59 protein-coding genes (1 of these 59 running past the window's edge) are annotated in these 57,671 nt (G+C 41.1%); 51 read left to right on the top strand and 8 right to left on the bottom strand.

Going from position 1 to position 57,671, the window contains the following annotated elements; genetic code table 11:
• The first annotated feature begins 359 nt into the window (after positions 1–359).
• From P0G38_RS13210 to P0G38_RS13115, 20 genes are all read left to right on the top strand, one after another.
• Entirely contained in the window at positions 360–1,232 is an 873-nt protein-coding gene (locus tag P0G38_RS13210) for a phage replisome organizer N-terminal domain-containing protein (protein ID WP_275851850.1), read from the top strand.
• Positions 1,216–1,518 (top strand): hypothetical protein, encoded by a 303-nt coding sequence (locus P0G38_RS13205; protein WP_275851847.1) that lies wholly within the window; start codon positions 1,216–1,218, stop codon positions 1,516–1,518. The genes P0G38_RS13210 and P0G38_RS13205 overlap by 17 nt, the downstream gene beginning before the upstream one ends.
• Positions 1,519–1,586: 68 nt before the next feature.
• On the top strand, positions 1,587–1,994 hold the full coding sequence (locus P0G38_RS13200; RefSeq protein ID WP_275851844.1) for an integrase: 408 nt from the start codon (positions 1,587–1,589) through the stop codon (positions 1,992–1,994).
• 375 nt (positions 1,995–2,369) lie between these two features.
• Complete coding sequence (locus P0G38_RS13195) at positions 2,370–2,660, top strand: hypothetical protein (RefSeq protein WP_086294706.1); 291 nt, start codon at positions 2,370–2,372, stop codon at positions 2,658–2,660.
• A 7-nt stretch (positions 2,661–2,667) separates the two neighbouring features.
• Entirely contained in the window at positions 2,668–2,895 is a 228-nt protein-coding gene (locus P0G38_RS13190; RefSeq protein ID WP_275855260.1) for a phage holin, read from the top strand.
• Between the two features lie 143 nt (positions 2,896–3,038).
• A complete protein-coding gene (locus tag P0G38_RS13185) occupies positions 3,039–3,803 on the top strand; it encodes an N-acetylmuramoyl-L-alanine amidase (RefSeq protein WP_275851840.1) in 765 nt (254 codons plus the stop codon).
• Between the two features lie 52 nt (positions 3,804–3,855).
• On the top strand, positions 3,856–4,236 hold the full coding sequence (locus tag P0G38_RS13180) for a transcriptional regulator (RefSeq protein ID WP_275851837.1): 381 nt from the start codon (positions 3,856–3,858) through the stop codon (positions 4,234–4,236).
• A gap of 100 nt (positions 4,237–4,336) precedes the next feature.
• Positions 4,337–4,996: a peptidoglycan amidohydrolase family protein gene (locus P0G38_RS13175; protein WP_275851835.1), complete on the top strand. Its 660-nt coding sequence runs from the start codon at positions 4,337–4,339 to the stop codon at positions 4,994–4,996.
• A gap of 24 nt (positions 4,997–5,020) precedes the next feature.
• Positions 5,021–5,716 (top strand): lysozyme, encoded by a 696-nt coding sequence (locus tag P0G38_RS13170; protein ID WP_275851832.1) that lies wholly within the window; start codon positions 5,021–5,023, stop codon positions 5,714–5,716.
• Positions 5,717–5,988: 272 nt separating this feature from the next.
• The gene (locus tag P0G38_RS13165; RefSeq protein ID WP_275851829.1) at positions 5,989–8,436 is read left to right on the top strand and encodes a GH39 family glycosyl hydrolase; all 2,448 of its coding nucleotides are present in this window, start codon (positions 5,989–5,991) and stop codon (positions 8,434–8,436) included.
• A 203-nt stretch (positions 8,437–8,639) separates the two neighbouring features.
• Positions 8,640–9,284 (top strand): histidine phosphatase family protein, encoded by a 645-nt coding sequence (locus P0G38_RS13160; RefSeq protein WP_086294712.1) that lies wholly within the window; start codon positions 8,640–8,642, stop codon positions 9,282–9,284.
• Between the two features lie 155 nt (positions 9,285–9,439).
• Entirely contained in the window at positions 9,440–10,777 is a 1,338-nt protein-coding gene (locus tag P0G38_RS13155) for a PTS sugar transporter subunit IIC (protein ID WP_086294713.1), read from the top strand.
• Positions 10,778–10,797: 20 nt separating this feature from the next.
• Positions 10,798–11,115, top strand: coding sequence for a PTS sugar transporter subunit IIB (locus tag P0G38_RS13150; protein WP_270290632.1), 318 nt, complete (start codon positions 10,798–10,800; stop codon positions 11,113–11,115).
• Between the two features lie 209 nt (positions 11,116–11,324).
• On the top strand, positions 11,325–11,648 hold the full coding sequence (locus P0G38_RS13145; protein WP_275851813.1) for a PTS lactose/cellobiose transporter subunit IIA: 324 nt from the start codon (positions 11,325–11,327) through the stop codon (positions 11,646–11,648).
• 287 nt (positions 11,649–11,935) lie between these two features.
• Positions 11,936–13,030 (top strand): Gfo/Idh/MocA family protein, encoded by a 1,095-nt coding sequence (locus P0G38_RS13140; protein ID WP_275851810.1) that lies wholly within the window; start codon positions 11,936–11,938, stop codon positions 13,028–13,030.
• Between the two features lie 16 nt (positions 13,031–13,046).
• Positions 13,047–14,105 carry a Gfo/Idh/MocA family protein gene (locus P0G38_RS13135; RefSeq protein ID WP_275851807.1) on the top strand — a complete coding sequence of 353 codons (1,059 nt, stop codon included), beginning with the start codon at positions 13,047–13,049 and terminating at the stop codon, positions 14,103–14,105.
• A 109-nt stretch (positions 14,106–14,214) separates the two neighbouring features.
• A complete protein-coding gene (locus P0G38_RS13130) occupies positions 14,215–15,126 on the top strand; it encodes a sugar phosphate isomerase/epimerase family protein (RefSeq protein WP_275851803.1) in 912 nt (303 codons plus the stop codon).
• Between the two features lie 11 nt (positions 15,127–15,137).
• Positions 15,138–16,091: an ROK family glucokinase gene (locus P0G38_RS13125; protein WP_275851799.1), complete on the top strand. Its 954-nt coding sequence runs from the start codon at positions 15,138–15,140 to the stop codon at positions 16,089–16,091.
• Positions 16,092–16,132: 41 nt separating this feature from the next.
• Positions 16,133–17,152: a sugar phosphate isomerase/epimerase family protein gene (locus tag P0G38_RS13120; protein ID WP_275851796.1), complete on the top strand. Its 1,020-nt coding sequence runs from the start codon at positions 16,133–16,135 to the stop codon at positions 17,150–17,152.
• Positions 17,145–17,534 (top strand): C-glycoside deglycosidase beta subunit domain-containing protein, encoded by a 390-nt coding sequence (locus P0G38_RS13115; RefSeq protein ID WP_275851788.1) that lies wholly within the window; start codon positions 17,145–17,147, stop codon positions 17,532–17,534. The genes P0G38_RS13120 and P0G38_RS13115 overlap by 8 nt, the downstream gene beginning before the upstream one ends.
• A 191-nt stretch (positions 17,535–17,725) precedes the next feature.
• Here P0G38_RS13115 and P0G38_RS13110 read toward each other — a convergent pair whose 3' ends face one another.
• Positions 17,726–17,932 carry a hypothetical protein gene (locus tag P0G38_RS13110; protein WP_275851785.1) on the bottom strand — a complete coding sequence of 69 codons (207 nt, stop codon included), beginning with the start codon at positions 17,930–17,932 and terminating at the stop codon, positions 17,726–17,728.
• A gap of 391 nt (positions 17,933–18,323) precedes the next feature.
• Between P0G38_RS13110 and P0G38_RS13105 the strand changes: the two genes are divergently transcribed.
• From P0G38_RS13105 to P0G38_RS13085, 5 genes are all read left to right on the top strand, one after another.
• A complete protein-coding gene (locus tag P0G38_RS13105; protein ID WP_005225303.1) occupies positions 18,324–19,070 on the top strand; it encodes a YcjF family protein in 747 nt (248 codons plus the stop codon).
• Between the two features lie 98 nt (positions 19,071–19,168).
• Positions 19,169–19,675, top strand: a complete 507-nt coding sequence (locus tag P0G38_RS13100) for a hypothetical protein (RefSeq protein WP_275851781.1) — start codon at positions 19,169–19,171, stop codon at positions 19,673–19,675.
• A complete protein-coding gene (locus tag P0G38_RS13095; RefSeq protein ID WP_275851779.1) occupies positions 19,675–20,991 on the top strand; it encodes a glycosyltransferase family 2 protein in 1,317 nt (438 codons plus the stop codon). The genes P0G38_RS13100 and P0G38_RS13095 overlap by 1 nt, the downstream gene beginning before the upstream one ends.
• A gap of 111 nt (positions 20,992–21,102) precedes the next feature.
• Positions 21,103–21,402 (top strand): MazG-like family protein, encoded by a 300-nt coding sequence (locus tag P0G38_RS13090; RefSeq protein ID WP_077453573.1) that lies wholly within the window; start codon positions 21,103–21,105, stop codon positions 21,400–21,402.
• Between the two features lie 72 nt (positions 21,403–21,474).
• Positions 21,475–21,933 carry a GNAT family N-acetyltransferase gene (locus P0G38_RS13085; protein WP_005225310.1) on the top strand — a complete coding sequence of 153 codons (459 nt, stop codon included), beginning with the start codon at positions 21,475–21,477 and terminating at the stop codon, positions 21,931–21,933.
• Between the two features lie 256 nt (positions 21,934–22,189).
• Here the strand turns inward: P0G38_RS13085 and P0G38_RS13080 are convergent, their stop codons facing one another.
• On the bottom strand, positions 22,190–23,029 hold the full coding sequence (locus P0G38_RS13080) for an AraC family transcriptional regulator (RefSeq protein WP_074536538.1): 840 nt from the start codon (positions 23,027–23,029) through the stop codon (positions 22,190–22,192).
• Positions 23,030–23,143: 114 nt separating this feature from the next.
• Between P0G38_RS13080 and P0G38_RS13075 the strand changes: the two genes are divergently transcribed.
• On the top strand, positions 23,144–24,022 hold the full coding sequence (locus P0G38_RS13075) for a DMT family transporter (RefSeq protein WP_275851772.1): 879 nt from the start codon (positions 23,144–23,146) through the stop codon (positions 24,020–24,022).
• Positions 24,023–24,096: 74 nt separating this feature from the next.
• On the opposite strand, the gene P0G38_RS13070 is transcribed toward P0G38_RS13075, so the two are convergent.
• On the bottom strand, positions 24,097–24,237 hold the full coding sequence (locus P0G38_RS13070; RefSeq protein WP_005237363.1) for a hypothetical protein: 141 nt from the start codon (positions 24,235–24,237) through the stop codon (positions 24,097–24,099).
• Positions 24,238–24,849: 612 nt separating this feature from the next.
• Here P0G38_RS13070 and P0G38_RS13065 point away from each other — a divergent pair.
• Together P0G38_RS13065 and P0G38_RS13060 are read left to right on the top strand one after the other, a co-directional pair.
• On the top strand, positions 24,850–26,493 hold the full coding sequence (locus P0G38_RS13065) for a C40 family peptidase (protein ID WP_074536536.1): 1,644 nt from the start codon (positions 24,850–24,852) through the stop codon (positions 26,491–26,493).
• Positions 26,494–26,737: 244 nt separating this feature from the next.
• Positions 26,738–28,510 (top strand): oleate hydratase, encoded by a 1,773-nt coding sequence (locus P0G38_RS13060; protein ID WP_074536535.1) that lies wholly within the window; start codon positions 26,738–26,740, stop codon positions 28,508–28,510.
• A gap of 87 nt (positions 28,511–28,597) precedes the next feature.
• Here the strand turns inward: P0G38_RS13060 and P0G38_RS13055 are convergent, their stop codons facing one another.
• Positions 28,598–29,386 (bottom strand): MerR family transcriptional regulator, encoded by a 789-nt coding sequence (locus P0G38_RS13055; protein ID WP_074536534.1) that lies wholly within the window; start codon positions 29,384–29,386, stop codon positions 28,598–28,600.
• 73 nt (positions 29,387–29,459) lie between these two features.
• Between P0G38_RS13055 and P0G38_RS13050 the strand changes: the two genes are divergently transcribed.
• From P0G38_RS13050 to P0G38_RS13035, 4 genes are all read left to right on the top strand, one after another.
• On the top strand, positions 29,460–30,083 hold the full coding sequence (locus tag P0G38_RS13050; RefSeq protein ID WP_074536533.1) for an N-acetyltransferase: 624 nt from the start codon (positions 29,460–29,462) through the stop codon (positions 30,081–30,083).
• Positions 30,084–30,239: 156 nt separating this feature from the next.
• Entirely contained in the window at positions 30,240–31,079 is an 840-nt protein-coding gene (locus tag P0G38_RS13045; protein ID WP_074536560.1) for a Cof-type HAD-IIB family hydrolase, read from the top strand.
• A gap of 108 nt (positions 31,080–31,187) precedes the next feature.
• Positions 31,188–32,135: a hypothetical protein gene (locus tag P0G38_RS13040; RefSeq protein ID WP_060792887.1), complete on the top strand. Its 948-nt coding sequence runs from the start codon at positions 31,188–31,190 to the stop codon at positions 32,133–32,135.
• A gap of 228 nt (positions 32,136–32,363) precedes the next feature.
• The gene (locus P0G38_RS13035; RefSeq protein WP_016610573.1) at positions 32,364–34,028 is read left to right on the top strand and encodes a peptide ABC transporter substrate-binding protein; all 1,665 of its coding nucleotides are present in this window, start codon (positions 32,364–32,366) and stop codon (positions 34,026–34,028) included.
• 193 nt (positions 34,029–34,221) lie between these two features.
• Here the strand turns inward: P0G38_RS13035 and P0G38_RS13030 are convergent, their stop codons facing one another.
• Both P0G38_RS13030 and P0G38_RS13025 read right to left on the bottom strand, forming a co-directional pair.
• On the bottom strand, positions 34,222–34,806 hold the full coding sequence (locus P0G38_RS13030; RefSeq protein ID WP_010747631.1) for a polymer-forming cytoskeletal protein: 585 nt from the start codon (positions 34,804–34,806) through the stop codon (positions 34,222–34,224).
• 245 nt (positions 34,807–35,051) lie between these two features.
• The gene (locus tag P0G38_RS13025) at positions 35,052–35,861 is read right to left on the bottom strand and encodes a MurR/RpiR family transcriptional regulator (protein WP_015509153.1); all 810 of its coding nucleotides are present in this window, start codon (positions 35,859–35,861) and stop codon (positions 35,052–35,054) included.
• Positions 35,862–35,968: 107 nt separating this feature from the next.
• Here P0G38_RS13025 and P0G38_RS13020 point away from each other — a divergent pair, with 107 nt between their 5' ends.
• The 5 genes from P0G38_RS13020 (at position 35,969) to P0G38_RS13000 (ending at position 42,133) form a co-directional block, all read left to right on the top strand.
• Positions 35,969–37,840, top strand: coding sequence for a beta-glucoside-specific PTS transporter subunit IIABC (locus tag P0G38_RS13020; protein ID WP_005225328.1), 1,872 nt, complete (start codon positions 35,969–35,971; stop codon positions 37,838–37,840).
• Positions 37,837–39,279 carry a glycoside hydrolase family 1 protein gene (locus P0G38_RS13015; protein ID WP_016610579.1) on the top strand — a complete coding sequence of 481 codons (1,443 nt, stop codon included), beginning with the start codon at positions 37,837–37,839 and terminating at the stop codon, positions 39,277–39,279. The genes P0G38_RS13020 and P0G38_RS13015 overlap by 4 nt, the downstream gene beginning before the upstream one ends.
• A gap of 1 nt (position 39,280) precedes the next feature.
• Positions 39,281–40,741, top strand: coding sequence for a glycoside hydrolase family 1 protein (locus tag P0G38_RS13010; protein ID WP_074536531.1), 1,461 nt, complete (start codon positions 39,281–39,283; stop codon positions 40,739–40,741).
• 248 nt (positions 40,742–40,989) lie between these two features.
• Complete coding sequence (locus P0G38_RS13005) at positions 40,990–41,190, top strand: cold-shock protein (RefSeq protein WP_005225331.1); 201 nt, start codon at positions 40,990–40,992, stop codon at positions 41,188–41,190.
• A 589-nt stretch (positions 41,191–41,779) separates the two neighbouring features.
• Complete coding sequence (locus tag P0G38_RS13000) at positions 41,780–42,133, top strand: nuclear transport factor 2 family protein (protein WP_074536530.1); 354 nt, start codon at positions 41,780–41,782, stop codon at positions 42,131–42,133.
• A gap of 450 nt (positions 42,134–42,583) precedes the next feature.
• Here the strand turns inward: P0G38_RS13000 and P0G38_RS12995 are convergent, their stop codons facing one another.
• Positions 42,584–43,984, bottom strand: a complete 1,401-nt coding sequence (locus P0G38_RS12995) for a metallophosphoesterase (protein WP_074536529.1) — start codon at positions 43,982–43,984, stop codon at positions 42,584–42,586.
• Positions 43,985–44,375: 391 nt separating this feature from the next.
• On the opposite strand from P0G38_RS12995, the gene P0G38_RS12990 reads away from it, so the two are divergent.
• Positions 44,376–45,752 (top strand): CHAP domain-containing protein, encoded by a 1,377-nt coding sequence (locus P0G38_RS12990; RefSeq protein WP_060792881.1) that lies wholly within the window; start codon positions 44,376–44,378, stop codon positions 45,750–45,752.
• A gap of 164 nt (positions 45,753–45,916) precedes the next feature.
• Here the strand turns inward: P0G38_RS12990 and P0G38_RS12985 are convergent, their stop codons facing one another.
• The gene (locus tag P0G38_RS12985) at positions 45,917–48,055 is read right to left on the bottom strand and encodes a HelD family protein (protein WP_275851754.1); all 2,139 of its coding nucleotides are present in this window, start codon (positions 48,053–48,055) and stop codon (positions 45,917–45,919) included.
• Positions 48,056–48,318: 263 nt separating this feature from the next.
• Between P0G38_RS12985 and P0G38_RS12980 the strand changes: the two genes are divergently transcribed.
• From P0G38_RS12980 to P0G38_RS12920, 13 genes are all read left to right on the top strand, one after another.
• Positions 48,319–49,356 carry an NADH:flavin oxidoreductase/NADH oxidase gene (locus P0G38_RS12980; protein ID WP_074536527.1) on the top strand — a complete coding sequence of 346 codons (1,038 nt, stop codon included), beginning with the start codon at positions 48,319–48,321 and terminating at the stop codon, positions 49,354–49,356.
• A 152-nt stretch (positions 49,357–49,508) separates the two neighbouring features.
• Complete coding sequence (locus P0G38_RS12975; protein ID WP_074536526.1) at positions 49,509–49,826, top strand: PadR family transcriptional regulator; 318 nt, start codon at positions 49,509–49,511, stop codon at positions 49,824–49,826.
• 6 nt (positions 49,827–49,832) lie between these two features.
• On the top strand, positions 49,833–50,666 hold the full coding sequence (locus P0G38_RS12970) for a DUF1129 domain-containing protein (RefSeq protein WP_074536525.1): 834 nt from the start codon (positions 49,833–49,835) through the stop codon (positions 50,664–50,666).
• A 118-nt stretch (positions 50,667–50,784) separates the two neighbouring features.
• Positions 50,785–51,729 (top strand): tocopherol cyclase family protein, encoded by a 945-nt coding sequence (locus tag P0G38_RS12965; RefSeq protein ID WP_074536524.1) that lies wholly within the window; start codon positions 50,785–50,787, stop codon positions 51,727–51,729.
• A gap of 90 nt (positions 51,730–51,819) precedes the next feature.
• On the top strand, positions 51,820–53,799 hold the full coding sequence (locus P0G38_RS12960) for a S9 family peptidase (RefSeq protein WP_074536523.1): 1,980 nt from the start codon (positions 51,820–51,822) through the stop codon (positions 53,797–53,799).
• A gap of 301 nt (positions 53,800–54,100) precedes the next feature.
• The gene (gene rpmG / locus P0G38_RS12955) at positions 54,101–54,253 is read left to right on the top strand and encodes a 50S ribosomal protein L33 (RefSeq protein ID WP_005225339.1); all 153 of its coding nucleotides are present in this window, start codon (positions 54,101–54,103) and stop codon (positions 54,251–54,253) included.
• Between the two features lie 16 nt (positions 54,254–54,269).
• Positions 54,270–54,539 carry a 30S ribosomal protein S14 gene (gene rpsN, locus P0G38_RS12950; protein ID WP_005225340.1) on the top strand — a complete coding sequence of 90 codons (270 nt, stop codon included), beginning with the start codon at positions 54,270–54,272 and terminating at the stop codon, positions 54,537–54,539.
• A gap of 15 nt (positions 54,540–54,554) precedes the next feature.
• A complete protein-coding gene (locus P0G38_RS12945; RefSeq protein ID WP_005237325.1) occupies positions 54,555–54,689 on the top strand; it encodes a putative metal homeostasis protein in 135 nt (44 codons plus the stop codon).
• Positions 54,690–54,718: 29 nt separating this feature from the next.
• Entirely contained in the window at positions 54,719–54,889 is a 171-nt protein-coding gene (gene rpmF / locus P0G38_RS12940) for a 50S ribosomal protein L32 (RefSeq protein ID WP_005225341.1), read from the top strand.
• Between the two features lie 37 nt (positions 54,890–54,926).
• The gene (locus P0G38_RS12935) at positions 54,927–55,325 is read left to right on the top strand and encodes a hypothetical protein (RefSeq protein WP_074536522.1); all 399 of its coding nucleotides are present in this window, start codon (positions 54,927–54,929) and stop codon (positions 55,323–55,325) included.
• A 21-nt stretch (positions 55,326–55,346) separates the two neighbouring features.
• Positions 55,347–55,754: a NusG domain II-containing protein gene (locus P0G38_RS12930; RefSeq protein WP_074536521.1), complete on the top strand. Its 408-nt coding sequence runs from the start codon at positions 55,347–55,349 to the stop codon at positions 55,752–55,754.
• 375 nt (positions 55,755–56,129) lie between these two features.
• Positions 56,130–56,837: an EAL domain-containing protein gene (locus P0G38_RS12925; protein ID WP_074536520.1), complete on the top strand. Its 708-nt coding sequence runs from the start codon at positions 56,130–56,132 to the stop codon at positions 56,835–56,837.
• Between the two features lie 4 nt (positions 56,838–56,841).
• A protein-coding gene (locus tag P0G38_RS12920) for a GGDEF domain-containing protein (RefSeq protein WP_074536519.1) crosses the window boundary here: on the top strand, positions 56,842–57,671 show its 5' portion. 280 nt of this gene lie beyond the right edge of the window; only the first 830 of its 1,110 coding nucleotides appear in the window; its start codon is at positions 56,842–56,844; its stop codon lies off the right edge, out of view.

Here is a 57,671-nt window from a genome sequence, read left to right as displayed (position 1 = left end):
TTGAAATAGTAGAACAAATATCATTTTTAGGAAAATAGCTTGGATGACTGATACTTGATTTTTTGACCGCAAGAGCAAAGAGCACCTGTTCTAGGTACTTTAGCAATTCTATGACAATTTGGACATTTTTGATCAATGCCACCACGTTTATCAATAATTTCTTTTGCGATTAATTCAGGTTTGTTTATTTTTTTTAGGATATTATCAAATATTTTAAGGTTAAGCTTTTTGTTGATATAGATCCCCCCGTATCTTAATTAATAAATTTTTAAGTGATAAAGATATTATAACAAATATATCAAATAGGAAGTAGGTGTATTTTTAATTCTATTAAAAGAAATAAGTTGGAGGATTGAAATATGGCAGAAATAAGTTGGATAAAATTAAAAACAATGATGTTTGATGATGAAAAGATCAAATTAATTCAAGCAATGCCACAATCAGATGCTGTTTTAATAATTTGGATAAGATTATTAATTTTAGCAGGGAAAACGAATGATGAAGGAATAATTTATGTTCAAAAAAACATGCCTTATACGGAAGAAGTTTTATCGATTCTTTTTAATAAAGATACCAATACGATACGATTGGCGCTTACAACATTAGAGGAATTCAATATGATTGAAAGGATAGATGGCGGCTTTATATGCATTAGCAAATGGGAAAAGCATCAAAACATTGACGGTATGGAACAAATAAGAAGGAAGAATGCTGAGCGAAACCGCAAATATAGAGAGCGCAAAAAGAAAGAGCAGCAGTTGTTAGAAAAAAATGCTGGCGTGACATCATGTGATACCACAGAGACAGATTCAGAAATAGATATAGAAGTAGATGGAAATAAAGATAAAGAAACAGTAACTTCAAAAAAAGCAGCCATTACTCATGTTCTCCATATGTATGGTGACTACCAAAATGTTCCTTTAAGTGATGATCAATTAAGCAAATTAAAGCATGAGTTTCCAGATGATTGGGAACAACGCATTAAAATAGTTTCTGAATACTGTGAATCAACTGGAAAGACCTATAAGAATTATTTAGCGACAATTAGGAACTGGGCAAAAAAAGACAAACGGAGTGCTAAGAACAATACATCGGAAAATAAACAATATTTAAGAAGAGAAAGTATTCCTAATTGGGCGAATGAACCAACCAACTACTCTAAGGATAAATCAATAATTACAGAAGATGACTTAAGGAGATTTTTAGGAGATACCAATGAAGAAAGATTTTAGTAAACCTGTAAAATTAATTTACAAATTGCTTCCGCCAGAACAGCAGACACTTATGGAATTCTCTCTGAAATCTATGATTGGTTACGTGAAGCAAACAGGAAATACAGAAACTCGAGAAGCTGAAGCAAAGTTTAGAACATTTATGTTTATTTATCGTCACTACTTAATCAGTGAAAAAAAAGTGGTCGAAAACTATTTTGGAAAAAGTTTTTTGCGTGCCTCAACAGATGAACTTTGGCAAGAAGCACAACAATTATATGCTACTTTGAAGAAAGAAAGTCGATGATTTAGAAGCAATGGGTGTTTAACAAGAACAAATTTTCGAGATAAAAGTAAATTGAGGAGGACAATCATTTGGAAAAATGGCGAATAGAAAGAGTCAGAGCAGTGCTGAAGGATTTTCATTATATGGAACAGTATCTCAAAAAGCTTGAATGGGAGATTCTAGTTCCCTATCAGGAAGCTGGTAGAAGGAATAGTAACGAAGAAATTCGTCTGGATGTTTTGACTACCAATTTTTGGACTATCCACACACATATGCTGATTAGAGATTTGAAGCGAAGCAGTTTTGCTGTAAAAAAGTTGTTAGAGGAATGTGATAATGATACTGAAACAATCATTAATGAGTTATACATCAAAAAATTTACTCAATATACCATGCAAGGATTGGTTAATCAGAGAATAATCCTTGTAAGTCTAAGCACTGCCAAAAGACTCCGTGATAGATTTTTTGAAGAATTAGATAAGCAACTTGATTTTTGAACTTTTTTTGAACGTTAGGGATTGGAAAAATAATCTAAAATAATATTAGCAAGTACCATTCTAATGAAAAATCAAAGCTTTTCTCACTAGATCGTTCAAAACAAATATTTGAGTTCTTGAATGACTAATGGTGTTACTAATCGTAAGGATAAAAACAATTATATGTCTTGCTGTTTTTTGAAAGGAAGTTCTGGTAGATGAAAGTGAATAATTTCTAAAAGCTCTAATTCTTTCTTTTATCGAAACTATCAAAAATATGACTCCAGTGACTAACTGATTATTTTGTAGTTTCTTTGAAGTGTCTTTACTGATAGATAACAACATAAAAAATAAAAGAACTGAACGGTTTCAATTCTAACTGAAAGCAGGTGTTAAATGTTAAACGTAGGCGAACTTTCAACTTGGGCGGGATGGATTTTGTCAATAATTGGTTTGTTTGCATTTCTGATTAAGCCAGTTATGTCTAACTTCACCAAAATAACAGAAAATCTAAATAAGCTTGGACATAATCTTGATCTGCTTACGAGAGATCTTGAGGCTAGTAAGTCAGACCGTGTTGCAATACATGATGAACTAAAAAAACATGATGAGCGATTAGACCGTCATAATGATCGTTTAATTGAGCATGGTGAACAAATAAAATCTTTATGGAAGGAGAATAAATAGAGTGAAGATGACGAACAGACAATATGATTCAGCAAAAAAATTTTTAACTCTGGGCATACCTGCAATAACGGCGTTTGTTGTGACGATGGGAGGGCTTTATCATTTTTCGACAGATATTATTGTCGGAACAATCACAGCTGGTGCAACGTTAGCAGGCGTTTTTCTTAATATTGCTAGTAATCGTTATCGAGAGGACAAAAAAAAATATGATGATAGTCAGACAAATGCTGATTAGTTAATTGACATTCGTAACTGTGAATGTATTAGAATCAGAAGATAATTATCATTGATTAGATGTATATGTAAACTTTGATAGAAATACGATTCAAAAAAACATATCTATAAATAGGATTATTAATTTGAAAAAGAGGTGGCAATATGGTATTGAAAGATGTTCATGGAGGACACTGGGGATTAAATATGATGGATCCGGGAGCGATAAGTAATGGCTACAAAGAAGCGGAAATCGCTCATAGTATAAATAATTTGATGGTGAAATATACAGGTGTACCTGACACGTCGGATTACTTAGGAAAAACAGTCTTGGAGAACTTGGAAAATATCGTTGACAATATGAATAAGCGTCCAGGTGATTATCACATTAGTAATCATCTGAATGCATATAACGGAACCGCAAGCGGCGTTGAAGTGTGGTATTTGGAAGGGGATGAGGAGTCGCGGCAGATGGCTGCGAAAGTATCTGCTGTCATTGCAAAAACTACAGGACTTTACGATAGGGGAGCAAAAGCCACAACAGGGTTATATGTGATACGCAACTCAATAGGAAGAACATTGCTTATAGAATGGGGGTTTATTGATAATCAAGACGATTTAAGAAAACTATTACCAAACATGGAAAAAGCAGTACAAGAGGTTGTTAAATTATTCGGGTATAGCGGTAACCTGCCAAAACCTGGAGAACCAAATACACAAATAAAGAAAGTAGGAAAAATTATGTTGTTATTCAGAAGCCCAAACGATCCGAAAGTATATTTCTTATTAGGGAATAATTATGCCCATGTTCAATCTGAAAGTGATTTGAGTAAAATCAAAGAGTTGATGACAAAATACGGTTATGATACGACGGTTTGTACCGACGAAACTCAGATTTCTTATATCAAAAAAGTATCAGTCAGCGAGTAAATGAAGGAATGAGCCCCCTGCCTTTTTGGGGGGCTGTTTTAGAGGTGATAATATGACAAATGAAACTAGGGCACATATTCGCAGTTTGCTCTGGCAATATAAAAAAATCGAAAAATCACTGATAAGATTATCTGAGATCAGTGATACAAAAAAAGAACTGGATATAACAGCCTTGACCAATGAAGGAAGTAAGAATTGGTCGTTGAACCAAATAATTTTTTTTAAAATATTTGTAAATACTGTCAATACGATTTTAGAAAATTCGACAGTTGATGTTAGCGATATCTTTTATGTCAAATACTACAATGGGCATTTTAAAAAAAAACTAGCGGTAGTTTCTGCAGAAACTTTTCTTAGTGAATCCACTATTAAAAGAAGAGATTCGGAGTTTATCGCTGAGATTGCCAAAAGGCTAGGGTGGCTTTCAGTTTGACCTCTTTTATCAAACTTTCCTCGTTATAATAAAGGTGGAAATAAGAAACATGTTTCGAACTCGTGGACGCACGAAGTACATTTCCGCGGAGGTGATTTTTTTGGGAAGTATTGATAACATGATTCAATGGTTCAAAGATCGAGAAGGCAAAGTGACATATTCAATGTCTGATCGATTAGGTCCCAGTAGTTATGATTGTAGTTCAGCAGTGTACTATTCTTTAATCTCAGGAGGCTTTTTACCAGTAGGCAGCATGGGGTGGACAGGAACTTTGCATGATATAGCGTTACCATCGATTGCAAAAAAAGTAAATAGAACGGAATGTAAAAAAGGAGACATCTTTATCTCCAAATATTGGGCTACCGACGGACATACAGGGATTTTTATGGATAATAATATTATTATTCATTGTTCCTCCGGACGTAATGGCATTTATACTACACCAGCTGCTGGTGGTTATATGGGACCAGAGCCTACTGAATATTATCGATTAAACAATACAAATGATGGAAACATACCAAATAAGGAAAGTGAGGATATGCTAATGTGGGTATTTTATCAAGCAAATAAAAATGTACCGGTTCGCTGGTTTAATGGAAAACATGCTTATGCTATTGGACATGAAGATGAAATGAGAGCAATTCGTCAAATTTATCATGCAAATACAGGGAAAGAGGTTCCGTTTCTTACAAATTGGACAGATACTTCACCTTACTACAACCGCTTGGCAAATGTTTTGAATCGCAAGCCTGATTATTAATAAGCAGATAAAGGGAGGAAAGTAATGGCAAACGAAAATATGAAGCTTTCTGAAACTGGTCGTAATTTAATCAAAGAATTTGAGGGATTGCGCTTGACTGCCTATCAAGATTCAGTTGGTGTTTGGACGATCGGTTACGGGCATACTCAAGGTGTCTACTCAGGAATGACAATTACTGAAGCTCAAGCAAATATATTTTTAGACCAGGATGTTATCAGTCACGCATCTGGAATTTTTAAATATATAACCGTTCAACTGAATCAAAACCAGTTCGATGCTTTGGTGAGTTTTCATTTCAATTTAGGCGCAGATATTTTACAAGGAACTGCATTACTAACATATATAAATTCTAAAAATTGGCAACAAGCAGCCAATGAGATGAATAAGTATGTTAATGCAGGAGGAAAACCGCTAGAAGGACTGATTCGTAGACGAAAAGCTGAGACAGATCTTTTTCTAAGGGTGGTAGATGATAGTACAACGAAAGAAAGTGAGGAAATGATGATGTGGGCATTTTATCAAGCAAATAAAAATGCGCCTGTGCGTTGGTTTAATGGAGAACATGCGTATGCAATTGGGCACGAAGATGAAATGAGAGCAATTCGACAAGTGTATCATGCGAATACAGGAAAAGAAGTCCCATTTTTGACAAACTGGACAGACGCTGCACCGTATTATAATCGCTTAGCGAATGTCTTGAACCGTAAGCCAGATTATTAAAAGAAATACAAGAAAATCCTGCTCGGGTTCGTGCAGGATTTTCTTGTTTTCTTCTAAGTCTTTCGAAACTTTTCCTATAAGTGTTTATCTAAGAATATTAATGCGGAACTCTTACTATAGCTCTTTCAAAAAAAGCTGCATAAAAATATACAAATATGGACCACTCTGCAGTTGCGAATATACATCACCAACAGTTCAAATAAAATAGAAAGCGGTAACAATAATCATTTCTTTTCATGGTATACTAAAAAAAATTTGAAGAAGGTGATTTTGTGCAGCTGGTAAACCCTTGGGAAAATATAAAGATAGAAAAACTAAATACTTCAGAGCTCTATTATTTTGATAATGATATTCATCTGCTGTTCGTTCTGATCGGCGATGTTTCGATTCAAGACAGTGATCAGCTATTTGTTTTGCAAAAAGACGATTTTCTAGTTGTTCCTAAAGGAGAAAAAATCTTGATCCAGAACAACAATGCGGAAGTGTTCACACTGACTTTGTCTTATGATTTTCCCATGAACACAAAGGATAATGATATTGAGTATATCTTTCAAGGCAACTCTATTGAAAAACAAAGTACCGTTAACAATGAGATCCGTAAATACATTCATCGCTTGTTGCAATTATTTGTTTATAAAGAATATAACCAGAATGCGTTTGCCTTTCAAAATTATTTTGCGCTGATTGGAAATCTGGAAAAGCATTTTCGAAAAAAAGAGACCATGGATCGTAAAAAAAGTACAACGAAAAAAATTGAAGAAATTAAGTTTTACATCGACAATAATTTTCAAAAGGATATCAAATTAGCGGATATCGCCAATAATCTGTACTTGTCTGAACAATATATTTCTCGAGTCTTTTCTAAAGAAGTTGGGCTTTCGATCAGTGATTATTTAGTGCAGAAACGTCTGGAAAAAGTCAGAAATGAACTGCTTCATACGGAAAAATCAGTGATTGATATTGCTTATGATGCCGGTTTTTCCAATATCAATTCTTTCAATCGAATATTTAAAAAGTATCAAGGCCTGACGCCGACTGATTATCGGAAAGAAGTAAAGCAATCAATCGTTGTCTTATCGAATCCTGTGGAAGAGGAGGAGACGGATCTGGCGGATTTAAAGAAGTTGATCGATACGACAACTTCCCATGAAGGAACCGACACGTATGCCATCCAAATCAGCAATGAGAAAAGTTTTGAAAGCTATGCACCGACTTTTTTGATAAATTTAGGGTTTGCACAGGACTTGTTAAGAAAGGATTTCCATGCAGCGCTGGCACGTGTGAAGAAAGATGGACCATTTACTTACGGACGGATTTGGGGTCTATTGTCGCCGGAAATTATCGGTTGTGACCCAGATCAGCTGGACTTTTCACAGACAGACCATATCCTTGATGCGATCCTTGATGCTGATTTAATTCCATTTCTGGAACTTGGCTTTAAAGGGAAAACAATCTACAAAGATTACACTTCGATTTTGGCGAATCAAGTTTTCAGTAAAAACAGCCTTCACTTAGAAGCGTACCTAAAAACCATTGCTCTGTTTTTGAAGCACTGCATCAGCCGCTATGGTCGGATCGCAGTTGAAAAATGGCAGGTCGAGGTATGGAAACCGCATCCCATCGTCCTACAAGCAATCCAAGCTCCATTTCTTGGTGAAGTCTTTTATGATGATACGCGGTTAAAAATTACGCGAGCCAAGGACTTCTATTGCTTTTTTACCAAGATAAGTGAGCAAATCAAGAAAATCCTTCCGAACATGAAGGTGGGTGGTTGCGGCATTAGTGTCGATATCAAAAATAGTGACGAAAATTTCCCTACATTTATCGAGTTATGGCTAGAACAAAAACAGCAACCGGACTTCTTTAGTCTAGCGGTTTATCCGATGGATGAGATCAAAAGTGATTTTACTGAACAAAGAAGAAGTAATCCAATATCACCGGATATGTACTTTATGTCGCGCCACGTAAAAGCCGTCAAAAAGATATTTAATCGCCTTCAAGCTGATATCCCGATTTATATCACTGAGTTTAATGTCACGATCGTGAATCGAGATCTGATCAATGATACAGCTTATAAAGGCAGTTATATCATTAAAAATGCGATAGAAGTCAGTCCGTACTGTAAAGTGATCGGCTATTGGCTGCTTTCAGATACCTCAGCTGTTGCTGTTGATTGCCAGGAGAAGGAAGTATTTGGCGGGGCAGGTCTCCTAACCCGTCATGCGATTCCGAAAATCGGTTACTATGCGTTTTTATTTTTAGCGAAAATGACAGGGCGAACCCTCTACTATAATGAAGAGCTGTTAGTTACAATGCCTGATCCGTATACGATCAATATTCTGGCGATCAGTTATGCCCATTTAAATTCAGCATACTATTACAATTCTCAAGGAACCTTCCGCAAAGAAAATGTCTATGCAGTTTTCAATAATATGCCAGATAAAAAATATCGCGTGACGATTGATTTGCCGGAGATTAACAAAAGACAACAAGCCAAAATCACTACGCAGCAGATTGGCTTAAAAAACGGGACTCACTTAGAAGAAATGGCAAAAATTGCGATTGAGACTCTTAGTACAAGAGAAGAAGAGGCGTATTTACAAGCGCAAAGTCTGCCAAAAATGTGGATCGAACATTTGCCGCTAGGGGAACAGCTGACGATCGAATTTGCGATGGAAACCCATGATTTGCTTTTTAAACGTATTGTAATCGAAGAATAATAAGTAAAACAAACAGGAAAGTATCACACTTTCCTGTTTGTTTTATTTTCGAAACATAGTAGTGTCATACACATACAAGAGATAAGAAGAAACCTGCGAAGTAACCACAAGGAGAACTTGATATGATTCAATTGTAATCGATTACAAGGTATTTAGATTATAGAAGTAAGCAGATGTGATGACAGAAAACGAGGCGAGTGAAGATGGAAATTTATTTTGTTCGACATGGTGAAACGTATTTGAATAAATACGATCGTATGCAAGGATGGGCGGATACCCCGCTGACACATCAGGGGAGAATAAGTGCTGAAAAATGCGGAGCTTATTTGGCTTCTAAAGGAATCAGCCAGATTGTTTCAAGTGATTTAGGCAGAACGATTGAAACCAGCAAAATCATTAGAACTCAGTTAAACATAACAAAGGAGCTCTATCTCATGCCAGAGTTCCGCGAAACATTTTTCGGTTATTTTGAAGGTGAATTAAACCAAAACGTTTGGCCAAAAGTTGCAAAGTCAAAAGGCTTTGAGACCGTCAACGAGTTTTATGCAAATTTAAAAATCAACGAGGTGATGAATGCTTTTCATGAAGCTGATCCGCAAAAAGATGCAGAGGATTACGAAACTTTTATCACTCGAATCAAAGCTGGGTTGGAAAAACTCGAAAATACGTTTTCTTCTGACAGCAAGATTTTAGTCGTGACTCACGGCAATACGATTCGAAATCTCGCCTATTTAATTGATCCGCAGATAGATTGTGCGGAAGTTGTCTTGAATGCAGCAATCACAAAGATAGCACTGACAAAGCATGAAAAAAAACTGCTCTTTTATAACCAGAGCGTGAATTTATAAGTATAGTTTTATCGAGAACGAGAAAAGACGATCACAATGGGAAGGAATCTGTAGTACGTATTATGCAGACACTAAAGCGATGAGTGACTCATAAATTTAAAGTAAGTCATCGAAGAGCGGGTTAAATTAGAGAAACGAATGGGGAGGTTTCAAAAATGAATTTTATAAATAAGCTTGAAAAGCTGCAAATAGCGGCAGAAGGAATGTCGAATAATCGTTATTTCAAGGCAGTCAGTAAAGGGATGGTTATGACAATTCCTTTCAGTATCACAGGATCGATGCTGACTTTGTTGGCAAATATACCTTTTGATGGTTACCAAAATTTTATTGATGCTAATGGGTTAAGAACATTGTTGCTGCTTCCAGGAATGTTTACTAGCAATATCATGGGGGTCATTGTGGTGTACTTTATTGCCTTCAATTTGGCAAAATCGTTTAAACTTGACGGAATGGTTCCCGGTTTCTTAGCAATCGTTTCATTCTTGTTACTGACCCCTTTAGCAACGATTGATCAAGAAGTACGCGGAGCCATGCAACCAGTCGATTTTATTAGCTTTGATTTTATCGGTTCCAGAGGGATGTTTGTAGGAATCATTGTCGGCTTAGTCGTAGCAAAGTTATACAGTTGGTTTATTGAAAATAATATTACCATCCGAATGCCAGAAAGTGTGCCGAGTTTTGTAGAAAAATCGTTTAGTTCCATCATCCCGTGTTTTTCGATCGCTTTATTGATGGCGGTTATTTCTTGGGGGTTTGCTTTCACAAGTTATGGTAGCGTTCACAATATGATTTATACAGTGGTTCAAGCGCCGATTCAATCGATTGGCGGGTCGGTTGCCGGTGTCTTAGTCGCCTATTCATTGATTGGCTTGTTCTGGTGGTTTGGTCTGCACGGCAAAGCGATTATTTTCGGAGTATATGCGCCGATCTTACAAGCGATGACGACCGAGAACATGATTGCAGCAGCAGCTGGTGAGGTACCGCCTAATGTGATTGATCTTGGTTTTACTTATGTCTTTTTGGAAATTGGCGGGGGAGCCTGTGTTTTAGGACTTGCGGTTTGTTTTATTCTTTTTGCTAAAAGCAGTCAGTACAAAAACATCGGTCGGATCACTAGTATTCCAACCTTCTTTAGCATCAATGAACCCATTACTTTTGGAACACCGGTTTGCTTGAATCCGATATTTCTTGTACCGACCCTAGTAACGCCGTTAGTAACAGGTTTAATTGGCTACTTCTCGATTGTCAGCGGATTGGTACCTAGACCGCAGGGGGTCCATCTTCCAACAGGGTTTCCAACTTTCTTTAATGCAATAGTGGTCGGTGGCTGGAAAATGATGCTAGCACAAGTCATTTGTGTCATTGTTGCCACTGCAATTTACTTCCCATTTTTCAAAGCAGCCGACAATCTTGAATACAAGCGGGAGCAAGCAGAAGAAAAAGAACAAGCGGCAGAAAAAGCAGTCGATTTAGGTGCTGTCGTAACGGAATAAACATAAAGGAGCGAGTGAAAATGAAAAAAATCAACATTTTATTAGTCTGTAATGCGGGAATGAGTACTAGCCTTCTAATTGAAAAAATGGAGAAAGCCGGGGTAGCCAAGGGAATTGACGCTACTGTTGATGCGCGACCAATCGAAGACATCAAAAGTTATCTTCCCGGCAAAGAGGTGATTCTGTTAGGTCCACAAGTTCGATTTAAGGAAAAACAGATTCGCGCAATGGTAGAAGATCAGATTCCGGTTTCGGTGATCGATATGTCTGCATACGGAACGATGAACGGAGAAAAAGTACTACAACAAGCATTAGGATTGGTATCGCAAGCACAGTAACCGAGTGTTAAGAAAAGAAAAAGCGAGTTGCGAATACAGGATTAGTAAAATCAACAATGTATCAGCTGGAGGCTACCCCAATTTTCGAAGACTCGTCAGTCACGTTGTTGCCAATCAAGCAATGCGAAAATTTGCGATAGACAGCAGGAAACCTTAAAAAACAGCACATAGAAGGGATTTATTCCTTCTGTGCAAAGGAGAGTCAACCGATGAATCAAGAACAGTTAGAAGCAGTGATGGGATTGATCATCCATAGCGGTAACGCAAAAAGTGACGCGATGGAAGCTATCAGTGCGGCAAAAAATAGCGACTTTAAGCAGGCGAAAGAACGGATGAAAAGCGCAAAAGCTGCGATTGTAGAAGCGCATCATGCCCAAACCACTATGCTGACAAATGAAGCCCAAGGAATCGCAGCAGAGATTACGCTGCTGACCATCCATAGTCAGGATCATCTGATGACAGCGATTGCGTTTTGTGATTTAGCAAAAGAAATCATTGCGATCCACCAACGGATTGAGCAAGACGAAACATAGATGCTTAATCATTGCTCTTTGCGTGTTCAAAGGTATTTTGTGCAAAATCAACTTAATCTGTGTTTCCTAACGTACCGGACGTTCTTCAAATGAAGGATATGTCCGGTTTTTTTATTGATAGGCCAACAGCGGTAATTCAGTATGAAAAGTATGGTGTTTTTTTGCTTTGGATCGAGATGAAGTTTTTTTTAGTTAAATTTGTGTGTGCAAATTTATTAAAATAAGGAAGTGGATTTTTTTGAGAACGGTTAATCTATAAATGTAAAACAAAACAAGGAGGAACCAACATGACAAAATTACGCTTTGGATTTATCGGATGCGGAGGAATTGCTAATACAAAACATTTTCCAGCACTAGCTAAGTTAGCTGACCAAGTAGAGCTGGTCGCCTTTTGCGACATTATTGAAGAACGGGCAGTTCAAGCAGCGAAAACCTATGGAATCGGTGGTGCTTTCGTTACGACAGACTATCAGGAATTGACTCAGCGCCCAGACATTGATGTGATTCACGTCTTGACACCGAATGTTTCACATGCGGAAATCACAGTGGCAGCGCTGGAGGCTGGCAAACACGTGATGTGTGAAAAGCCAATGGCTATCAATTATGAAGAGGCAAAAAAAATGTTGGAAGCAGCCAAAAGAACAGGAAAAAAATTAACGATCGGCTATCAAAATCGCTTCCGTTCGGATTCATTAGCTACCCATGATGCCTGCGCCAAAGGGGAATTGGGAGACATTTATTTTGCTAAAGCTCACGCGGTAAGACGCAAAGGAGTACCAACCTGGGGCGTGTTTCCGGACAAAGAAAAACAAGGCGGCGGACCGCTGATTGATATCGGGACACACGCATTAGACCTTACTTTATGGTGCATGGATAATTACAAACCAAAAATGGTCTTAGGGTCAACCTATCAAAAACTAAAGGATAATCCAATGGCGAATATGTTTGGTCCTTGGGATCCTGAAACATTTGAAACCGAAGATTCAGCGTTCGGTTTAATCAAAATGGAAAATGGTGCCACGATCTTTTTAGAAGCTGCTTGGGCCCTGAATATGGTGAATCCGAAAGAAGCACAAGTTACCTTATGCGGAGATAAGGCAGGTGCGGAAATGTTTGGCAAAGCCTTTCTTGATCAGGGCTACGTCGTTTTCAATAAAGCCGATCATAATCAATTAGAGCAAACACAACCTTCTGATGCTGGCGGTGTCTTCGGTTTTGAAGGGGCTTCGTTGGAACAAAGAGATGCGGAAGCGAAACAATGGGTCGAAGCAATCTTAAATGACACTGAGCCGTTGGTAAAACCGGAGCAGGCAATCGTTGTGACACAGATTTTAGAAGCAATTTATCAATCAGCAGAAACCGGGCAAGTCGTGGAATTATAGAAGAGGGGAATAGACGATGCTAAAATTTGGAATCATCGGTTTTGGTTTTATGGGCCAGACCCACGCAAAGACGATCGAGACATTGGACTATGCAGAACTGCTTGCAGTATGCGATACCAATGCACTGCAGTTTAAAGAAGCAAGCGATCCTATTTTAACCTTTTTAAAAGCAGATGAGTTGTTGGCTGTCCCTGAAATCAACACAGTCATTATCGCAGTTCCGAATCACCTGCATTTAGAAATGGTCAAAAAAGCAGCCGAAGCCGGTAAAGACATTATTTGCGAAAAACCAGCTGCTATGAATGCCGCAGAATTTTCCGAGATGATGCAGATCACTCAAGCTGCCAATGTCCGCTTTACGATTCATCATCAACGTCGCTGGGACAAAGATTTCTGTATTGCCAAGGAAATTTACCAAAGCCAGACGTTAGGAAGAATCTTTACGGTCAAAAACAGTCTCTATGGGTTTAATGGCAACATGCATGATTGGCATATTTATCCAGAATTTGGTGGTGGCATGCTTTATGATTGGGGCGTTCATTTGATCGATCAAATGTTGACGATGCTCTCACCGAGTCGGTTAACATCTGTTTACGCCGATGTGCAAAACGTCATTAATAAGAATGTTGATGATTATTTTTCGATTATGCTTCGCTTTGACAATGGAGTGACCGGGCAAGTCGAGCTAGGCACCTATATGCTGAGTGAGAAAGAGCATTGGTTTGAGCGCCACTGGTTTATTGGTGGGAACAAAGGAAGTGCGGTTATCGATGGGTTTGATCCACAAGGTACGATCACTCGTACTTCTGAGCTGTTGCAAAGTGTTAGTGGCAAAGTAACCATGACCCCAGCAGGTCCGACCCGTTCATTTGGCCCACCGCCGGAAGGCCGAATCATCAGCGAACCGCTGCCGAAGGTTCATGTGAATCATGAAATGTTTTTTGATAATTATTATCGCTTTGTCCAAGGAGAAGAAGAGTTGGCTGTTAAACCAAATCAAATCTTTTTCTTGATGAAAGTACTGGATGCTATTCGCGTATCTGCCGAAACGAAGCAGGCAGTTGCGCTGGCCTAGTCGCTTGGTCGTTTTATCAGACAAATTTCAGACAGTAGCTACAGAAGGAAAATGATTGAAACGAGAAAAACCCACTTGAACAGGTGGAAAAAAGAAGGAGCAGATAAGGATGAAACTTGGTGTCGTAAGTGCCATATTTGATCAAAGCAATTTTGAAGAAATGATTGATATCGTTGCTGCTAACGGCTTGGAGTGCGTGGAAGTCGCTTGCTGGCCACAAGGAAAAGCCCAAAGGCGTTATGCAGGGGTATCGCATATCGATACGAAACAGTTGACGGATGAACGCATTCGAGAAATCCAACACTATTGCCAAATAAAGGGAGTGGAAATTTCTGCATTGGCGTATTATCCCAATCCTTTAGACGAAAACCTGAATAAAAGGCAAGAAGCGATTGACCATTTGTATACGCTGATTGATGCTTCCAAACGCATGGGAATCAATCTTGTCACAACGTTTTTAGGAAGAATGCCAACGAAAAATATCCGAGAGAACCTTGAGGAAGTGGTCAACGTCTGGCAACCGATTCTTGCTTATGCCGAAAAGCAGAAAGTGAGAATCGCCATCGAAAATTGTCCGATGCTTTTTACAGAAGATGAATGGCCGGGAGGACAAAATCTGATGACCACACCAACGATTTGGCGTCAGGTTTTTCAGCTGCTCGACAGCGAATACCTTGGTCTAAACTATGATCCATCCCATTTTGTTTGGCAGCAGATCGATTATATTCAACCTTTATATGAATTTAAGGAAAAGATTTTTCATGTTCATTATAAGGACATCCAGGTGTATCAGGAAAAACTAAACGATGTTGGTACGATGGCTGTGCCTCTGAGTTATATGAGTCCTAAATTACCTGGTCTCGGCGATGTGGATTGGGGCAAGTACGTCTCGGCATTAACAGATATCGGCTTTGACGGATACAGCTGTATTGAGATCGAGGACAAAGCCTTTGAGAATAGTTATGAGACCGTCAAGAAAGCAGTTGCCCTAAGTACCCATTACTTGCGAAATTTTGTTTAGGAGAAGCTGCTATGGAAAACTATTATCTTGGCATTGATTTAGGCGGTACTACGACTAAATTCGGGTTGGTCACAACCGAAGGCAGATTGAAAAAAGAATGGTGGATTCCGACAGACTGTCGTCAGAACGGAACACGGATCATTCCTGACTGTCTGGCAAGTATTCAAAAAGAGCTGGCATCAGAACTGAAGCAAAAAAGGATTTTAGGTATCGGGATGGGCTGTCCTGGCGCCGTTGACCGGGTCCATGGAACGGTCAGTAATGCTTTTAACCTAGGATGGACGCATGCGCAACCGATTCGTGCGGCCTTTGAACAAAGTTTGTGTCTGCCTTTCTTTCTTGAAAATGATGCCAACGCGGCGGCTTTAGGAGAGAAATGGCAGGGGTCTGGGGATGGCGAAAAGGATGCAGTTTTTTTGACACTAGGAACTGGAGTCGGTGGAGGTGTCATTTTGAACGATCAACTAGTTACCGGAGTCGGCGGTGCCGGTGGTGAGATCGGACATTTTCCTGTGACAAATCCTCATTCGTTTGATTGTTCGTGCGGTAACAGCAGTTGTTTAGAGACGTTAGTCAGTGCTACCGGTATCGTCAAGTTAGCAGAAAGTTATCGGCTTACCACTGCGACTACGTTGAATGATTGCCCTAAATTGACCAGTGCAATCATCTTTGCTGAAGCCGAGAAAGGGGATTTGCTTGCATTAAAAGTGGTGAATGAAGCTGCCAACTATTTGGGACAAGCCTGTAGTATGATTGCCAATCTGCTAAATCCCCATTCGATCATCATTGGTGGCGGGGTAGCAGAAGCTAAGGACTTTTTAATGGACCGTGTTCGTGCACGATTCGAACAAGGGAATTTCCCAGCGGTTCGCAAGACAACGAAACTCAAAAGGGCATCATTAGGTAAAGATGCTGGTATCTTCGGCGCAGCTTATTTAGTCAAAATCAGAAACACTGCTGGCTGAAAGAATAAGACAATAATAAAAATAGTAAAGGAGAAGTTAGTATGGGAATAAAATCAGGTGTAAGCTTATACAGCTTGCAAGACGAATATATGAACAAACGAATGACCCTTGCAGAAATCATCGCATTTTTAGATGAACATGACGTTGAGGGGTTTGAAATCTTACCGGATCAAATGCTCCATGACACACCTCATCCAAGTAAAGAAACGCTGGCTGATTGGGATCGCATCATGAGTAAAGCACAGGTCAAGCCGGTTTGCGCAGATTTCTTTCTTAATACAAATTTGTATAACAATCGTGAGTTGACGCAAAAGGAATGCCTGGATCTTTTAATCGAAGAAATCAAGCTTGCCTCTCGCTTAGGCTTCAAACTCATTCGACTGGTCTCGATGGTTCCAAGTTTTGTGATTGAACCGTTGCTACCGTATGCGGAAAAGTATGATGTGGCTTTCGCGCTGGAGATCCACGCGGGGATGAGCTTTGATATTCCCGAAACAAAAGCATTTATCGATGAAATGAAACGAGTCAATTCACCCTATTGCGGTTTGGTGATTGATACCGGTATTTTCTGTGATCGAATTCCCCGTGTCTTTAATGAATTCAATAAGCAAGTTTTGGGAGTCAATCCAGCTATTATCGACTATTTCAATGCCTTTTTTGATCAAGGATTGGATGGCTCGCAAGCCTTTGATGAAGCTCACCAATTAAAACCAGAATTGGCTGCGATGGCTGAACCAAAAGACATGCCTTACATTATGTTGGCTGACGGTTATGAGAATACATCTCTCTCAGTTTTAGAGGACGTTTTTCCGTATATCAAACATTTCCATTTTAAACTGTGGGAAATGACGGACGAAGGAGAAGAGTATTCCATCGATTATCGTAAGATTTTGACTTACTTGCATGAACATGGCTACGATGGTTATGTGGCGACAGAATATGAAGGCAACCGTTGGATTTTGCCAGGGCACCCAATGGTCGAAAAAGAACAAGTGATTGCCCATCAGAAATTGATTAAGTCGATAATCACTGAATTGGAAGGGGCGACGAGCAATGTTTGATAACAATGTGTTTATTAAAGGATCTTGCAAAAATAAAGTCGTTGAAGGAGAGACGGCTGGGTTTGAATTACAGACGCACATCACGTATTATCGTGGTGTTCCTTTATCAATGGTCAATGATATTCGCGTCACTGTAGACGGTGAAGAAGTAGCAAGAGAAGCTATTCGTTGCAGTGTTGACCAAAAAGATTGGTTCACACTAGATGAGATGACGACGGTTACCACCTATAAGTGGGAGTATGGCGAGCCTTTATACATTTATGTTCAGCAAGTAGGCGGTTTACCCGTAGGTACTCATGAAGTAGAATTAGCTGTGGTGACTCGTACAGCTTACATCCCGATTCCGATTGAAGGGATCTGTAAGAGAGAAGTAGTTGTTTAAGTAAAAAGAGATAGCGGAACCAGCTGGTTCTGCTATCTCTTTTTCTACTCTTTATTCGCAACAGCAATGAAAAAGCAGCAGGTGTGAGAACAGGATATCCCTTTCAAATGATTGTTCCTGTTAGTTGGCTATTTTTCATAGGCTAGAGACTGGCTAGCGCTCTTTATAATTTTTAGTTAATGAAGGATTTGTTACAACCGTTCCCAAAATCCCTGCGCAAAACCAGTAATAAATTCGTAGAGAGCCGGCAGTATCACCGAAATACATAAGACGACAAAGACCATTTTCTGACCATCTGTTAATTGTTTGAGGAAATGGTTTTTTGTGAATAATAAATATGCGATACAGATAACGGCAAGCAGCTGCAATAGATCAAATAAAATGGACAAGAAAATCACCTTTTCTGATTAGATTGAATGGACGATAGAATGATGGATTCTCTCAACATAGAGCAAAGAGTTGAATGATATGGTTCTGAGAAAACGTGAAGATCAACGTTTATAAAGAAACGGTATTTCGACTCCAAAGAATGCGAAGATCCCGCTTAAAAGAAAGTAAGTCAATAAGCCTAGATAAAAAAGGACTTTCCAATTCAATTTCTTTTTCATTCGATCCACTCCTTTTGTGTATCATAGCATAAAAAAACGATAATATAAATAAATAATCTAAAGATGCAAATTTGCATTTTTTAGTAAGTGTAAGCTCTCTCAAGCTACATTTTCGCTATCTTGAAAAACCTGAGCTAAAATAGAAAGGGGGAACAAAATCATGGCTCACTTTGATTTTTAAATGAACAACGAGTCGAAAGAAGGAGACATTTCTTTGAAAAAACCATGGATAAAACGCAAAAAGAAGCAAAACGAAAATGAATTATTAACGGAACAGTCCGTTCAAGTCGAGCAAAGTCAAACGAGAGAAGAGCTGCAAGAAGAAGCGGAGTTTACTTCTTTTTTTGCGGATGTCATGAAGCGAATGCCGAAAAAATCGGCTGCCCTTGTGATGAAAGGCTATGACGGATCAAAAGCCCAGGCGGAAAAAGTGTTAGCGAAAAGCAAGGATCAATTTGATCAGGTGTTTGAGGAGTTTTTGGTTGGCGTAGATGATGAAACGCGGAAAAAAGCCCACCGCACGATCCATGCGGCTTCTTTGACGGCGGCGATCATCGGCTGTTCACCGATTCCCTTTTCAGATGCAGTGTTACTTGTGCCAGTTCAGATGACAATGATGGCCCGTTTGTATCGTATTTTTGGGCGAACATGGCGTGAAGGGTTAGCGAAAAGTATTTCGAAAGAGCTAGTCGTTGTGAGTTTTGGTCGCAGTGCCGTTGGCAATATCTTGAAATTTGTCCCAGCAGTCGGCACCGTTGCTGGAGCTGCAATCAATGCCAGTGTGGCTAGCGGTATTACCGAAGCATTAGGCTGGGTGACTGTCAAGATGCTGAATGATGGGGAAGATGTGTTTGAGCAAGTGATGTCCTTTAAAGGCCAATTTCACACGCTGTTCAATGCGTTGAAAGTTGGCAAGAAATCTAAGTGAGACAAACAGAAGAAGAACGAAGCAGGTCCAGAGGACTTGCTTTTGTTGCTTCTTTTTCTTCACAGCAAATAAATAGTTATTTTAAAGGAGTGAGTAAAATGAAACAACGAGTGACACGGGAAGAAGTCAAAGAACGGTTGGTCACCGATGCGTATTTTCAAAAAGGTCGTTCTGCTTTGAAGACCCGCCAAACGATTTTGACGATTCTTGCTTGGCTGATGGTCTTGGTTCCCTTTGTCTGGCTGGCCATCCCGCTGACTTTACCGAATCTGGCGGATCGGATTGCCTTTCGGACATATCTGGAAGAAGCAGTGACTTTTGATTTTATGGCGTTGTTCTTAGGAATTTCTTTTTTGGTCTTGGTTCTGACGTTTACTTTGTTGACCTTGAGGAACAACCGCCGCTTCAAACGATTGCTGCAAAAGCAGTCGATGCATGATGAAGCTGCCTTGGAAAAGCGCAAAGAGTTGCTAGAAGCATTTTATGAAGAACGCTTCGGGACGAAAGAAGAACGCCATGGGGCAAAATACTATGCGGTTGCACCGGAGCAAAACATCGGAGAAACGGAGATCCAAGAACTTTTCCGTAGAAATGGGGTGGGCTGATGGTTGTCAATTTTGATACTGGGTTTCCGTGGTTGGATACATTTTTAACAGTCGTTTTAATGATTCTCTTCACGTATCCGATTTTAGGCGGCTTTGCTTGGTTCATCGGGGTGATCTGCAATCGTTTTTTGTTCCGTTATCGTCAATTAGAGTGGATACCGATCCCCGAAGAGATCGAGCCGATGATCACGATTATGGTACCAGCTCACAATGAAGAAGTCGTTATTGAAGACACGATTCATTACTTAATGAACAATCTAAACTACAGCAATTATGAGGTGTTGGTGACTGATGATGGCTCAACGGATCAAACCCCTGTGATACTAGATCGCTTGATGGAACAGTACCCCAATCTAAGAGTGTTGTGCATCGAAAAAAACCAAGGAAAAGCCCATGCCTTTAATATTGGGGTAGGATTTGCCAAAGGGGAATTGATCTTGAGTAACGATGCAGATACGGTTCCAGAACCTGATGCGTTATGGAAATATGTCAATTATTTCATCCGCCAAGACTCCATCAATATCTCTGCCATTACGGCGAATATGGACGTTCAAAATCGCACAACCATCGTAGGAAAATCACAAACTGTTGAGTTTTCAAGTATCGTAGGAATTATTAAACGGACCCAGCAAGCTGTTTTCGGCGTTATCTATGCTTATAGCGGTGCTAACACGATGTATCGTAGAGCCGCATTGATGGATGTTGGTCTCTTTCGACAAAATCGAGCCACAGAAGACATCAGTATTGCCTGGGACCACCAATTCCGAGGTTGGCTGTCTTTATTTGCTTCACGAGTGATGTTTTTCATGGAGGTGCCAGAAACACTCAAGATGCTCTATCGACAACGGAAACGCTGGGCGAAGGGCGGTACAGAAGTATGGCTGACCAACTTTAAAAAGGTCTTTTTGCATCCATTTGAAAACATTGGTCGAACCGCTATGTTTGTCGATCAAACATTAAGTATCATCTGGTCATTCTTTTTCTGGTTGTCTTCTGCTTTGTTTGTTTTTTATCTGATTTATTATGGGGCAACTGGGAATTACGAGCGGATCTACCATATGTTTACGATGGCCTTTCTTTTCGTTTGTTTCGAGATGATTGCAGGGGTCATGCAGCTATTTACCAGCCTCCTGGCGGATGATAACCGCAGCAAGCTGAAATATTTCCGTTTTGCCCCTTTTTACATGCTGTTTTACTGGATGATCAATGCCATAACGATCGTCACTACCTTTATTCCAGCCGTCAAGACCATCCTCGGTTACGGCAGCGGCGTTTGGGTCAGTCCCGAGCGAACGGCGAAAAAAACCGAAGAATAAAAAAGATCAAAGCGCTTCGATAGAAGCGTTTTGATCTTTTTCTCTATTGTTGCAAGAACGGGCTATTTGTTATGTAAAAGAAAATGGTATACTATCCCAAAAGGAGCGACTATGAAACTATCAGAAATGCAAAAAGCGATTTATCAAAACAAGATTGATCACCAATTCAATGTCACAAATATTGAAAAAGAGTTTTTGGCTTTATATGGTGAAGTAGGGGAAGCCTTTGACGCGTATCGGAAGCAACAAGAGGTAGGAGAAGAATTGGCGGATGTGGCGATTTATCTTCTTGGATTAGCAGAAATCCTTTCCATTGATCTTGAAACTGAGATTCATAAAAAAATGGCCGTCAACCAAAAGCGTCGTTATACGAGTTATGGCAATGGCTATGCAAAACGAATCGATAATTGATATAAGCACAAAAACTAGTGGATTCCTCGAGTATAGGCCCTTACCGAAATAGAAATGGAAGCAGGAGATAGGATGGAAAAGAATGTAAGCATGCGTGAATTAACAACGGCAGATTTAGCAGAAGTCGTGGACCACTATATTGCCGTATTTTCAGCAGAACCATGGAATGACCAATTGACAGTGCCGCAAATCACCGACTATGTATCATCAATGATGGCAATGAATACTTTTATCGGTTATCGACTAACAGACCGAGCATCGAATGAATTGATTGGTCTTTCATTAGGCTTTATCAAGCCCTGGTATCAAGGAAAAGAGTATGTGATCGATACCTTTTTAATTACTGGCACACACCAAGGAAAAGGTTTGGGTTCCACTTTTTTAGAAAGGATCAAAGAGGATCTGCTCAAGAAAGAGATCCCAACGATCCTGTTAGATACCGAAGAAAGTATGCCAGCAGCGGATTTTTATAAAAAGAATGGCTTTAAACCGCTACCAGATAATGTGAGCTATTATTTATCTCTAGAATAATAATAGGTTGTCAATAAATAAAAAAGTCTGCGAAAAAAATCGCAGGCTTTTTAGTTATGCACAGTTTCAACAGGTTTATCCACAATATGTTGTAGGAACGTGTTTTCGCCTACTAAATATTGGGTGTGTGGTTTTTAGAAAAGGATTTCATGGAGATTCTTATGAACTAATGAGCGTAAAAGTGAAAAAAGTACTGAAACGCTTATAGAATATAGCAAAATTTATCTAGATGAGAGGCTCTGTTGGTACCGATCAGCTAATTTCTATCATCTTCGCGATAGGTCTTGCGATACTGTAGCGGCGTTAAACCAAATTTACGCTGAAATCTTTTGCTAAAGTAGCTCAAGTGATTGAAGCCAACGTGGTAGCAGATGGTTGAGATCGGCTCATCCGTTTCGATCAATAGGTTTTTGGCTTGAGACAATCGATAATCAATCAGATAGTTGATTGGGGTCAATGTCGTGTATTGCCGAAAAAGGGCGGTACAAGTACGTGTATTGATGGCAGCAGCTTTAGCGATCGCAGGAACCGTTAATGGTTCTTGATAATGCTCATGGACAAATGCCAGCATTAAGTAGATAGTTTCTTTCTTTGGTGAAGCAGGTCTTGCAGCCATTAGCTGTGAAAGGGCAGCTAAAAACAATTCATAGAGAGTAAATCGTTGTTCAATAAGCAGAGGCAGACGCACGGTTTGAACAAATGCTTGATGTTGGGCGGTTAAGGTTAAGCGCCGATAGCTGCGGGTGCGATCGTGGACTAATTGTTCAATCGCTTCTTTAAAAGCAGGGTCAGCAATAAAGCCTGAAGAAAAATCAAAGCAGCAATATCGGACGTTTTCTGAAGCTAAAACAGCACCATGGAGTACACGGCTATTAATAATGATCGCCTCATTCTTGCTTAGCAAAATTTGCTCGTCGTCTATCGTATACACGAAGCTACCTTCTTCGACCCATACAATTTGCAGCTCGTCGTGCCAATGCAGAGGCAATTGGTCGCCACGCTTTTGTTGCAAGCAACGTTGATAAATTGCGAAGGAGCGATTTGTAGTTGTATGTTTGGTCGTTTCTTCGTTTTCTTCTGTGCGTTCAAAGTACATACCGCACCACCTTTTTACAGAATAGTGTTAAAAACAATCAGGATATTGACAAAAGTTCACTATCTGATTCGGTATAATACTAACAAAGTAAAGTGAAAGACAAAAGGTGTTTTTATGAAAAAAACAGTTGGGATTGTTTATGCTTGTTCAGCAGCAGCTTTGTGGGCAGTTTCTGGCATCGCTGGACAAATTTTATTTACGAAATATAGTATTTCAGCAAATTGGCTCGTTTCAACACGATTGGTTCTTTCAGGGTGTTTGTTGCTAATCATTGGGTTAAAGGATCGCGCTCGATTGATTTCCCCATTTCGGGAGAAAAAGGACTTCATTCAGCTGCTCTTGTTTTCTTTCTTAGGCATGTTTCTCGTTCAATTTACCTACTTTAAAACGATTGAGCAAAGCAATGCTTCGTTTGCAACGATTATTCAATATACAGGACCTTTCTTTGTTTTACTCTATGCCGCGATAGCCAAAAGGCAGCTCCCCTCTTTAAAGACATGTTTCTGGTTATTGGTAACCTTACTTGGTGTGACGGCTGTGACATCAAAAGGACAGATTGAGCAATTAGCGACTTCCCAATCTGCACTAGGCTGGGGGTTAGCATCAGCGATATCACTAGCTTTTTATTCTATACAGCCGCGTAAACTCTTGCAAAAATATGGGAGTTTACCAATTGTCGGCTGGGGGATGTTGATTGGTGGAGGCTTGGGGAATGTGGTTCATCCAATGTGGCAGATCGATAGTCAACTGAACGTTCAAGTAATTCTTTATTTGCTGGTGGTCATTTTATTTGGAACAGCACTAGCGTACTTGATTTTTTTAACAAGTTTACGCTATTTATCCTCAACACTTGCAACAGTTTTAACAGCAGTTGAGCCACTGCTGGCTGCTTTCTTATCGATCATTGTTTTTCATGATCACTTCACAGTGGTGGAGCTAGTAGGATTTATGGCAGTTATAGGGAGCATCATGTGTTTACAAAAAAAATTGTGAAAAAGACGAGATTCGCCAAAATCGGTGAAGTCTCGTCTTTTTTATAAATCACCAGAAAAAGAAAACGCAGGAGTCTACGCTTTCTTTTTCTGTTCTTCTTTTTTCTTGTCTGTGGTCGGTACGGAATCTAGGGCTTTTTTGAAAATCTCTTCTTTTTTCGTTTTATAGTTATGTTGTCGTTCAGCATACACTTTTTCTTTCGTTTTTGTTTTCATACTCGGTCACCTCTTCCTTTTTTTTAAGTATAGCATGATTTCACAAACTTATGCAAATTCTTGGTTTTCTCCTTGGTGTTATAATCTTTCTTGTAAAATACATTGTGAAAATATTTCTTTTGGCAGAGATGAGGGACTTCTCTATCAAGAAATTCGCATCCGGTTGGAAGCGATGTAACAGGATTTCATCTAAGCGTCGATCACACAGGTGAAAGCAGCGTTCTTTTTGAAACAATTTTTTCACAGAATCCCTCGTGTAAAAAAGGAATGATAAATGGGTGGTTTTAGTATCGATTTTTGAAAAAGGGGATCAGGAAAGAAATGTTATTCAAATAACAGTCTTGTTTTTCAAAAAGTGGGTTTGTTTGCAAAAAAAATCCTGTTTTTATTCGCGAATTAAAATAACGTTGAATGAAATAGTGTTTTTCTGTAGTTTATAGAAATCTTTGTAAATAGAGTGCCATTGAGCAACACCAAAGAGAAAGTGATCAAAAAGAATAACGCAGGAAAATAAATGACACGTTTTATTAAACGTAAATTAAAAAAATACAAAACGAAAACAATATCAAAAAATATTAATTTTTGTTAAAATGGGGTACAGGGGGTGTTTTATTGGAATCTCGGAAAATCAAACGTAAGCGTTTAGTGAAACAAAAACGGTCCCTTTTCGTACAAAAAGGATTGGGTATCACAGCAGCGTTAGCATCGACTTCAGGTGTCTTTACGTCTCTTGCTCATGCGACCGAAACGACGAACGCTTCGTCATCAACCAACACAACTGCTACTCTTGCCAGATCGTCAGCTGAAACGGCGATCAATCGACAATTTAAAACAACAGCTTCACTGAATGTTCGTTCAAATGCTTCAACGAGTGCCTCTATCGTAAGTGGTGTAGGAGCAAATACAACAATCACTGCGGTGGCTCAAAAGAACGGTACCTCAGTGAATGGCAATACAACATGGTATAAGCTATCAACAGGCGGATGGATCTCAGGGGCTTATGTGAAAAGCACCTCAGGCTCTTCTTCTGCCAATACAGGCTCGTCCAATTCGTCGTCTTCTTCATCGGAAAAAACGATTTCGAAATCAGTGAAAACGACTACTGCATTGAACGTCCGTTCAAATGCAACGACCAGTTCTAGTGTCGTACGCGGTTTGAGCAGTAATGCGACAGTACAAGTCGTTGCACAAAAGAGTGGAACATCGGTGAATGGCACGACCACTTGGTACAAATTGTCCACAGGCGGTTGGATCACGGCAGCCTATGTCAAAGATGTTTCCAGTAGCTCGACAGGCAATAGTTCTTCTGGCGGCAACACAAGTGTTTCTGCAGAGACGGCTATCAGCAAGAACGTGAAAACAACAGCGGCATTGAATGTTCGTTCGAGTGCCTCAACAAGCGGCAGTGTCGTTGGCAGCCTAAGCAGCAGCACGACGGTGAAGGTCGTTGCCCAGAAAAATGGCACATCCGTTGGCGGCACCAATGTATGGTACAAAGTATCGACTGGTGGCTGGATCACAGCGGCATATGTGCGTGACGTCACGTCTAGTTCTGGAAATACAAGTAATAACAATAATTCAAACACAGGTTCAAGCAACACTGGTTCATCAAACGGCTCAAGCAATGCGAGTGAGCAAGCCATCAATAAGACGTTCCAAACAACCACTGGGATGAATGTGCGCTCAAATGCATCGACTTCTGCAAGTGTGGTCAGCAGTTTGGGCAGTAATGCGACCTTCAAAGCAGTGGCTCAAAAACAAGGCGCGTCAGTCAATGGCAATACCACTTGGTATAAGTTATCAACTGGTGGCTGGGTATCTGCAGCATATGTCAAAGAAGTCAGTGCGACGACTCCTGGCAACAATAACAACGCAGGCAATACCAATGTTCCAATGAGCGTGAACGGAGCAGCGATCGTTGCAGAAGCTAGAAAACATATCGGCACTCCTTATCAATGGGGAGGCAAAGGACCAGATGTCTTCGACTGTTCTGGGTTTACACGCTACGTCTTCTTAAAAGTGACGGGCAAAAACATCGGTGATTGGACAGTCCCACAAGAAAGCGCAGGGACGATCATTCCTGTCTCGCAAGCACAAGCTGGCGACTTGCTGTTCTGGGGTCAAAAAGGGAATACCTACCACGTAGCGATCGCTACCAGTAATACAAGCTATATCCATGCGCCAAGCACGGGTTATACAGTCACCGAAGCACAATCAGGCTTTTCGACTGCTAGCTTCGCTCTACGCGTGAAATAAATATTTTATTGAAAAGGCAAAGGGTTTGTCCTTTGTTAGAAACGCCCCTAAGAAAGCTGCCATCAGTTTTCTTAGGGGCGCTTTTTGGGTTGGGCGCAGATCTTTTTAAAAGGTGGGGCTTTGCCCTGTTTTTTTGACAAAAAGGCCGATTTGTCAAAATCACTTGTTTTTACTAGTACAAATTTTTGTCAAAAAAAATAGTTACTGATACCATAAAAACGTACCAATATTAGGAGGGATCTACATGAGATATACGAACGGAAATTACGAAGCTTTTGCAAGAAGCAGAAAACCGAAAGATGTCGAAAAGAAAGAAGCCTATATTGTTGGTGGGGGATTAGCAGGACTTGCTGCGGCAGTCTTCTTGATCCGTGACGGCCATATGGCGGGTGAGAAAATCCACGTCCTTGAAGAACTTTCTTTATCAGGCGGTTCATTGGACGGAAAATTCATTCCCCATGATGGATTTGTGACCCGCGGCGGTCGAGAAATGGAAAATCATTTTGAATGTCTGTGGGATCTATTTCGCTCGATTCCATCTTTGGAGGTGGAAGATGCTTCGGTGTTAGATGAGTTTTACTGGTTGGACCACGATGATCCAAATTCGTCTAACTGTCGGATCATTCACAATCGCGGCCAACGAGCAGCAGATGATGGAGAATTTACCTTGTCTGCGACAGCACAAAAAGAATTAACCCAATTATTTATGACTTCAGAAGATCAATTGATCGGGAAAAAAATCGAAGATGTTTTTGGCGATGAATTCTTTGAATCCAATTTTTGGCTATACTGGTGTACGATGTTCGCCTTTGAAAAATGGCATTCGGCGATTGAAATGCGCCGCTATGTGTTGCGTTTTGTGCACCATATCGATGGCTTGCCTGATTTTACTGCGTTAAAATTTACCCGTTACAACCAATATGAGTCATTGGTCAAACCACTACTTGCTTATTTGGAAGAACAAGGAGTTGACTTCCAATATGAATGCACCGTCAGCAATATTGATGTTCGGATCGTGGGCGAGGAAAAAGTTGCTCAAAAACTTGTGCTAGAAAAAGCGGGGGCAATCGAAGAAATTCCTTTATCAGAAGATGACTTGGTCTTTGTTACCAACGGATCGATCACTGAAAGTTCCACGCAAGGGGACCATTATACTCCAGCGCCTATCTCAAAAGCACCTGGTGGCAGTTGGCGTTTATGGAAAAACTTGGCGGCGCAATCGCCTGAGTTTGGTCATCCAGAAGTCTTTTATGAAAACTTACCTGAAGAAAGCTGGTTTGTTTCGGCAACCGTGACTTGGCAGAATTTTGATGTGGAACCTTATTTAGAAAAATTGACCCATCGCAAGTTACGAACAGGCAGAATCGTCACTGGCGGGATCATCACCATCAAAGATTCCAATTGGATGATGAGCTTTGCGACCCATCGCCAACCGCACTTTAAAGAACAAAAAGACCAACAAACGATCACATGGGTGTATGGCTTGTTGTCAAATACACCAGGAAACTACATCAAAAAACCAATTGAACAATGTTCTGGACAAGAAATCGTGCAAGAACTGCTTTACCATTTAGGCGTGCCAGAAGCAGAAATCCAACGCATTTCAAAAGAATCAAGTGTGGCAGTTCCAGTCTACATGCCGTTTATCACTTCTTACTTCATGCTGCGTGAACCAGGGGATCGGCCATTGGTTATTCCAAATGGCTCCAAAAACTTAGCTTTTATCGGTAATTTCGCAGAGACTGAACGAGACACTGTTTTTACAACAGAATATTCCGTTCGGACTGCAATGGAGGCTGTTTATCAGCTATTAGCTGTGGAACGTGGGGTACCAGAAGTGTTTGCTTCCGCTTATGATCTACGTACTTTGGCCAAAGCTGTCTATTATCTGACCGATAAGAAAAAAATTACGGAAATGGAGCTGCCATTTATCGAACGGAAACTATTGGAAGGCTTCGTTAAGAAAACCGAACATACCTACATTGGCGATCTGTTGAAAGAAAACCATTTGATTTAAATCAAACGCAACGACAACGAGGCGATAGAAACTGCTCGTTGTCGTTGCGTCTTTTATTTATGTGTCCAACGCTGTTTGAAGGAATCCTTATTCCTCAGATAAAATCCGAACTTGGATCTCTGTCAAATAAGCTTGCTCGTTGCTAAGGGTCGTTTCGTGAATCGATCGTTCATAGAAGTAGTCATCGATTTGCCATTGGTGCGCTGCAATCAGCTGCTTGAGTTTTTGATAGAACTGCTTCAATCCTTCGTCATCCCCCTGATAAATGGTGGTTAAATAGCAACCTGCCGGTTTCACAAAGGAAGCTCGTTGTGGTTCTTCTTGCCGCACATAAACGTAGTCGATGTCCTGCGTATTGTCTTTGTTCGTCCGAATCATAAAACCGTACTCGTTATTCGAGAAAAGATAAGGCTGTGCCATCAAAAGATCGTAGGCTTGGGTGATCATCTCTGGGATGGAGCTGCCGTTTAATCTAGGACTGAGGGAGAAATATTCCTCTGGCTGTTCCTTCAAGGTGAAGGGGGAAGTTTTTTCTGCAGCCAGGCGCAAATCCGCCGCTTTTCGTTCGATGATTTTTTTGATGTTGGTCAACTGCTGAATTTTTTCATCGATGGTTTGCCGCTTGGCTTCCAATAAGTTTCTCATGGTCTCGGCATCCCCCTGCAGCGCTGTTTGGATCTCTTTTAAGGGCATCGATAATTCTTTCAATGACAGGATCAATCCGAGATCCAAAAGTTGATCAAGGGAATAATACCGATACCCGTTCTCGTCTTTACTGTTTGGTTGAAATAGCCCAATCTCGTCATAATAGTGGAGTGTCCGAGGATTGATCCGCGCTAAGCGTGCCATTTCCGATACTTTTAATTTGGTTTTCATGGGGCTCCTCCTTGACTTTACAGTTACTGTAAACTTTATATTAAAGATAGTCAACTACTGGGAGGAAGATAGAATGAATAAACAAGTAACATATCGACCATTTAAACGAGAAGATCTGCCTGCGCTTGTGCAAGTAATTATTGATAGCTGGAACTACGACAAGCAATTTGACAAGAAGACCGCCAAACACTTTGCTCATGTCTTTTTGTGTTATGAACTTGCTCGTGCGACCTATTCGCGGGTGGCTCTTTTAAATGGTGAAGCTGTCGGCATCTTGTTAGCAGACAGTAAAAGCGGGAAGAAGCTTCATCCAGCGCGCTATTGTGGGAAAACGATTTGGCATGCTGGCTGCTTACTGCTTACGAAAGAAGGGAGAAACACGCTGCTGCATTATGCCAAGGAGGTGGCTGAGTTAAATCAAGCGATGTTGAAAGATTTACAAACTCCTTTTCAGACCGAAGTGGGTTTGTTTGCCGTTAGTCCCAAAACACAAGGATTGGGTGTAGGCAAGCAGCTCTTCACTTCCTTTTTAGCGATGGTCCAGCAGGAAAAAACGGCTCCGTTTTTCCTTTATACCGATACCACCTGTAATTTCGGTTTTTATGAGCATATGGGCTTGAAGCGGGCAGCTGCTGTGAAACGCTGGATCAAAAAACCGATTAAGAAGGAAATCGAGTTTTATATCTATACTTCCTAAGAGTGCAGCGATGCACTCTTTTTTCATTGGCTAGTATGGTAAACTGGAAGCAAAGAAGGTCAAGGAAGTTGTTTTCGTTTTATGGAAACGGCGCTTATTTTGGTCGAAAGCGATGGCTCAATCCGCTTTCGTAAAAAGGATGGGGAATGGGAAAGGATGGTTTATTTGGAAAAAAAGCAGATAGGGTTTATTTTAAGTGATATTGATGGGACGATCTTGGATCATAAGCATCAAATCGATCTGGATTTGATTGAAGAAATCAAACGATTGAAGCAGCAAGCGATTCCTTTTGTTTTGGCTTCCGCTCGCTCCCCGAAAGGAATGCTACCGATAGCTCAAGAATTAGGGATAGAAGACTGGCCCTTGGCTTGTTACAACGGTGCCCTGATTGGAGGGTACGATCAAAAGGGCACACTGGTACCGATTTTCAGTCATGAGGTCAAAAAAGCAGAAGCAAAAACTTTGGTTGCGCGCATCAAAGCTGATTTTCCTGGTGTTTCCATCAATGTCTACTCTGGTGATCAGTGGTATTGCGAAAGAGTGGACCAATGGGCACGAGCAGAAGCGGCGATCACCAAAGAGACTCCTGTAGAAACTTCATTAGAACAACTGTTGGCACAAGAAGCTTTTGAGGTTCATAAGTTTCTTTTGATCGGCACAACGGCAGAAATCCAAGCGCTTCATGCTGCCTGCCAGAACGCTGGATTTTTAGAAAGCGCCTTTTACTTATCCAAAGAGAATTATTTGGAAGTCACTCATCAAGCTGTGGGAAAAGATAAGGCGCTAAATGAATTGGCGGCCTATTTTCAAGTGCCGCTGTCGCAAACCTTAGCGATTGGCGATAATTTTAACGACCTGCCAATGATTGCTTCAGCTGGTATTGGTGTTGCGATGGAGAATGCGCCCGAATTGGTCAAAGCAAAAGCTGATTTTGTGACGACTAGCAATACAGACCATGGGGTTGCTGATGCGTTGCGGCGATTTGTCACAGAATAGATAAAAAAACTAGGTTTTTTGAACAAATTGATTGACTTTCATTTCTACTCTCCTTAAACTTTTAGCTATACCTAAAAAGGTAAGTGTTTGTTGGAAAGAAGGAGAAAAATGAATAAGAAGATCGAGAAGACATTGACCAAATTTGCCGAGCCGTTGGGGCTCTCCGTTGATACTTCCACTGGGGTGATTTATGGAACGTATCATAGTTATAAACTTTTTTTAGTTCAAGAGAATAACAATAGTTATTCTCTAGTGGCTCATTTTTCACTTAGCAAAGATGGCGAACTTCCCAACCAAGAAGAAGTCAAAGAAGTTTTAAGTGAGTCAAAAGAGATCATCGACTGTGTGATCCAAGGATATCAAGTTGCCTATACTTTACGCGGAGCGATGACTGCAGGGAAAACCGTGGACAAGTTACGTACTGCGTTGGACCAGTTGACGAATTTTTTGAAGACGAAAGGCTTCCAAAATGCTTGTACCTTCTGCGGCGCGGTCACTGAGCCGGTTTCGCTGTATGCTATTGGCGGCGCTCCCGTCATTGCCTGTGAAGCTTGCTTTAAGAAACAACAAGAAGCAGTCCTTGCGCAAGAACGGGAAAAAGGGCAGAAAAAAGAAAATTGGTTAGCTGGAACCGTGGGTGCGTTTCTTGGCTCACTGATTGGTGCCGGCGCAATTATTTTATTAGGACAACTGGGGTATGTTGCTGCATTGTCTGGGATCGCGATGGCGATCTGTGCCATCAAAGGGTATGAATTATTAGGTGGAAAACTCAGCACAAAAGGTATTATTAGTAGTATTATCGTCATGATCATCATGGTCTATGTCGGGAATCGTATCGACTGGTCGATCAGTGTAGCAAATTATTACACGGACGTTGATGTCTTCTATGCCTTCCGTATTTTACCTGATTTGATTCGTGAAGGATATTTGGAAGCGAGTCAATATTACGGGAACTTAGGTCTGGTCTATCTCTTTACGGCGATTGGGGCTGTGCCAACTATTATCGCTACGGTACGAGAGGGGAAAGTGACGCGTCAAAGCTATAAAATGGAGTAATCCACGTTTCTATCCAAAGATAAAAAAACACAAAGCGAGATCTTTTTCGCTTTGTGTTTTTTGTTTTTGTGTCATAAATAATAACATGCAGTGTTAACATAAAAAATAAATAATAATAAAATGAGAAAAATAGCTTGCTTTTATAATTAATATTTATTAAAATCTTATTTATATTCAGAGTTTTGTAATAATTCTGAAAATTTTGGATTTTCATAAGGGGTAGGTAAGATGAAGAAAAAATGGGGATATGGTGTCGTCGCTGTTTGTGGAATCGTATTAGCAGGTTGCTCAACAGGAGGGACATCAAGTACAGGTGAAAGTTCAAGTGGTAGTGGGACAGCAGCTGCCGAACAAATTTTTAATGTTGTGGTTCAACAAGAAATGCCGAGTGCCGATCTATCCTTAGCCACCGATACGATCAGTTTCAGTGCTTTAAATAATGTGTATGAAGGGTTGTACCGCTTAGATGCTGATAGTAAGCCCGAACCAGCAGGTGCCGCCGAATTAGCGGAAGTCAGTGAAGATGGTCTGACCTATAAATTGAAACTACGAGAAGATGCCAAATGGTCAAATGGAGAACCAGTAACGGCAGCGGATTATGTGTTTGGTTGGCAACGCACCGTAAGTGCGGAAACAGGTTCTGAGTATGCGTACTTATTTGCGCCCGTAACCAATGCCGAAGCGATAACAGCAGGTGAAAAAGATGCCTCAGAATTAGGGATCAAAGCAGTCAGTGACTATGAATTAGAAATCACGCTGACGACACCTACGCCATACTTCCAATACTTATTGGCATTTCCATCCTTCTTCCCACAAAGCCAAGCAGTCGTAGAAGACAACGGCGATCAATATGCTTCAACAAGCGACAATGCCGTTTACAATGGACCCTTTGTGTTGGCTGGCTTTGATGGGCCAGGAACCGATACAGAATGGTCATATGAAAAGAACGACCAATATTGGGACAAAGAGACGGTGAAACTTGATACCATCAATGTTAGTGTCGTAAAAGAATCATCGACCTCCTTGAATCTATTCCAAGATGGGCAAGCAGACGACGTCATCTTAACAGGAGAATTGGCGCAGCAGATGGCCAATGATGAAGCGTTTGTTTCAGAACCATTAGCCCGTACTTCCTATATCGAGTTGAATCAGCGAGAAGAAGATTCGCCATTCCGCAATGAGGATCTGCGTAAAGCAATCTCTTATGCCATCGATCGTGATGCATTAGTGACATCGATTTTAGGGGACGGTTCATTGGCTTCCACAGGATTGATACCAAAAGGAATGACCTTTAACCCAACTGATAATACTGATTTTGTCGATGAAGCGGAAAGTGTCATTGAATACGATCAAGAAAAGGCCAAAGAACATTGGGAAAAAGCCAAAGAGGCGTTGGGAATCGATTCCTTGAGCTTTGAAATTTTGGCTTCTGATACAGATTCAACCAAAAAAGCCATTGAGTATATTCAAAGTGCGATTCAAGACACGCTGGATGGGGTGAAAGTTAGCCTAAGTCCTGTTCCTTTCTCCGTTCGTTTAGATCGTTCAAACTCAGGTGACTTTGATGTCGTCATGGGTGGTTGGGGAGCTGACTATGCGGATGCTAGTAGCTTTACTGATTTGTTTGTTACCGACAATTCCTACAACCGCGGTCGTTGGACAAGTGAGGAGTACGATGCAGCAGTGAAATCGTCTGCCACGACAAACGCTGGCAATCCAGATGCTCGCTGGCAAGATTTGTTAGATGCAGAGAAAATCATTATGGATCAACAAGGGGTCATCCCTGTGTACCAAAATGTTGAAGCTCATTTACGCGCACCAAAAGTAAAAGGGGTCGTATCACACGGTGCTGGTGCGCAATATGACTACAAGTGGGCAGTTATTGAAGAATAAGCGCCTAAAGAAGAAACTGGTTTTGCGTAAGCAAGCCAGTTTTTTTCTTGGGCTTTGTTCTTACTTACACAATGTTAGTAATGAGAGCGGATGCAATTGTTTATAAAAAAACAAAAAAAGTTGGCAAGGGATCAACGATCGACTTGCCAACCTCGTTTTTTGTTCATCTATTTCACAGAAATCCAGTGAAAGATTATTCGCTAACTGTTACGTCACCTGTTACAGAAGCGCCATCTTCGTCAAGTGTTGCTGAATCTTGGAATTCTTTTGAAGTGAATGTTACGTTACCTTCAACTTTTGCACCGTTCAATACAAAGCCGTTAGCATTCACTTCAACGTCACCTTTGATTACACCGTGAACGATGTTGAAGTTTTCTGAGTTAACGATCAATTTAGGAACAGTTACTGTGTATTCAGCTGTTACGTTGCGGTCTTCATCTTGTGAGTACAATGCAAATTTACGGTAGATATCAGCAGAGTCGTCACCTTTGTCGTGGAATTCGCCATCAACGGTTACATCGTTATCAAATGTCATGTCGCCAGTTACAGCAACGATCCAGTTACCATCTGCGCTCAATGCTTTTTCGATCACTGAAGTTTGGTCACTGATAGAAGCAGTTGAAACAACGTCATCTGATGATTCAGTTGATGCAGCAGTTGAAGCTGCTGTTGATGATGATGAGCTTGCAGCTGTATCGTTATCTGAACTACATGCAGCTAAAAGAGTGCCTCCCATAAGCAATGATGCAGCGATTAAAGTGATTTTAGTTTTTTTCATGTTTCCTTCTCCTTTGTATTCCCATAGTTTTCTTAAAAACAAAATGATTATACCATACCGAGGTGAAGTTTGTGAAACAAAAAACATAAATGAGGAGAATTTTAATAAATAGCAGCTTAGGATTAAAAAAATTTCAAAGAAACTAGGAATAAATGAGTGACGCTTACGAATGAATGAGACATCTTATTCACAAAGAACCCTCCATTATGGAAGAAATGCCCTTCTTCTATAATGGAGGGTCATTACTACATGCGCTTTCGATCCGTCAACTGCTTGAACTTCGATACGATCAAATCCATGATGAACTGATACATAAAAGCATGGGTTTGAAAATGGGTTTGGTGAGGGAAGATGATTGCTTCTTGGACAAAGGGCAGTTCCGAGATCTGTGGATTAGCGGTGATCACGATGACTTTGGCTTTGGTTCGATCGAAGAAATCTTTCCGTGGTGTTCCATTTCGAATTTGCTGTTTCGTTAGGTAGTCACCGGAGTTGGTAAAAATGATAAACAGCGATTCTTCATCAGCGGTCTTGATGATTTCTTCCTGTACAAGATCGTCTTGGAAGGTCCGAATGAACTTGCCGTTGTATGCTAGTTTGATCTGGAAATCAATAGCAGCCGATTCTGAGAATAAAATTCCAAAAGCAAAGACATTTTTATGCGTCACAATGGCTTTTGCGACCCGTTCGATGGCTGGCAGATCAAGATGATGACGCAGATAATCGATGTCTTGTACAACTGCGTCAAAATAGGAGTCTACGCCCTCTTGCTCTAAGGCAGACAAAATATTCGAACGATAATTCAGGGGATTGTTGAAGCGGTTTTCGATAAAGGCAGCGTTGTCTTTTAGATCGCCATAATCATCAAAGCCCAAGGTGCGAGCGAATTTTGAAACGGTTGACTTTGACACATGGCAAAGAGCAGCGAATTCACCAATGCTTAGAGTTTGGATCTGATCATAATGGTTGATCATGGTCAAACCGATATAGTAGTTGGTGGAATCAGTGGGTGCATTATTTAAAAGATTCAATAAACGAATGATTAAGAGGCCCATTTTCTTTCCTTTCTTGTAAGCAGTTTCCAAATTGCGAACTTTCGCAGGTGAGAGAAAAAAATCTGCTATAGTAACGCCATAAAGCGCTTTATAAATCAAACACGGGAGTGAGTCATTTGGCAAAAGATTATTCAAAACTTGCTAGTGAAATTATAGCACAGGTCGGTGGGGAACAAAATATCGTTAGCCTGTATCATTGCATCACTAGATTGCGTTTTAAGTTGAAAGATGTCGAGTTGGCACGAAAAAATAAGGATAAGATTCAGCAGCTTGATGGGGTATTGTCTGTCATTGAAGGAAATGGCCAGTTTCAAGTCGTGATCGGTAATCATGTAGCGGATGTTTTTCAAACGATCATGAGTAAGTATTCGATCCAAAATGCTTTGGAAAGTGATGGGGATGCCGAAGAATCAACAGAAAAACAAGGCAATGTATTTATCCGATTCTTCAATGTATTGTCTGCGATCTTTAATCCAATCATTGTTGCTCTTGCAGGGGCAGGGATGTTGAAAGCTTTGCTAGTTGTTTTTACAACCTATCATTTGATGGATGCGGAAGGAAGCACCTATAAAATATTAGCTGCTGCTGGCAATAGTGTCTTTTATTTCTTGCCTTTATTTTTAGCGATCAGTGCAGCGCGGATTTTCAAAGTCAATATGTTTATTGCTTTAGCAATCGTTGGCGCGTTGCTGGAGCCGAATTTTACAGCAATGGTGACGGAAAACGGTGTGACGGTCGATTTCTTTGGCATCCCAGCTGTGTTGATGGGGTATTCGGGTACCGTGATTCCAGCGATCGTTTCGATCTATATCTACTCGCACTTGGAACGACTACTCAAACGGATCATTCCTAAGAGTATCGAGATTTTTGCTCTATCACTAGTAGCTCTTTTGATCATGGTGCCTTTGACCGTTTTGATCATTGGACCGGTCGGTGTAATGCTTGGGGACGGTTTAGGCAATGCCATGAACTTTATCAGCGACAAGAGCGGGCTGTTGGCTGGCTTGTTGATCGGTGGCGGTTGGACATTCTTAGTAATGATCGGGATCCATTGGGGAGTTGTACCGATTATGGTCAATAACCTAGCGGTATATGGCTATGATACGCTGCGCCCGATGATCGCAGCAGCAACATTTGCGAGTGCTGGGGTTGCTTTAGGTGTGTTTTTACGCTCTCGCAGAAAAGAAACCAAAGGCCTGGCGCTATCTTCTTTGCTTCCAGCATTGCTTGGAGGAATTACAGAGCCAATCGTCTATGGACTTTCGGTAAAATTTAAAAAGCCGTTGATTGCTCAAACCATCGTTGGTGCCCTTGCTGGTGCGTTTATGGGAATGATGCAAACCAAGGCCATCGTCTATGTTTTCCCAGCATTGACGACATTGCCAGCTTTCTTTGGGGACACCTTTGTGTACTATTTGATCGGCATTGCCTTTGCGTTCTTCGGTACTGCTATTTTGACCTATGTATTAGGATTTGAAGAAACGGTAGAACCTGTTTTAGAAGAAGGTGCAGGGCTGCAAGTGATGACACCAGTTGCTGGTGAAGCGATCACACTTGATGATGTCAAAGATGAAGTATTTTCTTCTCGAGCAATGGGGGATGGATTAGCCGTTTATCCATCAGCCGGCGATATTTATGCGCCACTTACTGGTACGGTTGTGACAGTTTTTCCAACTGGACATGCTTTTGGAATCCAATCAGCTGCTGGGACGGAAGTGTTGGTTCATATCGGCTTAGACACGGTTGATTTAGCAAAAGGCGTGTTTGAGATTTCGGTGAAACAAGGGGATCAAGTCGTGAAGGGGCAAAAAATTGGCACCTTTGACTTAGCAAAAATTATTGAAAAAGGATATGATCCGACAACCATGTTGGTCTTTACCAGTGTGATCAAAGAAGATGCATTGACAGTTGTGGATCAAGCGAAAAAAGACGTTACCGCTTTGGTAGCAAATGATTTATTAAAAGGAGCGATTTCATGAGTGTATTTCCAAAAAATTTCCTATGGGGCGGCGCGATCGCCGCAAATCAAGCCGAAGGAGCTTATTTGGAAGGAGGAAAAGGATTAAGTGTAGCAGATATTTTACCAGTTGGTGAAAAACGTATTGAGCAAGTTTCACTGCAGCTTGAAGAGGATAACTTTTATCCGAGCCATGAAGCCATCGACTTTTATCATCGGTACCCAGAAGACATTGAACTGTTTGCGGAAATGGGCTTGAAGTGTTTGCGTACCTCAATTGCTTGGAGTCGCATTTTTCCGAATGGGGATGAGACGGAACCCAATGAAGCAGGTTTACAATTTTATGATGATTTATTTGATGCCTTGAATGAAAAAGGGATCCAACCAGTTGTTACATTAGCTCATTTTGAGACGCCACTGCATTTGGTGACGAAATATGGTGGTTGGCAAAATCGTGCACTGATCGATTTTTTTGATCGGTATACAAAAGTGGTTTTTGCACGCTACAAAGGGAAAGTGAAATATTGGATGACTTTCAATGAAATCAACCATACCCATACGATCCCGTTACTCGCAGCAGGTATCGATGTGTTTTCTTTCGAGACTGAAGAAGAAAAATTACAGGCACTTTATCAAGCAAGTCATAATATGTTTGTTGCAAGTGCCAAAGCAGTTCTGAATGGGAAGGCAGTAGATGAAAACAATCAGATTGGCTGTATGCTGTCACTGAGCCCGATTTACCCTGCGACGTGCAACCCGCAAGATGTTTTTGAATCGTATCAACTGCGCCGTCGTTCCTTGTTCTATAGTGATGTGCAATTGCGAGGAGCATATCCGGAATACTTCGACCGCATCGTGAAGGATAATCATCTGTTGCTGGACATTACAGAAGAAGATCTAGCGATCATTAAAGCGGGGACCTGCGATTATTTAGGCTTTAGTTTTTACCGCAGCTCATTGCATGAAGCAGGCATGAAAATTTTAGGCAATACTGGCGGATTACTAGGGAAAAAGAATCCTTACCTAAAAGAAACTGCTTGGGGATGGCCGATCGATCCGCTGGCATTACGCTATGTTTGCAGCGAATTGACTGATCGTTATCAAAAACCATTATTTATCGTTGAAAATGGAATTGGTTTAAAGGATGTTGTCAATGAAGATGGATCGATCGTCGATGAAGAACGGATGGCCTATTTGAAAGACCATGTAGAAGCAATGGCGGAATCGATCAAAGATGGCGCAACGATTCTAGGCTATACATGGTGGGGACCGATCGATATCGTTTCTGCGGGGACAGGAGAGATGGAAAAACGATACGGCTTTATCTATGTCGATAAGCAAAATGATGGTAGCGGAGATCTTTCCCGCAAGAAAAAAGCTAGTTTTGCGTATTATCAGCAAGTGATCGCCACGAATGGGGAAGCGTTGGCGTACGAATCATTTTTGAAAGGCGGCAAGTAAAATGAAAAGTTATTTTCCAAAAGATTTCCTCTGGGGAGGAGCAACAGCTGCCAACCAAGTTGAAGGAGGTTCTGGAATCGATGGAAAAGGCTTGTCGGTTTCTGATGTCTATCTATTCGATTCCTCAATGCCGAAAGAACGATGGACTGACCAATGGCATATGATGACTCATCAGCAAGTTGCAGAAGCACAGGATCCAAACAGCACGAAATACTATCCGAAAAGACAGGGAATCGATTTTTATCATCACTTTAAAGAAGATATTCGTTTATTTGCTGAGATGGGCTTCAAAGCCTATCGGATGTCAATTGCCTGGACACGGATCTTTCCAAAGGGGGATGAGGTAGAGCCAAACGAAGCTGGATTGGCATTTTACGACGCAGTCTTTGATGAGTGTTTGAAGTATGGGATCGAACCAGTGGTATCACTATCCCATTATGAGATGCCTTTGTATTTAGTGACTGAGTATGGAGGATGGCCAAACCGGCAAGTGATCGACTTTTACGTCCGTTTTGCCAAGACGGTGATTGAGCGATACCAAAAGAAAGTCAAATACTGGGTGACTTTTAATGAAATCAACTGTGTTAAACACCATCCATATGTTAGTGTCGGGATCATTGAAGAAGGTCATCCTAATATTGAACAAGACAAGTACCAAGGGGCGCACCATCAATTTGTCGCCAGCGCAATCGTGACTGACTATTGCCATCGATTGATTCCCGATGCCAAGGTCGGCTGCATGATCAGCTATCAATTATTAACGCCGTACAGCTGTGATCCAGACGATGTCCAAAAAACAGTTGAAAGTCAACGAACCTCACTCTTTTTCAGTGATGTGCAGGCAAGAGGTTATTATCCAGCATATGCCAACCGCATGTTTGAAGAAAAAGGAGTTGAATTGGTGATCGAACCAGGAGACTTAGAAGTCATCCGAGAAAACCCGGTTGATTTTGTTTCCTTTAGTTACTATATGTCCAGCGCAGTCAGCGCACATCCAGAACGCTTGGAAAGTGCTGTTGGGAATCTGATCACTGGTGGGATTAAAAATCCCTATTTGCCAAGCAGTAAATGGGGCTGGCAGATCGATCCCAAAGGGTTGCGAACAGCATTGAATCAACTCTATGACCGCTACCAAAAACCTTTGTTTATTGCCGAAAACGGTTTGGGAGCAGAAGATGTCGTAAACGAAGATGGCACCATCGATGATTTTTATCGAATCGACTATCTGCGTCAGCATATTGAACAAATCAATGAAGCGTTGCATGATGGCGTCGAGGTCTTTGGCTATACGGCATGGGGCTGTATCGATATCATTAGTGCCTCAACCTCACAAATGTCGAAACGTTATGGCTTTATCTATGTTGACCAAGACGATGAAGGCAATGGCACAAAGAAACGCATCAAGAAAGCGTCATTTGATTGGTACAAAAAAGTAATTGCTTCAAACGGCGCAACTCTTTGATTTTTGATTCTTCCAGATAAAGCAATTGCTAGGCTTAATCATAAGGTTTCTTAACAATTTAGCTTTTTTATCAAGAAAAAAAGCCAACTTTATTTGCTATTTTATTTTAACCATGCTATGATGAATAGGTAAAGTTCTGATATGTTAATACTTGTTTATCTTTTCTATTGATACACACTTCAATTACACATCATTTTCTATTACAAACAAATAAACACAGTCGATGTGTAATATGGAGGTATACGTTTATGAATAACGGTACAGTAAAATGGTTTAATGCAGATAAAGGTTTTGGATTTATTACAGGTGAAGACGGCAATGATGTATTTGCTCACTTCTCAGCTATCCAAGGCGACGGCTTCAAAACTTTAGAAGAAGGTCAAGCAGTGACTTTCGACGTTGAAGAAGGCCAACGTGGCTTACAAGCAACAAACATCGTTAAAGGTTAATTGACGTTAACAAGCGAGAATCCATTGGGTTCTCGCTTTTTTTTTGTTTTATTTTATGTAAATATTGAAATTTATAAGGTTTCCAGGATCTGTTACAAGAGAATAGTTGCAGGCTTTGAGGGCCTGACATGGTAAATAGTACATCTTTGTTTTCGATAGTCAACTAACCCTAAGCGTTGCGTTTTACTTATCCATGATTTCTCATTCGATGATAAGCGTATAAAAAGAGGAAAACAGAAAGAGAGGCTATATACCGTATTCAATAAATAAATGCTTTTCACAATAAATGAAAAAGTGATTGAACAGGTTTAGTAGCATCGCTACCAATAAAATCAATGATCGCTAGTGATTCAAATGGCATGTCTCATTTGAATAGAATAAAGAAACAGGTACAGTGGAAAATGCCACGATTCAATGTATGGTCCCCCGTACTTATACAAGAGTAATCGATGTGAAAGGTCGATAATTCTTATTCGTTTCATCGATATTGTCTTGAATGAATTGTAAAAGTAGAATATATTGGTACAAATTAGCTACTTTTTTTATTGGAGATGGGAACAAAGATGATTACATTTCGAGGGGGATTTATATGAAGCCAAAAGAAATACTTTGCCAATGGGTTGATGCGTTTAATCAGGCAGATGTTGAAATTATTTCAGAATTATATGATGACAATGCAATAAACCATCAGGTTGCTAATGAGCCAGTTGTTGGGAAACAAGCGATCAAGCAGATGTTTGAGCAAGAATTTTCTAACGCAAAAATGGTTTGTATCGTTGAGAATATTTTCGAAGATGGACAATGGGCAATTTTAGAGTGGCGTGACCCCTTAGGTTTGAGAGGTTGCGGTTTTTTTCAAATAGTAAATGATAAAATTTTATTTCAAAGAGGCTACTGGGATAAATTATCTTTCTTAAAACAGCACGACTTGCCTATTGAATAAAAGGAATTCCCTTATAGGAATGGTTAGCAGATATGCATGACAGGAAGGTTGATCGCTTCACGTAGAATTCTTAAAGGAGCAACACTGTTTGAAAACAATACCTTTTGTTTAAGTAATGATTAAGAATAAGCTAGTTTACTTCCGTCGGCGCCTAGTTGCGTGGTATAGTTATTGATAAGCGACAAATATTTTTGTACCACACGTTACTTGTTTTGAAGAAATTTATTCAAACCTGGCGTAACTTCAGAGTTACAAGGATACAATAGAGGTTAGGGATTGTATCGTTTAAATGAGAAATAAATAATAGTAGTAATAGTATGCTGCACTTTCAAAGAATAAATATTGACTCGTCAGATAGCCTTCTCGTTTACCCAAACGAGAGGGCTATCGTTCATTAGAAAAGAGAAAGTGTCTTTTTCCTAAAAGAAAGGAAGAAGACACTTTTTGGCTTTATTCTGCTGTGAGGGGGATCGTCAGTTTGCGATCATCGGTTTGATCGTCGAGCATTGAATCGACATATTGCTTCAAAAAGTAAGAATAGGTCGCTAACCACTGATACTCCTCGGAGTCTTTGATAGCAGTTTTTTCTTCGGCTGAGTAAGTATCATTGCCAGTAAAAAGGGCGGTGTTCAACTTCGTGACAAACGCGCAAAGTTTTGTCATCTGGGCATCTGACAGTTCAGACACTGCGGACAATTGGTCACGGACCAGTTGGTCGGTGTCTTTTTCAAAAATACTTTTCTGGTAGTTTTGATAGTTCAGCAACTGTTCATCTGTTTGCTTCGTTTCAGCCGCCCAAGCATCGAGATCAATCTGGCGTGCTTCGTAGTTGATTTCCTTGTCAGAAAGAGAAAGGACACCGTAGCCTAATTCTGCCGTTGAATAAGACCCAGTGACTGCTTCATAAAGCGAATCATTCCCTTCGTTAATGTCTTGAATGTGGATATGACCAGAGAAAACGGCTGGCACGTTGAAGCGTTCCAACAAAGCGACAGTCTCAGAGGCGTTGTCAAGAACATAACCGTCTTGTAAGAGTTCATTATGACTGAACAAGTTATGGTGCAAAAAGACCAGTGGTACTTGCTCCGCTTCTTTCGTCAGGGTTAATTGCTCCTCCAACCAAGTTAGAGTAGCCGGTTTCAACTCACCATTCGTAGTAGGATCATCCCAATTAACCTCAGAATCGTAGATACATGAATCGAGCAAAAAGAGACGATACTTGTCGTTTAACTGAATGCTGTAGCTAAGGGAAGACTTGTCGATACTGTTGGCTTTTTCGTAACCTTCAGCAAAAATCGTTTGAAAATCCTCAGGACTGATTTGATCTGCGTAGTATTCCTTTTCACCTTTAAATGCTCGCGCCCAACCATTGTAAATCTCGTGGTTGCCAGGTAATGCTAAAACCATAATGTCAGCTTCTTGCAATGGTTCAAGCAATCTTGCCAACTCTTGAGCACTTGCTTTCTCGCCATTGAGCGTCATATCACCGGTCAAAATAATTCCCGTGGGTTTCTCTTTTAAGGCTTGAGCGGTGAAGGCCTCGATCGATTGTTCTTGATACGTCATCTCTTTGCCAGCAGCTCCCTTTGTGAAGGTCTGAAAGGCTGCGCCGTTATCATGGAGCGTGGAGGAAAGAAAATGAATATCACTTAAGAGCCAAAACTCACTGTTGCTCGCCTGTTGCAATGGAGTATCGGCTTCATGCACCTTACGAAATTGAAAGAATAACAGGAAACAGGTGACAAAAAGTGTAAGTAGTGCCAATGGCCAAAACCATTTTTTGTGTGTACGAATCGCGATTCCCTCCTCGCTTGTTTTATTTATTATAGAAAGGAATAGGGATCTTGTCACATAAATGGTCTTTTTTTGAATGATTTCTTGTTTTCATAGTTTTTCTTATTAAAAAAAGTGTGATCAAGCTTTAAACCCTGACGAATTAGCTTTACTTTCAATAAAGATAACATTAATTGATTTTATTTTTGATGATGAAAATGAAAAGAAAACGCGGTAATTTATTCAGAAACGTTGATTTAACGGTCTTTAATTGTTTTGTTATTTATCGTTGAGATAAAGGAAGTGTTAGATTGAAACATTTTTGTAACATTTCCTTTATCTGTGTGTCATATCATTATGGTAGAATTCATTTGTCGTTAAATCGAACATTAAACTTTCTTAGACAAAATTAAGTTTTTATAAAGGCAGTTCATCTGTCAAATCAACCAGCTAGTCGGAGGAAAAACGAGTGAAGAATAGTTTGTTATCAGCATTAATGGTGTGTTCACTAACATTAACAGCAGTTGCAGCACCTGCATTAGCATTTGCAGATTCCATTGATGATCAAATCGAGCAGCAAGACCAAAAAATCAATTCTCTTAAAGGTCAGCAAGCTGACGCCCAATCACAAATCGATTCTCTAGAAGCAGAAATTGAAACAGTGAGTGCAAAAGTTGCTTCATTAGAAGCGAAACAAGTTGAGTTAGGTCAGGAAGCTGAGAAATTGCAAGACAAAATCGCAACATTGAAATTGCGTATTGCCAAACGTGAAGAAGCAATCCAAAAGCAAGCCCGTGATGTACAAGTTAACGGTCAAAGCACCAATTTCATTGATGCTGTTTTAGAAGCAGATTCTTTAACGGATGTTATCGGTCGCGTACAAGCGATGACAACGATCGTCAATGCAAACAATGATTTAGTTGAACAACAAAAACAAGACAAACAAGATGTTGAAGACAAAGTCAAAGAAAACGAAAGCAAGATCCAAGAAGTTGCTGCGAACCAAGCAGAACTTAGCCAACAAAGAGATGCCATCGCAGCAAAACAAGCTGATTTAAATGTCTTGAAAGCAAACTTAGCAGCAGAACAAGCAACTGCTGAAAAAGACAAAGATGCATTGAATAAGAAAAAACAAGAAGCAGAAGCTGAAAAAGCACGTATCTTGAAAGAACAACAAGAAGCTGCTGCTGCTCAAAAAGCAGAAGAAGAAAGACAAGCTGCTGCTTTGAAAGAAGCACAACAAGAAGCTGCTGCTCAATCAACTGAAAGCACGACAGAGAATACAACAGCTTCTACTGAAACAGCAACAAGTAGTTCTTCAAGCAACACAAGCTCAAGCAATACCAGCAGTTCTAACAGCTCAAGTTCATCGAACGCAGGCTCTTCAAACACTGGTTCAAGCAATTCAAGCTCAAGTAACTCAGACTCAAACTCTTCATCAAACAATAATTCTACCGGAAGTATTTCTACTGGCGGCGGAAAAGATCATTCAAGCTCAGGTAACATGTATGCTTGGGGTCAATGTACTTGGTACGTGAAAAACCGCGCTCCTTGGGTAGGTACTTACTGGGGTAATGGTGCACAATGGGGTGCGTCAGCTGCAGCTGATGGATACACTGTCAATGGTACACCAGCAGCCGGTGCCGTTGTAGTCTTTGCCGCTGGTCAATCAGTTGGTGGCGAATGGACTGCTGATCCAACTTATGGACACGTAGCCTATGTTGAATCATACAACCCATCAAACAATACCATCACAATCTCTCAAGGCGGAATGGGCTTTGACAGTCCTGGTGGACCAAACACTGCAACAATGAGCGCATCTGGATATACTTACATCCATCGCTAATCAATTCAAAAGCAAAGCATCAACGCAATCGCGTTGATGCTTTTTTATTTGATCGATAGCTTTCTAAATCAATCAGATAAGAGAACTACTCAGAGAGGCAAGACAGGGTTCTCTCAAATCTCATCAAGATTCTATAGAAAGTAGGAGGTTTCTCGTTTTACTATTCAAGGAGTGAGAAACGGCGAAAAGGTTCCTTTTGAAGTTACCACCAGTTCTTCCATTGCACGAGAAATCGCCGTGTAGAGAATTCGCCGGTCTTGATCGGTATGATAATTTTCTTCTGAGACATCATATAAGAGGACCTGCTTAAATTCCAATCCTTTGGCAAGATAAATCGGTAAAACCGTTCCATGAAATGACACGGCCTGTTTATCGAAGAACTGTTTGAGCGCCTCACTGGATCGACTATCTTTGGTGATGATCGTTACTGGTTGCTTAAGTTCCTTTATTATGTCTACTAACGCAACGTCAGGCAGATTGGCATAAAACCGTGGCAACTTTCCTTCTGGTCGAACGGCAGAGATGTTTAAATTGGTTTCTTTTGGTAGCATTTGGGCAAATAACCGCGTGATTGCACCGCTAGAACGATAACTCGTAGTCAGCTGATACGTTTCGAGGAATTTCGCCTGTTGTTGAAATAACGTTTGGATTTCTGATACGGTGATGGCACTTGTAAAGATCGCCTGTTGCTGATCCCCCACGAGGGTAAAAGCGGTCATAGGAAAAAGACATAATAGAAACTGAATTTGTGCTGGCGTATAATCTTGGACTTCATCGATAAACAGATAGCGTAACGCAGGGACAGGTTGTTTTTCGGCGAGCAAATGACGAATCAGCAATAGACAAACGGTATAATCCAAACTATCTGTTGTTTGCGTCAAAGTGATCTGTCCGTGAGTAAAATAGTCGGCACTGTCTGCTAACAATCGTTTCGTATCAAACCAAGTAAGGTCGTTGATTTGTTTGGAAACTTTTGCGTATTTTTTCTTCAGGAGGCGAATGGCTGCTTTCTGAATCGTTTTTTCTGAATCATCCTTTAAAACTGTCCCTAATAGGGAGCGCTGTTCGTCTTCAGTCAAAGAACGAACTTGGTCGTGAACATTTGCTGCTAAGGCATTTTTTTGCAGTCGATCCTCCCAAGCGTAAGCCAATTTCTTTTTGACTGCTTGGATGCGATCGCGCAAGGATGCCTGTTTCGGTGTCTCTTGGAAGAAAGTGTCGATCGTTTCTTCAGAAAAAAGGACGACGTTTTTTCTTTTGATTGGTTTAAACTGAAGCACAAGTTCTTCTGGCAGCTGTTTGCTCAAGGATTGAAGAAAGCGGCTGAAGTCCGCACTGCGCAAAAGGTCGATTGCTTCACTGGGTGTTTGCTGGATGCGGTCAAAATACGCCTCTTCCGATTCTAAGTCAACACTAGGAAATGCTTGGCAAAACTGGCGCATGGTCAACGTCAATGGATTTTTTTCACCGAGGGAAGGCAGCACTTGCGAAATATAATCAATAAACCGAGAGTTCGGGGAGAGGATCAAGACATTCTCTGCGGTCATCTCTTCACGAAAATGGTACAGCAAAAAGGCGACTCGCTGCATGACAGCAGACGTTTTTCCGCTTCCAGCAACACCGTTGACCAGTAGGTTTTTATGCGCTAAGTCACGGATGATGACGTTTTGTTCGTGTTGGATCGAAGCGGTGATATCTTGCATTTTTTGACTATTATTGGCTTCAAGGGCTGCCAGTAACACTTCATCTTGAATCGCGACTGAGGTATCAAAGGCTTGCTTCATGTGATCTTTTTCGATAATAAATTGTCGGCGATGTTCAAGAGCAGCAGAAATCGTCTGATTGTTCACTTGATAAGAGACCGGGCCCAAGCGTTTGGCATAGAACAATTCGGCAATAGGGGAGCGCCAATCATAGATCAACCCTTCCTTATTTTCATTAACAAAACCATTGATCCCAATGTAAAAATCTTCTATCGTTTCCTCATCTTCAAATTGTAGGGAGATTTTACCAAAGTAGGGACTATCCAGTAGACGGTCGATGGCAGCTAATTCACGTTCAGCAGATTGAAGAGCGGCGTTCATTTGGTCGATCTCACGATTCTTACTTTCGATGGCAGCAAAAGTATCTAAACGGTCAGCAAAATTATCAAAGTTTAAGCGAATCTCTTCGCCGATGCTTTGCATCTCAAGGCGATCTTTTTTTCTGCCTTCAGTCAATAAACTGTTCAGCACTGTCTTTCGCGTCAGCAATTGCTGGTACGTGTCTGCGAGATGCTTCTTTTCAGCCTTTAGGTCGTTCATTTAGACTCACATCCATTCTCCAAAGTATCTCAATTATACGGGCATCCACCAAAAATACTAGTCTATTTTTTTGACTCTGGATGCGGTATAATAATAGTGGGAAGAGGCAGCTGATTGTTCCAATGTCATGGGAGCAAGCAGAATGCGTCTATTTTTTTGTTTTAAAAATGGGAAAAAGGGTCATTGCTTGTGTTTTTGAAGGGGCTGTTTATACTGAATATAGAGAAAAATACAAAGCGAAAAATCGTTGAGGGAGTGTCAGCATGTCCAAATTATTGTCACCAGTGAAGCTAGCGAATTTAGCATTGGCCAACCGCGTCGTTATGTCGCCGATGTGTATGTATGAAGTAAAAAAAGAAGACGGTGTTGCGGAGCCTTTTCATTTTGTTCACTACGGGGCACGAGCATTAAGCAAAGTCGGCTTGATCATTATTGAAGCGACTGCCGTTGAACCAGACGGACGAATCACAAACAATGATCTAGGGTTATGGAATGAAGAGCAGCAAACAGAGCTGACGAAATTGGTGGAACTGCTGCATGGGTTCGATGCGCAAGTAGGCATCCAACTAAGCCATGCAGGACGAAAAGCAGTTGATGCCAGCAATCCTTTGGCACCAAGTGCCGTTGCCTTTAACGAACGCTACCCGTTACCGTCAGAAATGACCCTGTCGGAAATCAAACGGGTGCAAGATAGTTTTGTTCAGGCTGCCCAACGAGCAGCCAAAGCGGGTGTCACGATGATCGAACTTCATGGGGCTCATGGCTACTTGATGGATCAATTTCTTTCGCCTCTCGTCAATCAACGCACCGACCAGTATGGTGGTTCCTTAGAGAATCGCTATCGCTTTGTAAAAGAAACGGTACAAGCAGTTCGGGCAGTCTTTTCTGGGTCCTTGTGGATGCGCTTGTCACTGACAGACTATGAAGAACCAGGACGCCAAAATTCGTTGGAAGATTGGCAGCAAGTGGCCCAATGGCTTCAAGCAGATGGCATTGATTGTCTTGACTGTTCCACAGGCGGTGTGGTGGATAAAAAGCCTAACATTCCGATCTATGATGGCTATCAAGTGCCCTTTGCTGCAGCTATCAAGCAAGTGGTCGATATTCCCGTAGCAGCAGTCGGTTTATTGGATAATCCTGATCTTTGCGAATATCTTTTGCAAACCAATCAAGTGGATTTGGTTTTACAAGGCCGCGCATTGATCAGAAATGTCAACTGGTTGGCAGATGCAGCGGCGAAACTTCACGATAAGTCTTTTCAAGCGTACAATGATTCCTATCAACGCGGGGTGAAGCGTTGAATCATCTGATAAAATTCTCCTAGAAGAAAATTCTTCTTAGGAGATTTTTTTATTCTACTAGTATGCTTTACAAACTAGTGACAAACACGTATACTAGGTACAATACTAGTTTGTATAACAAACTAGATAAAGGGAACCAAAGGAGGGAAATCGTGAAAGAGACGCAATTGCTAAAAGGGGTTTTGGAAGGGTGTGTTTTGCAAGTGATTGCTCAAAAAGAGATTTATGGTTATGAACTGGTACAGGAACTGAAGCAAAGAGGCTTTGAAACGATCGTTGGCGGCACGATCTATCCTTTGCTGCAGAAGTTGGAAAAACAAGAACTTATTACCTCTGAGATGAAAAAATCACCTGAAGGACCTGATCGCAAGTATTTCTTGATCACCCCGAAAGGCATAGACTATTTGGCACAATTTAGAGAACAATGGACGAACCTAATGAAGAAAGTCGAAGGATTATTTAAGGAGTGAGGAAACATGGCAAATAAACAAGAGACGACCTATTGGCGAGAGCAAACCAATCTGATCGAGCAACAATTCAATGAGAAAAATCGCCAATTTTTTGATGATTTTCGAAGCTACCTCTTACTTTCCAGCCTTTTTTACGATGAGCATAAAGTCACAGAGCAGGTATACGCGATTGCAATGGATTTATTAGAAGCACAAACTCATGGGGAAGAGGCGCAACACTATTTTGGCAATGATCCGAAAGGGGTAGCAGATGAACTATTGGCAAACACGCCAAAGAGTAATCTCGAAGAGCGTCTCAAATTGGCGTATCTAGCGGTTGGCATCAGTTGGGGCATCAAGTTTATAGCTGATTTTACAAATCAAGGACCACTGGTTCTTAACCTGCTGGATTATCTTTTAACAGGATTGGTAACTGTGGTAGCGGTCATCGGGATTTTTGCGATCATCAGCAAAACCATCTATCAAAAGAAGGGCACAAGCAAGGTGATTCGTTTCGGCTCCCTTTGGCTCGTTGTGAGTGGCTGGATTGGTCTTTCACTGTTGATCAATCTGCTGACCCCAAACTGGTGGCTCCTGACGATCGCATTTCCTCTTGATGTAGTATTGGTTGGCAGTTTGCTGGTAGCGGCGATCGTTTTTGTTGTATCACGCAAAGAAAAAGCTTTTTATCCGATCGTTTTTCTACTGGGGGTATTTGTGTTGCTTGGTTGCCTGCAAAAAGCCATGGCATTTTATCACATTGGGGATCCATCGTGGATGACCGGCGGACTTTTGACACTGCTCGTTGTAGGGTTTCTTATTTTTCTCTGGTGGACCCGTCGAGTGATGAAAAAGCAATAAGCAAAGCCAGAAACAAGTGTGTTGCTTGTTTCTGGCTTTTTTACATGGACAAAAGCATTATCCTGAGGAATCTTTCTGCTTCATGCTACACTTAAAAAAGAAACGGAGGGAAATCAAGATGTTGACAACAGATCGGTTCTTTCACGGCCACGACAAGCAGACCGCTTTTTTTGAAGGCTGGTACCATAAGCACCAAATCGGTGAAGAAGTCTATGCTTTTATTCCAGGTCTTTCGATTCAAGAAGACGGTACCAAAGAAGTGTTCATTCAAGTGATCAATCATGAGGGCGCGCATTACTTCCCCTTTCCAGAAACTGATTTTCAGGTTTCAGAAGAGGAGCGAAAAGTAACGATTGGTGACAATATCTTTAGTGAAGCAGGCATTCAAGTTTCTTTAAAAAATAACGATCTCCAAGTACAAGGAGCAGTAAAATATAACGACCACAAACCGATTCAGCGGACACGTTATGCGCCGAGTATCATGGGGCCTTTTTCGTATCTGTCATTTATGGAGTGCTACCACGGTGTCTTGAGCATGAGTCATACCTTAGAAGGTACGCTGTACTGGAACGAAGAACCAATCGATTTTACGAACGGGATCGGTTATTTGGAAAAAGACTGGGGTACCTCCTTTCCAGCAGCTTATATCTGGGTTCAGTGCAACAGTTTTGATGCACCAGATGTACGGTTCTTTTTCTCCGCAGCCGACATTCCCTTTGCTGGTTTTGCTTTTTTGGGAACGATTTGTGTTCTGCAAGTCGGCAGCCAAGAATATCGTTTTGCTACTTATCATGGTGCAAAGATTCATGATGTCAAACGTACGGAAGACCGTTTAGTGATCCAGCTCAAACAAAAACAGTGGCTGCTGACGATCGAAGTGTTGACGAAAGAAGGCCATTCGTTGTTAGCACCTTCTATTGGGCAAATGAATCGGATCATTCGCGAAAGCGCCAGTACGGAAATTGCCTTGACCCTTTTAGAAAATGGGCAGGAGATCTTGCGGCAGACAGGGACGTCAGCTGGTTTTGAAGAAGTAGCGAATCTGCGAGGATTTCACTATTAAAAAAAGGCGGGAAAAAAGCAGAAAAATTCGTTTCTTTTGATATACTAGTAGATAGTTACTGCGAAAACACGTATCTTTGGAGGGAAACGGATGGAAAAAATAACGAATGAGACACTATTTGAACTGAAAACGATTGCGCAGCCTGCAGTGGGGCAAAATCAGGTTTTTTACTTGGAAACGGCAGTCAACCAAGAGACTAATACGTATGATTCAGCGATTTATAGTATTGACGCAAAGACCAACGAACGGCGTGAGTGGGGCACCGAAGCGACGACCCACAACAACCTAAAGGTCTCGCCAGATGAGCAAAGGCTCAGTTTTGTGACGACCGATCCAAAGAAAGGTGAAAGTACGTTATGGACGATGCCAGTGTCCGGAGGCAAGCCCCAAGCACTTGTCACTGAGAAGGGTCTGGGGGACTATTTTTGGAAGCAAGACGCAACGGCGGTCTATTATAAGCTGGCACAAGAAGAGCCGGTCTCAGAGAATCAAGACGACACAGAAAAGACGGACAAGCAAAAGGAATTTCCAGAAGTAAAAGCTACTACGAAAGTCAATTATTTGGCGGATGGCGTAGGCTTTTTAAAAGAAAAAAAACATTCGATCGTCAAAAAAACGATCGCGACACAAGAAACGGAACTGATTTTTGAGCATGATTCTCCCTTTGTTTTTTCTGGCATCGCGGATGATCAGAAGACGTTGTTCCTCACCTTTGACAAAGAGGAAGAAGATGAATGGGACTATGGCTCGAAGGTTTGTCTCCTTGATAGCCAGACGAAAAAGACAGAAAGTTTAGAAAACATCCTGCCAGAAGGAACCTACACTTTTGCTGCTGCGCGCAATGATCAGCTGTTACTATTAGGCAATGATCTCTCTTACGGATTTGTGACCTTGGATGATTTGTTTTTGATCGACTTAAAAACGAAAGCAGTCAAAAATCTTTCCAAGGAGTTAGATGTTGCCTTTGGCAATGCGATCATCAGTGATTTTCAACAAAAAAATCGTGGCGTAGCGATCACCTGGTTGACGGATGACACATTCCTTGTACCCGTAACAGAACATGGCAAGCTACAATTGTACCGTGCCACGACCCAAGGAGAATGGACCAAACTACTTGATGAAAAAATGGATATCCTCGATGCGGCGATCTATTCAGAAGCCAAACTTGCTGTTGCTTATGCGACGCCAACGATCCCTAGTCGCTTAGCGTTGATTGACTTAACAAATGGCGAAGTAACCGATCTCTATGATCCTAACCAAGCAGTTATGTCACAATTAACGATCAGTAAACCCGAAGCGTTTTGGTACGAAGGAGCAGATGGCTGGCAAATTCAAGGCTGGTATTTGCCTCCGACCGAAACAAAGGAGAATCATCCAGCGATTTTGTACATTCATGGCGGTCCGCAGGTCTGCTATGGGGAAACATTTTTCCATGAGATGCAAGTCCATGCCGCTAATGGCTATGGGGTCATCTTGTTGAACCCTCGTGGCGGGCAAGGATACGGTCAAACATTTGTCAAATCGATTTTAGGTGATTATGGCAATAAAGATTATCAAGACTTGCTGTTGGGGGTGGATGCCGTGGTGGCAAACCATCCAGAAATCGATACGAACACCATCCATGTGGCTGGCGGCAGTTATGGTGGCTTTATGACCAACTGGATCGTTGGCCATACCGATCGTTTTTGTGCGGCCGTTACGCAACGCTCAATCTCAAATTGGATCAGCTTTTATGGGACGAGTGACATTGGACCTGCCTTTGTCAAATTCCAATTGTTGCGGGAACTTGATCAGACCGAAGGACTTTGGAAGATGTCGCCTTTGGCCTATGCCAGCCAAGTCAAGACACCCACGCTAGTCCTCCATGGGGAAAATGATTTGCGATGTCCGCAAGAACAAGGACAGCAGTTTTACATGGCATTGCAACGTCAAGGCGTCGATACGAAGCTGATGCTGTTTCCTCAATCCTCTCATGGTTTGTCGCGCAATGGCTTGCCGAACTTGCGGATAGAACGCTTGCAGGCGATCAGTGAATGGCTTGCATCACATGAGAACCAATCAGTAAATTAACCGAATGAAATCACCTGACAAAGAATCACGACTTGGGCTGCTTGAAAAGCCCAACCAGTGATTTCTTAAAAAATCAGGTGATTTTTTTGCGGGATCAAAAGCTATAGGTTTCTGTTATCTTGCCGCCAATGACAGCGACGGTTGAAAACAAATTCATATGACGTTTTCTTCACGTGTTAAATAACAAAAAGAAGAAATAGTTTTGCTTGCTTCCTGTGTTTTAGTGTGATATGATACAAAACGTAATCGTTACACTTTAAGTGTTCTTTTGGTGTGACGCAAGAGAAAGGAGCTGGTTATTATGAGAAACAATATTATTTTGGCATGTGTGGAGACAGGGGAAAGACTTTATTTGACCAATAAGAACCAGCGCAATACGCCGGAACGTTTAGAATTAAAAAAATATTCACCAAAGTTGCGGCGCAGAGCGATTTTTCGTGAAATCAAGAAATAGGAAGGAAAATAACTGAATGGCAAAAAAATCAAAAATTGCAAAATACAACAAACAAGTACAACTCATCGAACAATACCGAGCAGTACGTCAAGAACTAAAAGCACAAGGAGATACCCAAGCATTGGCCAAACTACCGAAGGATTCGAATCCGACTCGTTTGAAGAAACGGGATATGATCGATGGTCGTCCGCGCGGCTACATGAATAAATTCGGCATGTCACGGATCAATTTCCGTAAGCATGCACATCTCGGAGAAATTCCCGGCGTTACAAAAGCAAGCTGGTAACAGAAAGGAGTCAATATGGAAAAAACGGACTTGTCTAGTGCGTATCGACGTTTAAAGAGCCCGAACATCAAAACAAGGAAACGCGCATTAAAGATCATTCATGAATTTAAGCGAAATAAACGAAAAAATGCATTGCAGCTGCGTGCATAATGAGAAAGTGAAAGAAAGTTGGAAATGACATGGCAGTACCTGCAAGAAAAACATCAAAAGCAAAAAAGAATAAGCGCCGGACCCACTATGGCGTCAAAGCACCAGCGATTTCGTTTGATGGGACAACAGGAACCTTCAAGCGCAGCCACCATGTATCTTTAGCAGAATATAAAGCGCAGCACCCAATCGAAAAGAATTAACGCCGTCTTATGACGCCGTCCAGAAAGCAGGGGGAAAATGGAGATCATCTATCCGTCACTGATTGAAGAAGCCTATCGTCACAGTAAAAAATTTCATCCAGAGATCACCAAAGAGGCAATCTATCGCCATTTTTACGAAGCAGGCTTGATCAAAGAAAACGGCGATCCGACGGAAAAAGCCTTGTCAGAAGGGGTCGTTAAAGATTATACTGAGGACTGGGATCTTACCTTTGAAGAATTTTTGATGCTCTACCCTGTGTTTCGTTCCTTTGACTCAAAGCATTTCAAGAAGATCGAGCATTTTTGGGAAATGGATTTGGCTTTGCAAGAACAAATTCTTGCCCAATGGGAGCAAGAAACCTTCACAGAGGAAGAGATCATCGACCTAACTGCTTTTTTCGAAGAGCGATTACCTTCTAAAAGGAACAGTGAATGAACCGTGAAAGGCGTACATGTGATGAAAAAGACGATCCAGCCATTTTTAAAACTTCTAAAGCCCTATGATTATCTGCTGTTTGTTCTGTTAGTTGTCGGCTCTTTTTTACCGCTTTTTCTATTTGAAGCACAAGCTCAAAGTGATACCGGCGATCGGTATGCAATCGTGCGGATCAATGGAGATGAGGTTGACCGTTTTAACTTAGAAGAAATCGATGCGATGGAAAAAACCTACTATCCAGCAGAAGGTCAGTACAATATCGTCGAGATCAAAGATGGCGCGATCCGAGTTCGTGAAGACAATAGTCCCGACCAGATTGCTGTCAAAACCAGCTGGATCTATCGCAATGGGCAGACGAGCATTTGCCTGCCTCATAAGCTGGTGATCGAGATCAAGCAAGCCGGTGCCTCTGACTATTTAATTTATTAACAGAAAAAGGAAGCCAGCTGAACAATTCCTGTTCAGCTGGCTTTTTTATGAGGATGAGCAGAAGAAGCTGTCAAAACCGCCAATCGACCAACGTGTAAGTCAGCCAGAAACAGCGTTTTTGATACAAGAAAAGCGCAGAATTCCAACTGTCAGAAGAAAGAGGAACTATGGGTGAAAGCTACAATCTCTGTCCAATCGTTCACAAAAATTTCTGCCCAATCATCTAAAATAGTTGGGGAACTGCGGCTCTATTTGGTATACTTAGGCAAGTCAGTTCCTTTGAAGCTTCTTTTTCTAAGGACTATGAACGAGCGATGATACAAATATGACCAATTTTCGGAAGTGATAACTTTACTAGATGGGGGCTTAACGAAGATGGGAAATGAAACAATTTGGGAAAACACAGACAATTTTTATCTGTTATGTCAACCAATCATGCAGGTAGAATCGCTAAGTCAGCAAGAGGTGAACGGCTATGAGGTCTTGCTGCGCAGCGAGAAAAACAACCGCTTTCCGCAACAAGAATTCAGCGCAATGATTCAATCTGAAAGTGGCAACCAGCAGTTGATGGAGTGGTATGCCCAGGAGCTGCGACGGTTGTGCCAAGAAAAGCCGAAAACCCGCTTTAGTGTCAATATTCATCCACAACAGCTGCTGTGGCAGTCAACGTGGACCTTTTTTGAGGGGATGACTGCTCACAAAGAGCAGTTGCAGATCGAATTAACAGAGCATCCTGTAATAGGTCAGCATGATTCTTTTGATTTGTCTACTGCCCTTGCAAAAATCAAAGCCTATGGCTATGTGATCGCTGTCGATGACATCGGCTGTGGCCAAAATACCCTGTCATTGGTCTTTGCCAATCTTGAAAATGTGGATTGTTTGAAATTTTCACTACTGCCGTTTATTCAGCTCGATGAGGAGATCGGGTTTAGTTTCTTGACCTGTTGGTTGAAGGTCGCCAAAAAGTATCAGCTTGAGTTGATCGTTGAAGGCATCGAGACCCGCGATAAGATGGCGCAGCTGCTTGAGATGGGGGTTCATTTACAACAAGGATATTTATGGTCTAAAGGAGAGCGATTGTGATGGAATGTTAGAACGAGGCGTGCTCTTGGCGTTTGGTTTGCCGCTGATGATTGCCAGTTTACTGGTGACCGCAGATGTTTTTGTACGAAGTGTGCAAAAAATATCGGTTTCTCGTCCATTTAAGTATTTTATTATTGGTATTCTGACGTTTACGCATTTGTATTTTATTCTTTCTTTCTCAATGAATTCAGTTGGGTTTATCTGTTATCAATACACAACTGCTTTTATTGCGAGTCATTTTTTCTATGGTGATCGTGGCAAGATCTTGATTTTGATAACGCCGTGTATGGTCGTTTTCTATTTACTGTTTGTCGGTTTTTCTGACATTGGCAAAGCCTTTTATTTACCGCTATTAGGTGTCGGTGTCTTTGTCCTTGATTTTCTCTTATCAAAAATCAAGTCACTGCGTCCGCAACAGCAATTTTATATGATGTATTTTTTGACCTGCCTGCTCTCACCGCGTTTTTCGATGCTAGTCCATCATACGACGACCTATGACTGGGAAGCGATGTTGGCAGTATTTGTTGGTTCTTTCGTGCTGCTAGGAAGTTTTATGTGGTTGCATCGGTTGATTGAGGGGCAAGAATACCAAGTACTGGCAGAGTTGGCGAATAGTAAGATCGATGCGTTGACCGGCTGCTTCAACTATGGGACCTATAACCACGATCTGCTTCAAGCCGTTTCACAGAAAAAGACTGTGACGATCGCCATGATCGATCTCGATCACTTCAAAAAGGTCAACGACCGTTATGGTCATATCGCCGGAAATGAGCTATTGAGAACTTTCGCCTCACGGACGTCCACTTTTTTAGAGGCGCATTTTGCCGAGACCTT

The sequence above is a fragment of the Enterococcus casseliflavus genome (assembly GCF_029215545.1).
GTDB lineage: Bacteria > Bacillota > Bacilli > Lactobacillales > Enterococcaceae > Enterococcus_D > Enterococcus_D casseliflavus.
Note: the sequence above shows the minus strand (reverse complement) of the source record. Positions and strands in the feature narration are given on the sequence as shown.

Excerpts from the sequence above, each read along its gene's own strand:
- P0G38_RS13210 (WP_275851850.1), top strand. The coding sequence starts at position 360 with ATGGCAGAAATAAGTTGGATAAAATTAAAAACAATGATGTTTGATGAT.
- P0G38_RS13205 (WP_275851847.1), top strand. The coding sequence starts at position 1,216 with ATGAAGAAAGATTTTAGTAAACCTGTAAAATTAATTTACAAATTGCTT.
- P0G38_RS13195 (WP_086294706.1), top strand. The coding sequence starts at position 2,370 with ATGTTAAACGTAGGCGAACTTTCAACTTGGGCGGGATGGATTTTGTCA.
- P0G38_RS13190 (WP_275855260.1), top strand. The coding sequence starts at position 2,668 with ATGACGAACAGACAATATGATTCAGCAAAAAAATTTTTAACTCTGGGC.
- P0G38_RS13185 (WP_275851840.1), top strand. The coding sequence starts at position 3,039 with ATGGTATTGAAAGATGTTCATGGAGGACACTGGGGATTAAATATGATG.
- P0G38_RS13180 (WP_275851837.1), top strand. The coding sequence starts at position 3,856 with ATGACAAATGAAACTAGGGCACATATTCGCAGTTTGCTCTGGCAATAT.
- P0G38_RS13170 (WP_275851832.1), top strand. The coding sequence starts at position 5,021 with ATGGCAAACGAAAATATGAAGCTTTCTGAAACTGGTCGTAATTTAATC.
- P0G38_RS13160 (WP_086294712.1), top strand. The coding sequence starts at position 8,640 with ATGGAAATTTATTTTGTTCGACATGGTGAAACGTATTTGAATAAATAC.
- P0G38_RS13155 (WP_086294713.1), top strand. The coding sequence starts at position 9,440 with ATGAATTTTATAAATAAGCTTGAAAAGCTGCAAATAGCGGCAGAAGGA.
- P0G38_RS13150 (WP_270290632.1), top strand. The coding sequence starts at position 10,798 with ATGAAAAAAATCAACATTTTATTAGTCTGTAATGCGGGAATGAGTACT.
- P0G38_RS13145 (WP_275851813.1), top strand. The coding sequence starts at position 11,325 with ATGAATCAAGAACAGTTAGAAGCAGTGATGGGATTGATCATCCATAGC.
- P0G38_RS13140 (WP_275851810.1), top strand. The coding sequence starts at position 11,936 with ATGACAAAATTACGCTTTGGATTTATCGGATGCGGAGGAATTGCTAAT.
- P0G38_RS13135 (WP_275851807.1), top strand. The coding sequence starts at position 13,047 with ATGCTAAAATTTGGAATCATCGGTTTTGGTTTTATGGGCCAGACCCAC.
- P0G38_RS13130 (WP_275851803.1), top strand. The coding sequence starts at position 14,215 with ATGAAACTTGGTGTCGTAAGTGCCATATTTGATCAAAGCAATTTTGAA.
- P0G38_RS13125 (WP_275851799.1), top strand. The coding sequence starts at position 15,138 with ATGGAAAACTATTATCTTGGCATTGATTTAGGCGGTACTACGACTAAA.
- P0G38_RS13120 (WP_275851796.1), top strand. The coding sequence starts at position 16,133 with ATGGGAATAAAATCAGGTGTAAGCTTATACAGCTTGCAAGACGAATAT.
- P0G38_RS13115 (WP_275851788.1), top strand. The coding sequence starts at position 17,145 with ATGTTTGATAACAATGTGTTTATTAAAGGATCTTGCAAAAATAAAGTC.
- P0G38_RS13105 (WP_005225303.1), top strand. The coding sequence starts at position 18,324 with ATGAACAACGAGTCGAAAGAAGGAGACATTTCTTTGAAAAAACCATGG.
- P0G38_RS13100 (WP_275851781.1), top strand. The coding sequence starts at position 19,169 with ATGAAACAACGAGTGACACGGGAAGAAGTCAAAGAACGGTTGGTCACC.
- P0G38_RS13095 (WP_275851779.1), top strand. The coding sequence starts at position 19,675 with ATGGTTGTCAATTTTGATACTGGGTTTCCGTGGTTGGATACATTTTTA.
- P0G38_RS13090 (WP_077453573.1), top strand. The coding sequence starts at position 21,103 with ATGAAACTATCAGAAATGCAAAAAGCGATTTATCAAAACAAGATTGAT.
- P0G38_RS13085 (WP_005225310.1), top strand. The coding sequence starts at position 21,475 with ATGGAAAAGAATGTAAGCATGCGTGAATTAACAACGGCAGATTTAGCA.
- P0G38_RS13080 (WP_074536538.1), bottom strand. The coding sequence starts at position 23,029 with ATGTACTTTGAACGCACAGAAGAAAACGAAGAAACGACCAAACATACA.
- P0G38_RS13075 (WP_275851772.1), top strand. The coding sequence starts at position 23,144 with ATGAAAAAAACAGTTGGGATTGTTTATGCTTGTTCAGCAGCAGCTTTG.
- P0G38_RS13070 (WP_005237363.1), bottom strand. The coding sequence starts at position 24,237 with ATGAAAACAAAAACGAAAGAAAAAGTGTATGCTGAACGACAACATAAC.
- P0G38_RS13060 (WP_074536535.1), top strand. The coding sequence starts at position 26,738 with ATGAGATATACGAACGGAAATTACGAAGCTTTTGCAAGAAGCAGAAAA.
- P0G38_RS13055 (WP_074536534.1), bottom strand. The coding sequence starts at position 29,386 with ATGAAAACCAAATTAAAAGTATCGGAAATGGCACGCTTAGCGCGGATC.
- P0G38_RS13050 (WP_074536533.1), top strand. The coding sequence starts at position 29,460 with ATGAATAAACAAGTAACATATCGACCATTTAAACGAGAAGATCTGCCT.
- P0G38_RS13045 (WP_074536560.1), top strand. The coding sequence starts at position 30,240 with ATGGTTTATTTGGAAAAAAAGCAGATAGGGTTTATTTTAAGTGATATT.
- P0G38_RS13040 (WP_060792887.1), top strand. The coding sequence starts at position 31,188 with ATGAATAAGAAGATCGAGAAGACATTGACCAAATTTGCCGAGCCGTTG.
- P0G38_RS13035 (WP_016610573.1), top strand. The coding sequence starts at position 32,364 with ATGAAGAAAAAATGGGGATATGGTGTCGTCGCTGTTTGTGGAATCGTA.
- P0G38_RS13030 (WP_010747631.1), bottom strand. The coding sequence starts at position 34,806 with ATGAAAAAAACTAAAATCACTTTAATCGCTGCATCATTGCTTATGGGA.
- P0G38_RS13025 (WP_015509153.1), bottom strand. The coding sequence starts at position 35,861 with ATGGGCCTCTTAATCATTCGTTTATTGAATCTTTTAAATAATGCACCC.
- P0G38_RS13015 (WP_016610579.1), top strand. The coding sequence starts at position 37,837 with ATGAGTGTATTTCCAAAAAATTTCCTATGGGGCGGCGCGATCGCCGCA.
- P0G38_RS13010 (WP_074536531.1), top strand. The coding sequence starts at position 39,281 with ATGAAAAGTTATTTTCCAAAAGATTTCCTCTGGGGAGGAGCAACAGCT.
- P0G38_RS13005 (WP_005225331.1), top strand. The coding sequence starts at position 40,990 with ATGAATAACGGTACAGTAAAATGGTTTAATGCAGATAAAGGTTTTGGA.
- P0G38_RS13000 (WP_074536530.1), top strand. The coding sequence starts at position 41,780 with ATGAAGCCAAAAGAAATACTTTGCCAATGGGTTGATGCGTTTAATCAG.
- P0G38_RS12985 (WP_275851754.1), bottom strand. The coding sequence starts at position 48,055 with ATGAACGACCTAAAGGCTGAAAAGAAGCATCTCGCAGACACGTACCAG.
- P0G38_RS12980 (WP_074536527.1), top strand. The coding sequence starts at position 48,319 with ATGTCCAAATTATTGTCACCAGTGAAGCTAGCGAATTTAGCATTGGCC.
- P0G38_RS12970 (WP_074536525.1), top strand. The coding sequence starts at position 49,833 with ATGGCAAATAAACAAGAGACGACCTATTGGCGAGAGCAAACCAATCTG.
- P0G38_RS12965 (WP_074536524.1), top strand. The coding sequence starts at position 50,785 with ATGTTGACAACAGATCGGTTCTTTCACGGCCACGACAAGCAGACCGCT.
- P0G38_RS12960 (WP_074536523.1), top strand. The coding sequence starts at position 51,820 with ATGGAAAAAATAACGAATGAGACACTATTTGAACTGAAAACGATTGCG.
- rpmG (WP_005225339.1), top strand. The coding sequence starts at position 54,101 with ATGAGAAACAATATTATTTTGGCATGTGTGGAGACAGGGGAAAGACTT.
- rpsN (WP_005225340.1), top strand. The coding sequence starts at position 54,270 with ATGGCAAAAAAATCAAAAATTGCAAAATACAACAAACAAGTACAACTC.
- P0G38_RS12945 (WP_005237325.1), top strand. The coding sequence starts at position 54,555 with ATGGAAAAAACGGACTTGTCTAGTGCGTATCGACGTTTAAAGAGCCCG.
- rpmF (WP_005225341.1), top strand. The coding sequence starts at position 54,719 with ATGGCAGTACCTGCAAGAAAAACATCAAAAGCAAAAAAGAATAAGCGC.
- P0G38_RS12935 (WP_074536522.1), top strand. The coding sequence starts at position 54,927 with ATGGAGATCATCTATCCGTCACTGATTGAAGAAGCCTATCGTCACAGT.
- P0G38_RS12930 (WP_074536521.1), top strand. The coding sequence starts at position 55,347 with ATGAAAAAGACGATCCAGCCATTTTTAAAACTTCTAAAGCCCTATGAT.
- P0G38_RS12925 (WP_074536520.1), top strand. The coding sequence starts at position 56,130 with ATGGGAAATGAAACAATTTGGGAAAACACAGACAATTTTTATCTGTTA.